The sequence below is a fragment of the Massilia sp. ZL223 genome (assembly GCF_018119395.1).
Lineage (GTDB): Bacteria > Pseudomonadota > Gammaproteobacteria > Burkholderiales > Burkholderiaceae_D > Telluria.
Map to the genome: position 1 here is coordinate 1 of NZ_JAGPWD010000021.1, position 55,217 is coordinate 55,217.

A 55,217-nucleotide genomic window follows, 5' to 3' on the forward strand; every position below is an offset into this window, starting at 1 on the left:
GCGGCGCCGCCAGCGCCTGGGCGCCCAGGACGAGGGTCTCGCCGGGCCGCAGCTGGACGCCGATCGCGGCAGGCATCCATGCGGCGGGCGCCCGCAGCAGGGCCAGCAGCTGCAAGGCGCACAGCGCGCCGGCCAGGGCGAGCGGCAGGGCAAGCCGGCGCAGCAGGCCCTTCATGCCGCGCTCCGCAAGGCGGGCTGGCGCAGGGCCGCCGCCGCATCGGCCAGCATCCGGCTGATTTCCAGCGCGTGCCGGGGACGGTCCCCGGGCCGCTCGGCCAGCAGTTTGCGCAGCAGGGGCAGGGCCGGGGCGGCGCGGCCGGCGAACAGGGCGGCCTCGTCGGCCTGCAGGGCGGCCGGCCGGCCCTGGGCCGCCAGCACGGCCGCCGCCTCTCGTCCATGGGCCTGCCAGGCCTGGCCGCAGGCGGCGCTGTAGCGCAGCAGGCGTCCGCACACCAGGTAGTAGAGCAGGGCGCCGAGGGCGAAAATGTCGCAGGCCGCGCCGGTCAGGTAGCCGTCCGCTCCGGGGAAGAACTGCTCGGGAGCCTGCCAGTTGGCGGTGCCGCCGTAGGAGTGGGCGCGCAGGTCGTCGAGGCGCCGGTTGGTGCCGAAATCGGCCAGCTTGAGGGTGTTCGTGCCGCGCTCGAGCAGCAGGTTGCCGGGCTTGAGGTCGAGGTGGCGCCAGCCATAGGCGTGCACCTTGGCCAGCGCCTGGTTGACCTGCGCGGCCCAGTCGAGGGCCTGCAGTACCGGCACCGGGCGGCCGGCGGCCTGCTCTGCGGCCAGGTGGGCGGCCAGGTCGCCGTCCAGCAGTTCGAGCGCCAGCGCCGGCATGCCCTGGTGTTCGCCGGCGTCGACCAGGCGCACGATGTGGCGGCCGTCCCAGGGCGCCAGGCCGCGCAGGAAGGCGAGCTCGGTGCGGGCGCAGGCGATCCAGCGGGCGCGAAGCGGCGCCGGCGCGCGTTCCATCTGCTCGGTGTTGACCAGCTTGAGCGCCACGCCCGGTCCGGCGCCCGGGGCGTCGGCGCGCCATACCACGCCGTAGGCGGAGCCGGCCAGCGCTTCGCGCAGCCGGTAGTGTCCACCCGCCAGTTCCACGATGCTGCCTGCTTCGACCATGTTCTCTCCTCATCCGCCAATGCCCTGGACAAGCGGGGGGCGGATGAAAGCGGGGCGCGCGTCCTGTTGACGCGCGCGCAGGCCACGATTTGTATCGGAAAGCTATAATTTGCGAATTTGCAATTGATGAGAGTTCGACGAGCCTCATGAGCGCCCAGCACGACCTGCTTCACCCAGCCGCAAGCGGAACTGTCGACGCACAGGCAGCGCCCAGCGCGCTGCGCATCGCCGTCGTCATCCCCTGCTATAACGAGGCGCTGACGATCGGGCAGCTGGTGCGCGACTTCCACGTCCACCTGCCGCAGGCCCAGGTCTACGTCTTCGACAACAATTCCAGCGACAACACGGGCCAGCTTGCGCGCGAGGCCGGCGCCATCGTCCGCAACGTGGCGATGCAGGGCAAGGGCAGCGTGGTGCGGCGCATGTTCGCCGACGTCGAGGCCGACGCCTACATCATGATCGACGGCGACGGCACCTATGACGTGAGCGCGGCGCCGAGGCTGGTCGACAGGCTGCTGCACGACGGCCTGGACATGGTCGTGGGCAGCCGCGTCAGCGCCGGGCAGGGCGCCTACCGTTTCGGCCACCGGACGGGCAACAGCATGCTGACCGGCTTCCTCTCGACGATCTTCGGCCGCACCTTCACCGACATCCTGTCCGGCTACCGGGTGTTCTCGCGGCGCTACGTGAAGTCGTTCGCGGCGCATTCCTCGGGTTTCGAGATCGAGACCGAGCTGACGGTGCACGCACTCGAGCTCCGCATGCCAGTGGCGGAAGTCGAGACCGTGTACGGCGCACGCCCGGCAGGCTCGGTCAGCAAGCTCAGTACCTGCCGCGACGGCGTGCGCATCTTCCTGACCATCCTGCGGCTGTTCAAGTCCGAAAAGCCGCTGGGTTTCTATTCGATCGCCTTTGCCCTGTGCGCCCTGGCCTCGATCGACCTGGCGATTCCGATCTTCGTCACCTACCTGGAAACCGGCCTGGTGCCGCGCCTGCCCACCGCCGTGCTGTGCGCGGCATTGATGCTGCTCGGGGTGATCCTGCTCGCTTGCGGCATCATCCTCGACGCCGTCACCAAGGGACGCATCGAGCAGAAGCGTTTTTCCTATCTCGCCGTGCCCGCCTTCGATCCGTCCGGCGAAAATGCGTAGGGACGCACGCCCGGCGGGGCAGTTCGGCCGCTTCGCCGTGGCCGGCGCCTTCGGCATGGTGGTCGACATGGCCGTCCTCTACGCCGCGCTGGCCTTGGGGGCCGGCTGGATTGGGGGGCGCCTGCTGTCATTCCTGGCGGCGGCGAGCTTCACCTGGGCCGCCAACCGGCGCTACACCTTCACGGCGACCGCGTCGCCCTGGCGCGAGTGGGTGCGCTACCTCGCGAGCATGGCGGGCGGAATGGCGGTCAATTTGCTGGTGTACGGGCTGGTGCTCTCGCTGCTGCCGGAAGCGTGGTGGGCGCCGGGCGCCGCCGTGGCCTGCGGTTCCGCCGCCGGGCTGGCCGTCAATTTCGTCAGCGCGAAATTCCTGGTATTCAGAGCATGAGGGATGTCGATGGGTTCTCCTAAGCGGCTGTTCGCCGCACTCGAAGCATGGTTCGTGCGCCGCACCGCGGCGCTGGCGCACCCGCGGGCGCCGCGCCGCGCCATGTGGCTCGTGCCGGTGCTGTTCGGCCTGCTGTCGGTCGGCCTCGGCCAGGACCAGAACTGGGACCTGAGGAACTATCACTGGTACAACGCCTACGCCTTGCTGAACGGGCGGCTGGACATCGACATGGCCCCGGGCCAGTGGCAGAGCTATTTCAATCCGCTGATCGACCTTCCTTATTACCTGCTGAGTACGACACTGCCCGGCCCCGTGGTCGGTTTCCTGATGGGCTATGTGCATGGGCTGAACTTCGTGCTGCTGCTGGCCATAGGCCGCCGCCTGCTCGGCGAGCGCGCCGGCGGCGCGCGCCTGGCGCTGCTGCTGGCCCTGTCAGGGACCTGCGGCGCCGCCTTCCTGTCGGAGCTGGGCAATACGATGGGGGACAACCTGACCGCGCTGCTGGTCCTGTCCTCGCTGCTGCTGGTGCTGCGGCGCTGGGAGGCGCTGCAGGCCTGGTCCGCCGCCGCGGCCAGCCTCATGCTGCTGTCCGGCCTGCTCATGGGACTCGGCACGGGCCTGAAACTGACCAATGCCACCTATGCCGCCGCGCTCTGCATCGCGCTGCTGCTGGGCCTGGCCGCCCCCTTGCGCGCGCGGTTTGCCCTGGCCTTCACGCAAGGCTGCGGGGTCCTGGCGGGGATGCTGGTCACGGGGGGCTACTGGTGGCTGGAGATGTGGGAGCGCTTCGGCAATCCGCTCTTCCCTCAGTTCAACAACATCTTCCGCAGCCCGCTGGCGCAGCAATTGGGCGTGATCGACGATTTCCACCTGCCGCGCCATGCGCTGGAAGCCTTGTTCTGGCCCTTCGTCTTCGCCATCGATGTCGGCCGCGTATCGGAAATCCCGCTCAAGATCGCGGCCGTGCCTGTCCTCTATGCGCTGGCGCTGCTGTTCCTGGTGGTGCTGGCGGTGGACGGTGTCCGCGGCCGGAAGGCGCACGCCCGGCTTTCGCCACGTGCGCGTTTCATCCTGATCTTCGCCCTGGTCGCCTACCTGGCCTGGATGAAGCTGTTCGGCATCTACCGCTATCTGGTGCCGCTCGAACTGCTGGCGCCACTGCTGATCTGGATCCTCATTGAGCGCCTGGCGGCGCCCGGCAGGGCGGTGCGGATCGGCGGCTGGCTGCTGGCCGCCACCACCATCGTGGTGTTCCCCTTCGACACCTGGGGACACGGCGGCTGGGCCTCGCCGAACTTCAGCGCGCAAGTGCCGCCGCTTGCGCGGCCGGCTGCCACCATCGTGTTTACGGCCCATGGGGATCCGCCGATGGGCTGGCTGGCGACCTTCTTCCCGCGGGACGTGAAGCTCATTGCGCTGGCCGGCGGCTTCCCGGAATCGCCCCCCTATCTGGAGCGCATCCAGGCTGCCGTCGGGTCCCGCCCGGGGCCGCATTACGTGATGCTGGCGGCAGCCAGGAGCGACAAGGAGAACAGTCTGCAACGCAAGCGCGCGCTGGCGGACTTCTTCGGCTTCACCGCGAGTACGCAAGGCTGCGCCCGGCTGGAGAAACTGGCGCGCCGCCTCCACGCCGACGTCAAAGCGGCCGCCGAGCCCGGACGCGCCTGCACGCTGGAGTTGCCGCAGCGCTACCTCGCAGGACTGCCGGAACAAGACCGCGCCCTCATGCAGGCTGCCCGGCAGGGAATGCGCCGTTATGGCCTGAGGATCGACGAGGCCGCTTGCAAGACTTATCCCGCCGCCCTGGGTGCGACGCCATTCCCGTTCCGCTTCTGCCCGGTGACGGCCGAGCGCTGAACGAACGAAGGGCCGGATCCTGCGGAACAGGTCCGGCCCCGCTTGCTGCCGTCCAGAGGACGGAAGGGGTGATCAGCGGCCGTAGTAGCCGCGGTCGCCGCGATCCCAGCGGTCGCCGCGGTCCCAGCGGTCATCGCGGTCCCAGTGGCGGCGGCCATGGCCATGGCCGCGTCCCGGATGGACGTAGACCGGGCGCGACTCGATGTACACGGGGCGCGGCTGGACATAGACCGGACGCGGTTCCACATACACCGGGCGCGGCTGCACGTAGACCGGCGCCGGGCGGTAGTTGCTGGTGGCGTAGCCGCGGTTGTCGTAATAACCACGGTTGTCGTAATAGCCACGATTATCGTAGTAGCGGCGGTCGTCGCGGGTCGAGATCGAGCTGCCCACCGCCGCGCCCAGCACGCCGCCGACGATGGCGCCCTCGGTGCCGCCGGCACTATGGCCGATGGCGGCGCCGAGCACCGCGCCAACGGCTGTGTTCGTACCGCGGTCGCCAGCCATGGCCGCTGGCGAAGCAGCGGCAGCCGCCAGCAGGACCGCACCAAAGGTTTGCGAATTCAACATGGCTTTTTCCTCTCGCCCCAGCGGAGATCGGATGATCGCTGCAACGCCGGGCATGGAATCACTATAGCCTCGTGTTCCAAGCATTCCACGCGTTAATACAGATTCTTACAACTCCGGCGCGGCTGTAACATTGGCCGCCGCCGCCGCCGCCGCCGCCGCCGCCGCTGCCGCGGCCGGCCCTTGCAGTGGCGCGCCGCCGCCCCATCTACCCAGCATCTTCTTTCCGCGTCCACTTCCATGCGACCCAGCCGTAGCTTCGTGATCCTGCTTTCCCTCCTCGTCCTGCTCCAGGTGTACATCGGCATGCGGCTGCTGCCCGACCTGGCGCTGGGGATGGCCGGCAACATCGCCGCCGTGCTCGCCCTGGTGCTGCTGACCGTGCTGGTTCCGGTCGGTCTGATGTCGGCTTCGCTGCGCCGCCGGCGCTGGTCGGGGATGGTGGCCTGGGCCGGGCTGCTGTCGATGGGCTTTTTTTCTTCGCTGCTGGTGGCGACCCTGCTGCGCGACCTGGTGCTGCTGGGCCTGATGGCGGCCGGCCTCCTGAGCCCGGCGATCGGCCGGGGCAGTGCGCTCGCGGTGCCGCTGGTGGCCGCCGGCGTGACCCTGGTCGGCTTCGTGAACGCGCGCCGGGTCGCGCGCGTGGTCAGGGTCGACGTGCCGATCGCCCGGCTGCCGCCCGAGCTGCATGGCTATTCCATCGCCCAGATCTCCGACATCCATGTGGGGCCGACCATCAAGCGCGCCTTCCTGAACGCCATCGTCAACAAGGTCAACGCGCTCGGCGCCGACGCCATCGCGATCACGGGCGACCTGGTCGACGGCAGCGTGCAGCGCCTCAGCCTGCACACCCAGCCGCTGGCGCGCCTGGCCGCGCCCGACGGCGTGTACTTTGTCACCGGCAACCACGAATACTATTCGGGCGCCGAAGAATGGATCGCCGAGGTGCGCCGCCTGGGCGTGACCGTGCTGCTCAACCAGCACGTGGTGCGCCGGCGCGGCTCGGCGGCCCTCATGATTGCCGGGGTGGCCGACTACACGGCGCATTTCTTCAATCCCGCCCACCGCAGCGACCCGCGCGCCGCCGCGGCTGGGGCGCCGCAGGACGTCGACGTGCGCGTGCTGCTGGCCCACCAGCCGCGCAGCGCGCCGGAAGCGGCGGCCGCCGGCTTCCACCTGCAGCTGTCCGGCCATACGCACGGCGGCCAGTTCTTCCCCTGGAACCTGTTCGTGCCCCTGCAGCAGCCCTTCGTGGCCGGCCTGAAGCGGGTGCGCGAGATGTGGGTGTACACCAGCCGCGGCACCGGCTACTGGGGCCCGCCCAAGCGCTTCGGCGCGCCGTCCGAGATCACCCTGGTGCGCCTGGTCCCTCAGTAAAATACATGTCAATACGGAAATAAAAGCTCGGCAAAAACGCACCGGATGCGCTATTGTTGGCGTCTTCGTCGACCCGACCATAGGATACCCACGCATGAACCGCCGTAGCCTCCGTCTCCCCGTCCTGACCGTCCTTGCGGCCAGCCTTGCCAGCCTGGCCAGCCTGTCCGCCTACGCCGCCAGTCCCGGCAACGATCCGGCCGCGCTGGCGAAGATCCGCGACGCCGCGATGCAGAGCGACTACGCCTGGGAGCGCACGGCGGACATGACCGACCTGATCGGCCCGCGCCTGTCCGGCTCGCCGGGCGCGGCGGCGGCGGTGGCCCAGGTGGCCGAGGCCATGCGCAAGCTGGGCGCCAAGGTGACCCTGCAGCCGGTCAAGGTGCCGCACTGGGTGCGCGGCGTCGAGACCGGCGAGCTGGTCGCGTACAAGGGCCGTCCCGAGGGGATCACCCAGCGCGTGGTGCTCACCGCCCTGGGCGGCTCGGGCGCGACCCCGGCCGAGGGATTGACGGCGCCGGTGCTGGTCGTCAGGAGTTTCGACGAGCTGAAGGCGCGCGCCGGCGAGGTGAAGGGCAAGATCGTCCTGTTCGACGTGGCCTTCGACCAGCACATGGCGGACCGCGGCCTGGCCGGACCGGCGTACGGCCAGGGCTCCGCCTACCGCCGCGACGGCCCGCGCCTGGCCGCCGAGCTGGGCGCGGCGGCGGCCCTGGTGCGCTCGGTGGGCGGCGCCAGCTACCGCCTGCCGCACACGGGCGGCACCGGCCTGCAGGACAACGCGCGCATCCCGGCGGCGGCCGTGACGGCGGAGGACGCCATGCTGATGGCGCGCCTGGCCAAGCGTGGCCCGCTGAGCATGCGCATGGTGCTGACCCCGCAGATCCTGCCGGACGCCGACAGCTACAACGTGATCGCCGACCTGCCGGGCACCGACAAGGCCGACGAGATCGTGATCGTGTCCGGCCACCTGGATTCCTGGGACCTGTCCACCGGCGCGCACGACGACGCGGCCGGCGTGGCCAGCGCAATGGCCGTGCTCGATACCTTGAAGAAGCTCGATTACCGTCCGCGCCGCACGATCCGCATGATCGCCTGGATGAACGAAGAGAACGGCACGCGCGGCGCGCGCGGCTACCTGGCGGCCGAGGAGGGCAACGCCGGCAAGCACTTCGGCGCGATCGAAAGCGACAACGGCGCCGGCCGTCCGTTCGGCATGCGCACCAGCGTGCCCCCGCAGGCGATGAAGCTGTTCACTCCGCTGCAGGCCACCCTGCAGCCGCTGGGCGCGGGCGTTTTCCAGCGCCAGGACGCCTTGCAGACCGGCGACCTGTCGGGCCTGGAGCGCGCGGGCGTGCCCAGCTTCGCTCCGCTGATCGACACCTCCAGCTATTTCGATTACCACCACACGCCGGCCGACACGCTGGACAAGGTGGACCCGGACCACCTGCGCCGCCACGTGGCGGTGATGACGGCCACCGCCTGGTTCCTGGCCAACATGGACCAGCCGATCGGCCGCGCCAGCGTGCCGGAACGCTGATCCCGGGCGCGGCGTATCCCGGACCGGGGATCAAGCGCTCGGGATGCGCCTGACCGCGCGCGCATGGCCGCGGTAGGGCCGCCCGTAGATGGTCTGGATGCCGCTCGCAAAGTTCTGGCCCCAGACCAGCTGGACCCGGGTTTCGTGCGGCTCGCTGGACCAGTACCACTCGCGTTCGAAGGCTTCGCGCAGGTTGGCGAACAGGAGCGCCAGTTCGCGCCGGGACGGCAGCACGCCGCCGTTCTGCATGGCCCAGTCGCAGGCCGCCGGCCAGCTCACGTCCGCCACGTCGCCGGGCAGCAGGATCAGGTGGTAGTCGGGTTCTTCCTTCCCCAGGATCAGGCCTGCGTATTGCTCGTCTTCGCGCAGCATCCCCCGGATTTGCATGTATTCGCCCATGGTGTTCCTTCGCAAGTGATGGCAGTCCGGTTCGACCGTCCGCCCCGCACCTTAGTTGCGTGGATCTTGCGATTTGGATCATGCAAATAGCTGATTTCTATCAAGAAACCATATGGTGTGTGCTACCCGAGGAAACAGCGAAAAAAAAAGTTGAACTTAGGAAGTTTCCTCCACTCAAAGAAGCATCCGTTTCTTTGGCTCAGGGAGTTTCGCATGCACAAATTCGTTCAAGTTTCGTCGATTGCCCTCGGACGCGGCCTGCTGTGCGGCTGCGCCGCGATCCTGTTGAGCGCGTGCGGCGGCAATGGCGGCGACGCCGCAGCCGCCGGTCCGGTGACCCAGACCGCAGCCGAGGTGCTCGACAGCAAGACTTCTGCGGCCGTCCGCTTCGACCCAAGGAATCCGGCGGTGGCGGAAGCGGCAACGGCCGCCGCGATCGCCGGCACCAGCGCCGATGAGACCGCGGGACCGTCCGCGGAGAGCGCCACGCCTGAACCGGCGCCGGCCGCTCCGGCGCCTCAGCCTGCCGAGACGGCCGCCATGCCCGTGGCCCCCACTGCACCGGCCCCGGGCGCCGCTCCAGCCGCTGCCGGCACGGCCCGCATTTACGTCGCAGGCGCCGGGCAGGCGGCCGTGCTGTAGGAGCTCGGACCTCGGGCAGCAGCGGGGGCGCGATGGCCCGTGTCCGACGGATGAACTTTTCTGGCGGCCGGGAGCATAATGGAGTCCTTCCCACCCGACGCGGAAGGACAATCCCATGAAAACGCTCGTCCCGATTGCCGCCGCCGCGCTGCTGGCCGGCAGCGCCCCTGCGCTTGGCGCATCCTCCTCGCTCACCCCGGCGGACGAAGCGGCCGCCTTCAAGGCCGCCGGCTTTACGCTGAAGGGCAAGCAGTGGCGCAAGTGCGAAGATCCGTCGCCGGCGTATTCGCCAGGCGAACTCAGCGAGGTGCGTGACCTGAACGGCGATGGCTTGCCCGAAGCGCTGATCACCGAAAGCAGCAGCTTTTGTTTCGGGCATAGCGGCGCCGCCTACACGCTGGTGTCGAAACAGGCCACCGGCAGCTGGAAAAAAATCACGGGCGGGACGGGCATGGTGGCTGTCTTGCCTGCGAAGGGCAAGGACGGCTGGCCGGACCTCGAGGTCGGCGGCCCCGGCTTCTGTTTTCCGGTAGAGCGCTGGAATGGCAAGGCCTACGTGCTGAACCGGCACCAGTACGAGGGGAGGGCCTGCCGGCCGGGCCGGTGAGGCTAGTCGATCGGCAGCGCGATCTGCGGCCCTTGCTTGCCCTTGTTCACATCGGTGCTGACCTTGTGCCACTCGAAGGCTTCCGGCGGCAGCGCCGCGCGGCGCGCCAGCTCGGCGGCTTCATCGGGCGTCAGGGCAGGGTCGAGCCAGAGCGCCGCATCTTCCGCATCGAGTACCACCGGGCGCCGGTCGTGGATGTCCAGCATTCCGCCCGACGCGTCGTCGGTGATCAGGACGAAGCCGGCCTCGGCCCGGTTCTCGGTGAAGGCGCCGAAATTCGCCAGCGCCAGCATATAGAGGGGTGCACGGTCCTTGCGGTGGATGTGCCAGGGCTGCTTGTGGCCTTTTTCGCCGGTCCATTCGTACCAGCCGTCGGCCGCGACCACGCCGCGCCCTGATTTCATCAGCGCGCGCCAGTAGCGGTTGGTGAGCTTTTCCATGCGGGCGTTGATGCAGACCGGGACCTTGTCCTTGGCCCAGCGCGCCTGGTAGCTCCAGTACACGTCGTCCACGCGCCGCTCGCCATCCTGGATGTGCATCACCGGCCGGTAAGTGCCGGGCGCGACGTTATAGGCCGGATCGGATTCGCTGTCGAATACGGCGTCCGTCCAGCCGAAGGCGCTGGCGTAGTTGCGCGCCGTCTGGCTCTGGTCAAATCGTCCACACATGGCTGCATCCTACCGCAAGCGCCGAAGAAGGCACGCACGCGTTCCGCCCGGCGCGCGCCTGCCGTGCGCCGTTTGGCCGTCCTCACCGGCGATGGTATGCTCAGGGGTAAATAGACAAATCGACATCGACAAGGAGCAGGTATGGCAGCAAGCTGGTGGAAGGTATTGAAGACCGTGCCGTGGAGCGAGGTGATCCACGCCGCGCCCCAGGTGGCAACGGGTGCGCGCCGCCTGTGGGACACCGTGGCGCGCCGCTCCGGCACCATGCCGCCGCCGGGTCCCATCATCGACGAGATCGAACCGCAGGAAGACGTGTTCGGCATCGTCATGGCGCGCCTGGACAAGAACGAGACCACGGTGGGCGAGCTGCGCGGCCAGATGCTGTCGGCCTCGGAGATCATCGCCAACCTGGCCGACCAGAACGCCCAGCTGATCGCCAAGATGGATGTCATCCGCACCCGCATGCTCTGGCTGAGCGTCGCCACCGGCGTCTCTTCGCTGCTGGCGCTGATCGCGCTGGCCCTGGTCGCCGCACGCACCTGAGGACCTGCCCGGCATGAAAGCGGTACTGATCCTGGCGACCTCGTTCGTCTTCATTTCGATGCTGATGAACGCGGCGCGCCGGCGCGGCAAGCTCGACGAGCGTGCGAACCGCGCCGTCGGCGGGCTGGCGAACTCGATGCGCTGGTTCGTCTGGGGCTTGCTGTTCTTCGTCGGCGTGGTGTGCGTCGCGATGGCCTGGCAGACCTTGCAGGCTCCTCGCTGATCCCGGCTCAGCCCGGCGCCGGCGCGGTGCCGAACAGCACCGCCAATTCCTCGATCGCGCGCAGCACGTGCCGCTTCAGGTAGAGCCGGTAGCGCCCGTAATAGATCGCCACATCGTCGTGGTAGTCGCAGCCCAGGACCTTGTCGTCCAGCTGGGTCGCGCGCGGGCAATAGCCGGCCACGCGGTAGAAACGGTACCCGGCCGACTGCCCGGGCGACTGTCCCGCGGCCGGCTTGGTCCACACGTGGCAGGCCGCGTTGCGGCACTTCGCCACCAGCTCCGTGATGTTGGACGCATCTTCCTTCGGATCGATGTAATCGCCAAACACCAGCGGGCGGCCGCTCGCCCTGGCGGTCTGCAGCAGGTCGTGCAGATTCACCAGGAGCATGAGGACGCAGGCTTCGTAGACGGTCTCGGACAGGTCGTACTGTCCCAGGCTCTGCATCAGCGAGCGGCAGGTGCGGATGGCCTGGCCGGCGTCGAAATCGGCGGGCGGCGAGGGCGGTGCGCGGCGTTCAAAAGGGAAGACGTTGTCGGTGTTCATGGTATGCAAGGCGTCTTGTGCTTGTGCTAACCATAGCACAGCGGCGGCGAGCGGCGGTTCAAGCGTGCGCATGGGCGTGCGATTCGCCAGGACAGCCCGCCAAAAGCTTCGCGCAAACTGTTGAAATTCCGGTATCATTCGCCGGTTTATTTCTTTTTTTCAACAAATCGTGCTCATCTCCAAGCCAGAAGCAGGCGCCGGGCTGGCGGCGCGCATCATGAACCTGGTCGACTGCGGCATCGTCGTCGTCGACAGCCAGCAAGAAATCGCCTTGTGGAACAGCTGGATGGTGCCCCGTTCCGGACGGTCCGCCTCCCGAGTCCAGGGACAGCCCTTGTTCGACGTGTTCCCGGCCCTGCGCGGCTCGCGGGTCGAAGCGGCGGTGCTGGCGGCGCTGACCGATGGGCAGGCGGTCACTATCCCGCAGTCGCAGGACCGCACGCCTTTCCCGCTGCGCGAGGCCGGCAGCTTCGACGGCGCCCTGATCGAGCAGGCGGTGTCGGTGACGCCCTTCAGCGAGGACGGCGAACGCTGCTGCATGATCGAGATCCGCGACGTCAGCGGCTCCGCCGTGCGCGAACGCAAGCTGCTCGACCACGCCGAGTCGCTGCGCGCCCGCTCTTATGTGGACGGCCTGACCGGCATCGCCAACCGCCGCCACTTCGACGTGGCGCTGGAGCGCGAACTGCGCCGCGCCCAGCGCGCGGGCGGCGCGCTGTCGCTGCTGCTGGTCGACATCGATTCCTTCAAGGCCTACAACGACCACTTCGGCCACCAGCAGGGCGACAGCTGCCTGACCACGGTGGCGCAGGCGCTTGCCGCCATGCTCAAGCGCCCGGCCGATGTCGCGGCGCGCTATGGCGGCGAAGAGTTCGCCGCCATCCTGCCGGATACCTCGCTGGAACAGGCGCGCGCGCACGCCAACGCGATCCGTGAGCACGTGGCCGCGCTGAACCTGGTTCATGCGCCCGCGGCCGTGCATCCGATGGTCACTCTCAGCATAGGCGTGGCGAGCTTCGACAAGGACCGCCTGAACGAACCGGCGGCCCTGATCGAAGCGGCCGACAAGGCGCTCTACGCCGCCAAGCGCGGCGGCCGCAACCGGGTGGTGGCGGACGGCGACGCGGCCTGAGGGCCGGCCGCCGATCTTCTAGCTTGATAGCGGCATCTTCGCGATCAGCTTGTCGAGCGTGATCGGATAGTCGCGCACGCGCACGCCGGTGGCGTTGTAGATCGCATTCGCCACCGCGGCGGCCACCCCGCAGATCCCCAGCTCGCCCACGCCCTTGGCCTTCATCGGCGAGGAGACCGGATCGGCCTCCTCGAGGAAGATCACGTCCTGGTGCGGGATGTCGGCGTGCACCGGCACCTCGTAGCTGGCCAGGTCGTGGTTGACGAAGAAGCCGTGGCGCTGGTCCACCACCAGTTCCTCCATCAGGGCCGCGCCCACGCCCATGGTCATGGCGCCGATCACCTGGCTGCGCGCCGACTTCGGGTTGAGGATGCGCCCGGCCGAGCAGACCGCCAGCATGCGCCGCACGCGGGTCTCGCCGGTGTAGGCATCGACCGCTACTTCGACGAAGTGGCCGCCGAAGGTCGATTGCTGGAATTTCTTGTCCAGGTCGCCGTACTCCATGATGTCCTCGCCGACCAGTTCCGCGCCTGCCGCCACCTGGGCCAGCGGCACCGTGCGTCCGCCTGCGCGCACCGCGCCGTCGGCGAACACGGCCTCGCTTTCCGCCACGCCCAGGCGCTGCGCGACCGCTTCGCGCAGCTTGACGCAGGCCGCGTAGACGCCGGCGGTGGAACTGTTGCCGCCCCACTGGCCGCCCGAGCCGGCGGAGATGGGGAAGTCCGAGTCGCCCAGGCGCACCTCGACGCGCTCGAGCGGGACGCCCAGCATCTCGGCCGCCGTCTGGGCGATGATGGTGTAGCTGCCGGTGCCGATGTCGGTCATGTCGGTCTCGACGATGACCTTGCCCGCGCGGTCCAGGCGCACGCGCGCCGCCGACTTCATCACCAGGTTGTTGCGGAAGGCGGCCGCCACGCCCAGGCCGACCAGCCAGCGGCCGTCGCGCACCTGGCCGGGACGCGGATTGCGCTTCTTCCAGCCGAAGGTGTCGGCGCCGAGGCGCAGGCATTCGGCGAAGCGGCGTTCCGAGAACGGACGGACCGGCTTTTCCGGATCGACCTTGGTGTCGTTGAGGATGCGGAAGGCGATCGGGTCCATCCCCAGCTTCTCGGCCATCTCGTCGATGGCGATTTCGAGCGCCATCATGCCCGGCGCCTCGCCGGGCGCGCGCATGGCGTTCGCCTCGGGCAGGTCGAGGGTGGCCAGGCGCAAGGCCGTCATGCGGTGCGCGCCGGCGTAGAGCAGGCGGGTTTGCTGGACCGCGGTCTCCGGCTGGCCATCGGGCAGGTCGCCGGACCAGCTTTCGTGGGCGATGGCGCTGATCTTGCCGTCGCGCGCAGCGCCGATGCGGATGCGCTGGATGGTCGCCGGGCGGTGGGTGGTGTTGTTCATCATGATGGCGCGCTGCAGGGCCACCTTGACCGGCCGCCTGGCGGCGCGCGCGCCGAGCGCCGCGCACAAGGCCTCGGCGCGCAGGAACAGCTTGCCGCCGAAGCCGCCGCCGATGAAGGGCGAGACCAGGCGCACATTGGCCGGCGGCAGGCCGAGGGTGCGGGCCAGGTCCTTGCGGCCCCAGTCGACCATCTGGTTCGAGGTGTAGACCGTCAGCTTGCCGCCTTCCCATAGGGCGAGCGTGGCGTGCGGTTCCATCATGGCGTGCGACTGGTCGGGCGTGGTGTAGGTGGCGTCCAGGCGCACCGCTGCTTCCTCGAAGGCGCGTGCGAAGTCGCCGACCCTGGTATCGGGCTTTTCCTCCTTCTTGGGCACGCCCGCCGTCGGCTTGGCCGCGGCCAGGTCGTAGCGTCCGGGCTTCTTTTCGTAGCGCACCCGCACCAGGCCGGCAGCGGCGCGCGCCTGCTCGAAGGTCTCGGCGACGACGACGGCGACGGCCTGGTGATAGTGCTCGATGTTCGGACCGCCCAGCAGGTGGGCGGTGTTGAATTTGCCCTTGCCCAGCTTGCCGGCGTTGGCGGCCGTGACCACGGCGAGTACGCCCGGAGCGCGCTTCGCGGCGGCGGTGTCGACGGAGACGATGCGGCCCTTGGCGACGGCGGCGCCGACGATGTAGCCGTGCGCCGCGTTCGGGGCGATGTCGTGGCGTTCGTAGGCGTAGGGCGCGGTCCCGGTGCACTTGAGCGGGCCGTCGATACGGTCCGTCGGACGGCCGACGATCTTGAGCTGGTCGATCGGGTTCCGGGTGGCTGGCGTGGTGAATTTCATGGCTCAGGCTTTCTTGAGGTCGTGCAGGACGCCGGCCAGGGTGCGCTGCACCAGCGGCAGCTTGAAGGCGTTGTGCTCGGTGGTCTTGCTGCCGGCCAGCAGCAGCTCGGTCACGGCGGCCGCCCCGGACTGCAGGCGCGCTTCGGCCGCCTCGACGCGCCAGGGCTTGTGCGCCACGCCGCCCAGGGCGACGCGGCCGCTGCCGTCCGGCTGGACGATGGCGGCCACCGACACCAGTGCAAACGCATAGGACGAGCGGTCGCGCACCTTGCGGTAGACCTGGACGCCCCCGGCCGGCTTGGGCAACTTGACCGCGGTGATCAGTTCTCCCGGTTCGAGCACGTGCTCGATGTGCGGCGTGTTGCCGGGCAGGCGGTGAAAGTCGGCGATCGGGATGACGCGCGTCTTGCCGTCCGCGCGCACGGTCTCGACCTCGGCGTCCAGCACGCGCATGGCCACCGCCATGTCGCTCGGATGGGTGGCGATGCAGGCTTCGCTGGCGCCGACGATGGCGTGGTGGCGGCTGAATCCCTGCAGGGCGCCGCAGCCGCTGCCCGGGTTGCGCTTGTTGCAGGGCATGTTGGTGTCGTAGAAGTAGTAGCAGCGGGTACGCTGCAGCAGGTTGCCGGCCGTGGTGGCCTTGTTGCGCAGCTGGCCGGAGGCGCCGGAGACCAGGGCCCGCGTCAGGACGCCGTAGTCGCGGCGCACGCGGGCGTCGGCCGCGAGGTCGGTATTGCGCACCAGGGCGCCGACCCGCAGGCCGCCATCCGGCGTGGCTTCGATCTTGTCGAAGCCCAGGCCGTTGACGTCGATCAGGTGGGCGGGCGTTTCGATCTCGAGCTTCATCAGGTCGAGCAGGTTGGTGCCGCCCGCGATGAAGCGGGCGCCCGGCGTCCGGGCGGCGGCGGCGGCCGCTTCGCCGGCGCTGGCGGCGCGCTGGTAGGTGAAGGCCTTCATGCGCGTTCTCCCGCGATTCCCGCGATGCCCGCAACTTCGCCGATCGCATCCAGGATGTTCGAGTAAGCGCCGCAGCGGCAGATATTGCCGCTCATGCGCTCGCGGATCTCTTCGAGGGACAGCAGGGGGCGCGCGCCGATGTCGGCGCTGGCGTGGCTGGGCACGCCCTGGCGGATCTCGTCGAGCACGGCGACGGCCGAGCAGATCTGGCCCGGGGTACAGTAGCCGCACTGGTAGCCGTCGTGCTTGACGAAGGCCGCCTGCAGCGGATGCATGCGGTCCTTGCTGCCCAGGCCCTCGATGGTGGTGACCTCGGCGCCCTCGTGCATCACGGCCAGGCTCAGGCAGGAATTGATGCGGCGTCCGTCCACGATGACCGTGCAGGCGCCGCACTGGCCCTGGTCGCAGCCTTTCTTGGTGCCGGTCAGGCGCAGGTGTTCGCGCAGGGCGTCGAGCAGGGTGGTGCGGGTGTCCAGCTGTAGGGTGACGGCTTTGCCGTTCACCTTCATGCTGACCCCGGCGGTGCTTGGCGGGCGCTCCTGGACAGCCGCGGCGTTCGCCTGGGCCGCGCCGGCCGGCATGGCGGCGCTCGACATGGAAGCGGCGCCGGCAAGCAGGAGATTGCGGCGGCTGATCTTGACGTAGCTGAAATCGTGCATGCTCCCGTTCCTTTGCAGATACCTCGGGCTTCCGGAGACCGACCCGGTGCGCCGGAAGGGCGAGGCATGAACCTTGATTGAACTTTGCCGGGTACCGCTATCGAGGCATCGGAGCGGCTGGCACCGTCCGGCCTCGATTGGACGGCGGCCATCGGCTTGCGGGGTGGCTCGGGTTTCGCCTCGACGATGGGCCCTCGCCGCTGCCGCCGTGATCCCGCCTCGCAGCCCCGGCAGCCTGTTGGAATGTAGCGGTAACAGCGCCGAATGATTCTAAGTCAGCGGACTTCAAGGCGCGCGTACGGTAGGGCACGGCAATTTTTCTCTATCAAAAGCAACAGCTCACCATGCGCGGGCCGGCGCCAGAGAGCCCGGCCATGGAGTCCTTAGCGCTGCAGCACATAGGCGCCTGGGGCCGGCGGCCGGTCGGGCAAGGCCGGAGGCGGCGCCACGCGCGGTCCGGCCCGCCGCGCCAGCCAGGCTTCCCAGGCGGGCCACCAGCTGCCTTCGACCTGCTCGGTCCGTGCCTGCCAGGTGTCCGGGTCGATGTAGGGATCGGCGTGGGCGTGCACGCCGATCTGGTAGCTCCGCCCGGCGCTGCCGGGCGGCGCCACCACGCCCGCGTTATGGCCTCCCGAGGTCAGCAGGAAGGTCACCTCGGTATCGCTCAGCGGGATGATCTTGTAGACGGAGCGCCAGGGCGCCACGTGGTCGGTCAGGGTGCCGATGGCAAAGATCGGCGCCGTGATGTCCGTCAGGGCCACAGGCCGCCCGCCGACGAGGTAGCGCGAGCTGGCCAGGCTGTTCCTGAGGAAGAGCCGGTGCAGGTAATCCGCGTGCATGCGGTAGGGCATGCGGGTGGCGTCCGCATTCCAGGACATCAGGTCGGTCTCGCGGTCCGGGATGTCGAGCAGGTAATGGCGCAGCCGCCGCGACCAGATCAGGTCGTTCGACCGCAGCAGCTGGAAGGCGCCGGCCATCTGGCGCGTGTCGAGGTAGCCTTGCTGCCACATGGTCGCTTCCAGGAAGCTGACCTGGCTGTCGTCGATGAACAGGGACAGTTCGCCGGGCTCGGTGAAGTCCACCTGGGCCGCGAGCAGGGACATGCTGGCCAGCCGGCGGTCGTGGTCGCGCGCCATGGTGGCCGCCGCGATGGCCAGCAGGGTGCCGCCCAGGCAGTAGCCGGCGGCATTGATGTGCGGTGCGCCGGTCTGCTCAGTGATGGTGTCGATGGCCGCCATCACGCCCAGGCGGCGGTAGTCGTCCATCGACAGCTCGCGGTCTTCCGCCTGCGGATTCTTCCACGACACCATGTAGACCATGTGTCCGCGCTCGACGAGGTAGCGCACCAGCGAATTGTGCGGCGACAGGTCGAGAATGTAGTACTTCATGATCCAGGCCGGCACGATCAGCAGCGGCACCTCGTACACGTCCGGGGTGGCCGGATCGTAGCGCAGCAGCTCGATCAGCTCGTTCTGCATGACGACCCGTCCCGGCGTGACCGCCACCTCGCGGCCCGGGCGGAAGCTGGGCGGGCGCGCCTGGCCGGTCAGCGCCTCGCGTGCATCGCGCGCCGCGCGCATCGCGCCATTCAGCAGGTTCAGGCCGCCGCTCTCCAGGGTGGCGCGCTGGACGACCGGATTGGTGGCGACAAAGTTGGAGGGCGCCACGCAGTCGAGCATCTGGCGTGCGACGAAGGTCACCACGTCCGAATGGTGGGGCGAGACGCCGCGCACGCCCGCAGTCGCGCGGTGCCACCATTGCTGAGTGAGCAGGAAGGCCTGGCTGATCTGGTGCCAGGGCCAGGCCTGCCAGTCCGGGTCGGCGAAGCGCTTGTCCTGCTCCAGGGGCCGCACCGGATCGGCGCCGCCGGTGCTCGCATAGGTCAGCCAGCGCTGGGTGCTGGTGGCGGCCTGGGTGAACAGCTCGTGCTGCTTGTCGGGCGACAGCATCAGGTGGCAGGCCCAGTCGAACCAGGCGACGCCAAGGGCGCCGGGCGACAGGTGACCGGTCATGCGGCCGAGCCAGGCGGACAGCACGAGGTCGGCCACGGCGTGGCCGACGGTGGCTTCCGGATAGCGCGGCTTGACGCCTTGCCAGGAGCTGGCTTCCAGGCGCCGTGTGCTGTCGGCGGCTTCGGGGCGGGTATCGGGTGGCATCGTCAGTGTGCGATCAGGAGTGGGCTTGTGCTGCGCGCCAGCAGGGCGCGCGTGACGCCGCCGAGCACGAATTCGCGGTAGCGGCTGTGGCCGAAGGCGCCGGTGACCAGCAGGCTGGCGCCGGCGCGGCGCGCCACCGCCATCAGGGCTTCGCCGGCGCTGTCGCGTGTGTGCTCCAGCACCACCTCGACCCTGGCGCCGTGGCGGGCCAGGTGCAGGGCCATGTCGGCCCCCGGTTCCTCGCCATGCAGGTCGCCCATGGTGTCGGGATTGACGAGGGTGAGCTTGACCGACTCGGCCTGCCGCAGCAGCGGCATGGCGGCGGCGATGGCGCGGATGGCCTGCACGCTGCCGTCCCAGCCGACCACGGCGTGGCCGTTCAGCGGCAGGTCGGGCCAGCCGGCCGGCACCACCAGCACGGGCCGGGCGCCGTGCAGGGCGACGTACTCGGGCAAGCCGCGCACCTGGGTCGCCAGCCCGGGAATGGGCGGAGCCTCGGCTTCGCGGCTGACCACGACCAGGTCGGCATAGCGCGACTCGAGCAGCAGCGCGTAGCGGGCGTCGTCCTCGATCATGCGGCTTTCGAAGGATGCGACGCCCAGGCGCTGGATGGCGGTTTCGAATTGCCGCAGGCGCAGCTGGACCGCCTCGCGCACGCCGTTGAAATCGGACTCCGGCATCATCGGCGCGCCCATGGAGCCGGTCAGCAGGGCGTAGTCGAGCCAGGAAATCCCGGTCGCGGCGCTGCCCACGAGATGGGCCTCCTGTCCATTGGCGAGCCGGGCGGCGGCGCGCAGGCGGGTCTCCTGCTCCGGGCTGCCGTCGACATGCACCACGATGGTCTTGTACATGCTCGTTCCTTTCAAACGGGTTGGCGGACCCGTGCGGCCTGCTTTCCATACGACCGGCGAGCCGGGTCAGCAAGGGAATCTGGCCGGGCGACCGATGCTTGATTGGATCACCCTGTTGCCAATGTATTCCTTTGCCTGATCTGTGTCAGTAATGCGATTGAAATGGATCAAAGAACTTGTAAAAAAGCGTGGCCGAGTTCGCTTGGCAGGGCGCTGAAGATGTATTTCCCGCGTGGTGTGCGACTAGGCTTACGCAAGGACGCGGCCTGGATTACCGAAAAACGGGCTTGTACGGAGGATTTGTATCCCAATCTCTGGTTGCGTACCGGCGCGAGTGGTCGGTTCTCTTTGTGTCTCCATCTCAGCATGGCTGAGGATTCGGCCGCTGCCGGCAGTACGGGCAGCGGCTCTTTTTTTTCGTCCCAGTGGTCTATGCCAGTCAGAGGAAGCGCTTTCCCCCAGTCGCACGCCGCGGCGGGCTGCAGCCGGGCGAATCGGGCCTCCCACCGCGATCCGCCTGGATGCTTGGACACCGTAGCAATGGCATGTAAGTTATTCCGACAGGAACGATGGCCCCGGAGTGGCTGAGCTGTTTCGTCAATCGCGGGTCTAGGCCACTGAACGCGGCCGGGGGCGAACAGGCAGCAGCAGCGGGCGGCTCTCTTGCCGCATGGGCAAAATTGCCAGGATGATCCTGGCAGGGCATGCATGTGCTAGAATGCCGCGCGCTGCCCGGATGGTGAAACTGGTAGACACTGGGGACTTAAAATCCCCCGCCAGGAATGGCGTGCCGGTTCGATTCCGGCTCCGGGCACCACGAATTTCCTCTTCTGTTCACAGCGAACTGCCGCCCTTCACGGCCGCGTTCGCGGGACCTTGCCTGCGGGCGCGCCGCGCGACCGGTGCGGATCGCGCCAGGCATCCAGCGAGTCAGTCTCCGCGCTTCGCATGCACGGGGCGATGTTTTCCGCCGCGCCGGATTCCAGCCGTCGCCAACAATCCAAGCCCAAGCAGCGCCAGGGAGGCCGGTTCCGGTACCTGCCGGATGTGGCCGGTCGCCCCGGTGCGGGGAATCTCCGTGGTCCAGCCGGACCCCGCCTGGGGCATGCCCTGGTCGCTGTTCGCGTCCTGCACGGTGAAGACGATGCTGTTCGACTCCAACCTGATAGGGTGCTCGCTGTTGTTCGCGTAGATATAGCCGCTCAGGTAGCCGCCCCGATGGAAGCTCAGTTCCATGCCGAGGTCGCCCAAGCCGTGCGCGAAGCCCTCGGTTCTCGGGAAATAGGTCATCGGCGTGTACACGCCGGGAAAGGCGTAGTGCATGGACAGCAGGCCGGAACCCGGACGAGGCATGGGCGGCTGCTCGGGGACGAGGTGAAAGCTGAATGCGCCGCTCCTGACCGTGTCATGGTCGAACTCCAGCCGGAGCGTGATCCCATACGGCGTCTCGTGCTTGAGGGCGCGCCATTCATACAGGACGCCGGCTTGGGCGAGGACGGGAGATAGCAGCAGGGCCGCGACCAGGACGGAAATCTTCATTGAATCCTCCATGGGGAAATGATTTCGACCACGCAATATTCGGGCTAGAAACCCATGTCCTTGATCTGAGGAAGGTTTACCGCCGGTTCCTTCGCGCGGCGCGACTGTTTGTAAAAAATCCGACGCCCAGGACGGGCGAAGCAGCAATGCACATACCGAGTAGCCGGCCTCGACATTGGAAGGGTGGCAAGGATGGTGTAGCATGCACGGCGGCGCCGGACGGCGCCACGCTGACGCCTGAAGCATGCATGAGGACTACCATTTGAACATCACGATCAACGACGAGCTCCGATCCTTCGTCGACCCCCTGACGCCCATCGAATACGCCGCCCTCGAGCGCAGCCTGCTCGCGGAAGGCTGCCGCGACGCGCTGGTGCTGTGGGGCGACGTGCTGATCGACGGCCACAACCGCTACGAGATCTGCCGCAAGCACGGCATCGACTTCCGCACCGTCCAGAACGACAAGTTCACGTCCCTGGAAGACGTGATGCTCTGGATGATCGACAACCACCTGGCGCGCCGCAGCGTATCCGACTTCCAGCGCGGCGTGCTCGCCCTGCGCAAGAAGGAAATCCATGCCGCCCGCGTGCTGGAAAAACCCGAAGCCGACGAGGGCGACAAGAACGACCCCGGCGCCGATACAACTCCGCCCTGGAACACGCGCGAGGACATCGCGCGCGCAGCCCGCGTGTCGAGCAACACCATCAGCCAGATCGAGCGCATCCAGAAGGCCGCCACGCCCCAGCTGCGCGAGGCCGTGCGCCAGGGGACGATTTCGATCAATGCCGCCGCCAACGTGGCCCAGCTGCCGGAAGCGGTGCAGATCGCCGCGGTCGCAGGCGGCCGCAAGGAGCTGCAGCAGGCTGCGCGCCAGGTGCGCGAGCAGAAGGCCGCCAGCCGTCCGCGCAAGGAAACGCCCGAAGGCGAGCCGGTCGACGAGAAGGCCGCCCTGCGCGCCGAGGTAGCCGCGCTGAAAGACCGCGTCGCCACCTTGATGACCGAGAACGAAGTACTGAAGCAACGCCTGGCCGCAGCGGGCGCCCAGGACGCATAACACCATCCTCCAGGAGACCTTCACCCATGCTCAGACCCCGTCTCATCGTCACCGCGCTGCTCGGCGCCGCCGCATTCACGGCCCAGGCCGCCCACGCCGAGCCCGCCCTCAAGCCGGCCGCGCAGCACGCCGCCAGCAGCGCCGACATCGCGCGCTGGAAGAAGGCGGCGCAGCAGGTGACGATCCTGCGCGACAAGTGGGGCATTCCGCACGTGTTTGGCAAGACCGATGCGGATGCGGTGTTCGGCATGATCTATGCGCAGGCGGAGGACGATTTCAACCGGGTCGAGCTCAACTACATCAACGCGATGGGGCGCCTGGCCGAGGTAGAGGGCGAAAAGGAGATCTGGCGCGACCTGCGCATGAAGCTGTACATCCAGCCGGACGCCATGAAGGCCAAGTACGCCGCCAGCCCGGCCTGGCTGAAGAAGCTCATGAATTCCTTCGCCGACGGGCTCAACTGGTACCTGCACACCCATCCCGAGGTCAAGCCCAAGCTCATCACCCGCTTCGAGCCGTGGATGGCGCTGAGCTTCAGCGAGGGCAGTATCGGCGGCGACATCGAATCCATCGACCTCAAGCAGCTGGAGCAGTTCTACGGCAAGCGCACCGAGCTGGCGCAGCTGGACGCCGGCAAAGGCTTCGACCCGGAGCCGCGCGGCTCCAACGGTTTCGCGATCGCGCCCAAGCTGAGCAAGTCGGGACGCGCGCTCCTGATGATCAATCCGCACACCTCCTTCTACTTCCGCCCCGAAGTGCACATGGTGAGCGAGGAGGGCCTGAACGCCTACGGCGCCGTCACCTGGGGCCAGTTCTTCATCTACCAGGGGTTCAACGACAAGCTGGGCTGGATGCATACCTCGGGCGGCGGCGACGTGATCGACGAATACCTGGAAACGGTCACGGAGCGCGGCGGCAAATTCTTCTACAAGTACGGCGAGGGCGAGCGCCAGGTGCGCGCGGTGCCGGTCACCCTGCCGTACAAGACGCCAGGCGGCGCCATGGCCAGCCGCACCGTCACCGCGTATTTCACCCACCACGGCCCGGTGGTGCGCGCGCTGGACGGCAAGTGGGTGGCGGTCAGGATGATGGACGAGCCCCTCAAGGCGCTCACCCAGTCCTACACCCGCACCAAGGCCAGGAACTACAACGCCTTCTACAAGGCGATGGAGCTGCGCACCAATTCCTCGAACAACACGGTGTACGCGGACGCCGACGGCAACATCGCCTACTTCCACGGCAACTTCATCCCGAAACGCGACCCGCGCTTCGACTGGAGCAAGCCGGTGGACGGCAGCAACCCGGCCACCGAGTGGAAGGGCCTGCACGACATCCGCGAGACGATCACCTTGTTCAACCCGGCCAGCGGCTATATCTCGAACACCAACAACTGGCCCTTCAGCAGCTCCGGCGCCAGCAGCCCCAGGCGCCAGGACTATCCGGACTACATGTGGTCGCTGCCCGAGAACGCGCGCGGCCGCCACGCCGAGCGCGTGCTCAAGGGCGCGAAGGACTTCAGCATCGACAGCCTGATCGCCGCTTCCTACGACAGCCACCTGACCGCCTTCGAGCCGCTGCTCCCTCAGCTGTTCAAGGACTACGAAGCGCTGCCTGAGTCCGATCCGCGCAAGGCCCAGCTGGGCGAGCAGGTCGCGGTGCTGCGCAACTGGGACCAGCGCTACGCGGCGGCCTCGGTGCCGACCTCGCTGGCCATCTACTGGGGCCAGGACATGGTGGCGCAGCACGGCGCGCGCGCCCGCGCCCAGGGCACGCCGGCGGTGGACTTCATCACCAGCCAGCTGAACGGCGAGGAGCGCCTGGCCTCGCTGGCGCGCGCCTCTAGCAAGCTGCAGGCCGATTTCGGCGACTGGCGCACGCCCTGGGGCGAGATCAACCGCTTCCAGCGCATCAGCGGCGACATCGACCAGCAGTACGACGACAGCAAGCCGAGCTGGCCGGTGGCCTTCGCCTCGGCCAACTGGGGTTCGCTGGCGTCCTTCGGCATGGTGGCCAAGCAGAAGACCAGGCGCATCTATGGCGACCGCGGCAACAGCTTCGTGGCCGCCGTCGAGTTCGGTCCGCGCGTGCGCGCCAAGAGCATCCTGGCCGGCGGGCAGAGCGGCGATCCGCGCTCGCCGCACTTCAGCGACCAGGCCGAGATGTACAGCCGCGGCGAATTCAAGGATGTCCTGTTCTACAAGGAAGACATCGAGAAGCAGCTCGAACGGCGCTACCATCCGGGCATGTGAACCCATGAGCCTGAGCGAAAAGCAGAAAATGCTTGCCGGCCTGCCTTACCACGCCGGCGACGCGGAACTGCGGGCCGAGCAGGCGGCGGCCGCCGCCTGGCTGGCGCGCTATAACGCGGCGCTGGGCGAGCCGGTGCCGGTGTGGCAGGCGCTGCTGGCCGAGCGGGCCGCGCGCGTAGGGCAGGGCGCCGTGCTGCGCCCGCCTTTCCATTGCGACTACGGCTGGAACATCGCGTTCGGGGCGCGCGTGTTCGTCAACTTCGACTGCGTCTTCCTCGACGTCGCCCCGATCACGATCGGCGACGACACCCGCATCGGCCCCGGCGTGCATATCTACACGGCCGACCATCCGCGCGACCCCGTGCAGCGCCGCGCCGGCTTCGAATCGGGCCGGCCCGTCACCATCGGCTGCAATGTCTGGATCGGCGGCGGGGCCATCATCCTGCCCGGGGTGACGGTCGGCGACGACGCCATCATCGGCGCCGGCAGCGTGGTCACCCACGACGTGGCGGCGGGTGCGAGCGTGGCGGGAAACCCGGCCCAGGTGCTGGCCGGCGGCTAGGGCTGCTTGCTATAATCCAACTCTCATTTTTCCCATTTTTCCGCGTAGGGCAGGGCAGTGGCTAAACTCTATTTCAGGTACTCGGCGATGAACGCCGGCAAATCGACCGCACTGCTGCAGGTGGCGCACAATTACGAGGAGCAGGGCCAGCAGGTCAAGCTCTACACCGCCGCCATCGACGACCGCTACGGCGTCGGCCTGATCACCTCGCGCCTGGGCCCGCAGCGCCAGGTCGATACCTTCTCATCCGATACCAATTTCCTGGACAAGGCGCCGGACGTGGCCTGCGTGCTGGTCGACGAAGCCCAGTTCCTGTCGACGGCCCAGGTCCAGCAGCTGCACCAGCTGGCCCAGGTGCGCGGCGTGCCCGTGATCTGCTACGGCCTGCGCAGCGACTTCCGCGGCGAGCCTTTCCCCGGTTCGGCCTACCTGCTGGCGCTTGCCGACGACATCGAGGAAATCAAGAACATCTGTACCTGCGGCAAGAAGGCGACCATGAACATCCGCGTCGACACGGAAGGCCGCCGCATCAAGGAAGGCGAGCAGGTCAGCATCGGCGGCAACGAAAGCTACCGCCAGGCCTGCGGCCGCTGCTTCTATTCGACCTGATCGCGCGGCGGCTTGCCCATGGCGCTGCTGAGCGCGTTCCAGGCCTGGCCGCATGCCGACCTGCTGCTCTACCTCGCTCCTTCGGCGGCGCTGGCCTTCCTGTTCTGGATCGGCTCCAGCGCCCATCCCTTCTTCTTCGTGTTCACGGCCGCCGGCACCCTGTGCCACGAGCTGGCGCACTTCTCGGTGGGCCTGCTGACCAATGCCGAGCCGATCGGCCTGAGCGTGGTGCCGCGCCGCATTCCGCGTCCCGGCAAGGGACACAACTGGGAACTGGGTTCGGTCACCTTCGCCAACCTGCGCTGGTATAACGCGGCGCCGGCGGCGCTGGCGCCCTTGCTGGTGCTGCTGCTGCCTTTCCTGGTGGGCTGGTGGCGCACCCGGGGACAGTGGGCCTTTGAACCCCTCGACCTCGCCCTCATGTTCGTCCTGGCGCCGCAGTTCTTGTCGTTCTGGCCATCGCCGGTCGACTGGCGCCTGGCGAGCCGCTCCTGGCCTTATGTGCCGCTGCTGGCGCTGGGCCTGGGTTTCTACATTTACCATGGCCAGCTGCTCCAGCTTATCAAAGGCTAACGCATGGCTTATGCCAGCCTTAAGTTTGCACTACCGAAACGTACAATCCCGCTCTGCTTGCCAGTTCCTTCCTGTAGAATGGGCCGCAAGCGCGGTTTGACCGGTCCATGCCTGCAAGTGTCGCTGGGCCGCACCGCCACCGCAACAGTATCCGTTCGGAGAACCGAAGAATGAAGAAGCACGTGTTCATCGCCGCCCTGGCATTCGCCATGTCCGCCCATGTGGTGACCGCACAGCCCGAAAGGGACAAGGCCGTCGCCACCATCGCGCCGTCCACTCCCGCCTCCCAGATGAAGCCGATCGCGGCCCAGACCCAGGCCGCGCTGTGGGCCTCGCGCGTGCTGGGGCGCTACCACTACAAGGCGGTGCCACTGGACGATGCGATGTCGAGCAAGATCTTCGACAACTACTTCGAATCCCTCGACAGCGAGAAGTTGTACTTCGTGCAAGGCGACGTCGACCAGTTCGCGCCGATGCGCACCAAGCTCGACGACGCCATCAACAGCGAGAACCTTACCGTTCCGTTCACGATCTACAACCTCTACCAGCAGCGCTTCACCGAGCGCATGACGTATGCACGTGAACTGCTGAAGACCAGGTTCGACTTCACTGCCGATGAGTCCCTGCAGCTCGACCGCGAGAAATCGCCCTGGGCCAAGTCCGAGGACGAGATCCGCGACCTGTGGCGCAAGCGCGTCAAGAACGACTGGCTGCGCCTGAAGCTGGCCGGCAAGGAAGACAAGGCGATCCGCGAGACCCTGGACAAGCGCTACGAGAACTACATCAGCCGCATCAAGAAGCTGAACAACGAAGACGTGTTCCAGATGTTCATGAACGCGTACGCGACCGCGATCGAGCCGCACACCAATTACCTGGGCCCGCGCTCGGCCGACAACTTCGACATCTCGATGCGCCTGTCGCTGGAAGGCATCGGCGCCGTGCTGCAGTCGCGCGACGAATACACCATCATCCGCGAGATCGTGCCGGGCAGCCCGGCCGACAAGTCGGGCAAGCTGAAGGTCGGCGACCGCATCGTCGGCGTGGCCCAGGGCAACGGTCCCTTCACCGACGTGCTGGGCTGGCGCCTGGACGACGTGGTGGCGCTGGTGCGCGGCGAGAAAGGCTCGACCGTCCGCCTGGACGTGATCCCGGGCGACGGCGGCCAGGACGCCAAGCACGTGGCCGTGTCGATGGTGCGCAAGAAGATCAGTATGGAAGAGCAGGCCGCCAAGAAGTCGATCATCAAGGTCAAGGAAAACGGCGTGGAGCGCCGCATCGGCGTGATTTCGCTGCCGACCTTCTACCTGGACTTCGAGGCGCGCCGCAAGGGCGACAAGGACTTCCGCAGCGCGACCCGCGACGTGGCCCGCATCCTTGGCGAGCTCAAGAAGGATAAGGTGGACAACGTCCTGATCGACCTGCGCAACAACGGTGGTGGTTCGCTGATCGAGGCGATCGAGCTGACCGGCCTGTTCATCGACAAGGGCCCGGTGGTCATGCAGCGCACCGCCGAAGGGCGGGTCGAGGTCGAGGCGGACACCACGCCGGGCCTGGCCTGGGATGGTCCGATGGGCGTCCTGATCAACCGCGGTTCGGCCTCGGCGTCCGAGATCTTCGCCGCGGCGATCCAGGACTACGGCCGCGGCCTGGTGATCGGCGAGCCGAGCTTCGGCAAGGGCACCGTGCAGACCCTGATCGACCTGGACCGCTTCTCGCAGAGCGAGAAAGTGCGCTACGGCGAACTCAAGATGACCATCGCGCAGTTCTTCCGCATCAATGGCGGCACCACCCAGCTGCGCGGCGTGACGCCGGACATCAAGCTGCCGGTGCTGTCGGACCTGGAGAACTTCGGCGAGTCCTCGTATGACAATGCGCTGCCGTGGGTGGCGATCAAGCCGGCGACCTACCTGCCGGCGGGCGACCTGAAGGAATTGATTGCGCCGCTGCAGAAACGTCACGAGGCGCGTATCGCCAAGGACAAGGAGTTCCAGTTCCTGCAGGAAGACATCGCCGAGGTGCTGAAGCTGCGCAAGGAGAACGCGATCTCGCTGAACGAAGCCGTGCGCCGCAAGGAGCGCGACGCCCAGGACGCCCGCGCCAAGCTGCGTGAAGCCCGCCTGGCAGGCGCCTCCGGCACCGCCGAGGACGAGCCGGCCCGTGCGCCGGGCGGCAAGGAAGCCCGCGCCAAGGTGCCGGAACCAACCAAGCCGGCCAAGTCGGTGGTGGCCCTGCGCGGTTCGCCGCGCCAGGACGACGGCCTGCAGGCCGACGAGCGCAACCTCCAGGCCGAGCTGGCAGCCGAGAAGGCCGCCAAGGACGCCAAGGACGTGCTGCTCCAGGAAGCGGCGAACATCCTGGCCGACGAGGTAGGCATGCTCAAGACCGATACCCGCATGGCCTCCCGCGCCATGCCGTATATGGCATCGACCCGGGGTAACTGACCCCGACCCGGCTTGGCCGGGTCTGAATCCCCGGGTCGCCCGGCCTGCTGAAACGGCCGCATTCGAAAGGGTGCGGCCGTTTTTCTTTGCGTGGCGATCGCGATGACCGGCCGAATTCACACGCGATCTTTGTCAATAATAATTACACAATGAAACAATTCGTTGGATGTGGTCGGTCTGATAATTTCAGATAGTCATTGGTATGTTAAACACCCAACAGACGAGTCGGTACCTATCGGTTAAAGAACGTGTGTAATCAATAGGGCTACTTGCTCGAAATTAATATACTTTTGGAAGGCGGGGACGAAAAAAACGCGCTTACCGAATTGAAATGTTCGCCTAGTACAGCCATTCCCCTACCGCGATTTCCATATGATGAGTCTGCTACAACTCAACAATAAACAACAGCGCACAATTTAACACTTGTAAAGATTGATAATTTTCCAGTTATGTTACGATAACTTTGAAGTTGCAATAAGAATAACCGCTCAACCTCAAAGGAGTTATTATCATGGCAATTCGCCGCCTTGTACTAGCAGCGCTGCTCGTCAGCGCTGGTATGGCCCAAGCAGCAGTCGTTCCGGCCGCCGCATCCTCCAATTTCCTGACTAACTGGACCAACGGCAACGGCACCGACGTGATCGCATCCGGCGCACTGTCGGACAATGTGACGCTGATTGGTGGTATCTCCCACGGCGCCAGCGCCAGCCTGGAAGACGTCCTGTTCGGCAAGGTGAGCGCCCAGCAGGCCAGCAGCAGCGGCACGCAACTGAAGTACGCCTCGGGCGTCCAGGGTAACTACCTGCTGGGCACCGACAACGGCGCACTGGCCGCACGTCTGGGCAACAGCAAGTCGGTCGTGAACACCAACGACGGCGTGACCGTCCTGGACGGCGTGACCAAGCCGGGCCTGGGCAATGGCAGCGATTTCACCCCGGCACTGGACGACATCCCTGGCAAAGGCGTGGGTCTCGACCAGAACGTGGGTGTCGACGTGGGCGTGGGTGTCGACCAGGGCGAAGGCAATGCCCAGCCGGCCGAGGTGCCTGAGCCGTCGAGCGTCGCCCTGATGCTGGCAGGCCTGGTCGGCGCCGGCTCGCTGGCCCGCCGCCGCAAGCAGTAATTCCTGGGTAAGCGTGAGCGCAGCCTGCGGGCTGCGCTTTTTTTTTGGCGCTGTCACCGTTGAGTGTTGAATCTTCCTTAACTGCTGAGGTCTAACGAGGATCCATATCTCGGCGGAGGAAGCGATGAAGGCCTCCACATTCAAGAAGCTGTTGGAACAGGTCGCAGTCCTAAGCAAGCGTCAACGCGAGCAGCTGCTTCAGGTGCTGCGTTCGACGGTTGGGCTGGACCGCTATTTTGCGCGTGAATCCGGCATCTCTCACCAGGCCGTCAACCTGCGCGCCGGCGAGCGTGTGCGCGGGGCAGTCCATGTCCAGAACGTCAACGCCTACCATCGCCGCTGCCGGAAATGGCTCGCCCGCTTCCATGGCGTAGCCACTCGCTACCTTCCCAACTATCTCGGATGGCGCTGGGCGCTGGATGGAAATCGCTTGGATTCGCCTGACACTCTCCTGCGAGCCGCGATTGGCATCTTCAACACTCAACGGTGACAGCGCCTTTTTTTTCGCTTGTCGTGCGCGGGTATTTCGCTGCGTGTCTAGCGCCGCCCACTTGGCGGCAATCTTGATTCATGTACAATCCTTGTGAACGATCGTGCTTTTTCGGGCGACAATAACAAGGAGACGACATGGATCTGCATTACACGGACGAGGACCTGGCCTTTCGCGACCAGGTTCGCGCCTTCCTCGATTCCCATTTGCCGCAGGACTTGCAGGAAAAGGTGCGCCAGCACCGGCGCCTGAACAAGGACGACTACGTCCGCTGGCACAAGATCCTCGCCGCCCAGGGCTGGGTGGCGCCGGGCTGGCCGAAGCAATACGGCGGCCCCGGCTGGACCCCGGTGCAGCGCCACCTGTTCGAGGAAGAATGCGCGCTGGCGGGCACGCCGCCCATCCTGCCTTTCGGCGTCAACATGGTCGCTCCCGTGATCATGGCCTTCGGCAACCAGGCCCAGAAAGATCACTACCTGCCGCGCATCCTGTCCTGCCAGGACTGGTGGTGCCAGGGTTATTCGGAGCCCGGCGCCGGTTCCGACCTGGCCTCGCTCAAGACCACGGCCGTGCGCGACGGCGACCACTACATCGTCAACGGCCAGAAGACCTGGACCACCCTGGCCCAGCATGCCGACATGATCTTCTGCCTGGTCCGCACCGATCCCGGCGTGCGCAAGCAGGAAGGCATTTCCTTCCTGCTGATCGACATGCATGCGCCCGGGGTCACGGTGCGCCCCATTATCATGCTCGACGAAGACCACGAAGTGAACGAGGTGTTCTTCGACAACGTGCGCGTGCCCGTGGCCAACCTGGTGGGCCAGGAAAATCGCGGCTGGACCTATGCCAAATACCTGCTGGGCCATGAGCGCACCGGCATCGCGGCGGTCGGCCGTTCCAAGCGCGAACTGGCCTTCGTCAAGCGCCTGGCGGCGCGCGAGCAGAAGAACGGCCGCCCGCTGATCGAGGATCCGCTGTTCGCCGCCAAGGTGGCCGGCGTCGAGATCGAGCTGATGGCGCTGGAAATCACGGTGCTGCGCGTGCTGGCGCGCGCCGACCAGGCGCCCGGGCCGGAGGCCTCGGTGCTGAAGGTGACGGGCACCGACATCCAGCAGGCCCTGACGGAGCTGATGCTGGAGGCGGCGGGCCCGATGGCCCTGCCTTTCGACCCGGCCTACCTCGAAGGCGAACGCGCGCACAGCATCGCCGGCGACGACGAGGCGGCGCCGCTCGCGCCTTACTACTTCAATTACCGCAAGACCTCGATCTACGGCGGCTCGAACGAAATCCAACGCAACATCATCACCCAGATGATCCTGGGGCTGTAAGGGGACCACGATGAACTTCGACTTCAAAGAAGAACAGCTCCAGTTCGCGGATGCGCTCAGGCGCTGGGTGGGACGCGGCTACGACTTCGAGAAACGCCGCGCGATCGTCCGTTCGGACAGCGGCATCGACGACCGCGCCTGGGCCACCCTGGCCGAACTCGGGATGACGGCGCTGCCGGTGGCCGAGGAACACGGCGGTTTCGGCGGCTCCGCGGTCGACATGTTCGTGGTGATGCAGGAGCTGGGCCGCGGCCTGGTGGTTGAGCCCTACCTGGCCACCATGCTGGGCGCCGAATTCCTGCGCCTGGGAGGCGGCCACGGCGAGCTGCTGGCCCAGGTCGCGGGCGGCGAGCTGAAACTGGCCTGCGCGCTGGGCGAGCGCCAGTCGCGCCACGAGCTGAACGACATCGCGACCCGCGCCGAGGCGCATGACGCCGGCTGGCGCCTGGAGGGTGAAAAGAAGGCGGTCCTGCACGGCGCCGCCGCAGGTGTGCTGATCGTGTCCGCTAGGACCGGCGGCGGCCAGCGCGATGCGCAAGGCATCAGCCTGTTCGCCCTGCCTGCGGATACGCCCGGCATCACGGTGACCGGCTACCGCACCCTGGACGGCATGCGCGCCGCCGATGTGCGCCTGGAGGGCGTCCTGGCGCCACAGGCAAGCCTGATCGGCAAGGCGGGCGAGGGCGCCGCGATCCTGGAGGCGGCCGCCGACTATGGCGCCGGCCTGCTGTGCGCCGAGGCGCTGGGCGCGATGCAGGCGCTGTTCGACGCCACCCTCGATTACCTCAAGACGCGCCAGCAGTTCGGTGTCCCGATCGGCAAGTTCCAGGGCCTGCAGCACCGCATGGCCGACATGTACATCCACCTCGAGCAGGCGCGGTCGATGGCGCTGCTGGCCGCGGTGCGCCTGGCCGAAGGCGCGGACGACGAGCGGCGCCGCGTCGTGTCGGCGGCCAAGTACCGCGTGGGCCAGGCGGCGCGCTTCATCGGGCAGCAGGCGATCCAGCTGCATGGCGGCATGGGCGTGACCGACGAACTGCCGGCCTCGCACTACTTCAAGCGCCTGTCGATGATCGAACTGACCCTGGGCGACAGCGACCACCACCTGGCGCGCTTCGCGTCCCTGCCTGGCTTCGCCCGGGAGGCGGCATGAGCAAGGTAGAAAAGACGCAATGGTATTTCGAGGATTTTTATCCCGGCCAGGAGATCGACCTGGGCGAACGGCTCGTGACCGAGGAGGAGATCGTGGCCTTCGCGCGCGACTTCGATCCCCAGCCCTTCCACGTCGACCATGAGGCGGGCGCCGCCTCGATCTACGGCACGGTGATCGCCAGCGGCTGGCACACCTGCGCCATGATGATGCGCATGGTGGTCGATGGCCTGATGTGCGCCGCCTCGAGCATGGGTTCCCCCGGCCTGGAAAAGGTGCGCTGGATCCGGCCGCTGCGTCCCGGCGACACCCTGCGGGTGCGCTACCTGACGCAGGAGGTGAAGGGCTCGAACTCCAAGCCGGACCGCGGCGTGGTGTGGTCCAAGTGGATCGCGACCAACCAGCACGGCGAGGAAGTCTGCACCGTCGAGGGCATGGGCATGTTCGGCCGCCGTCCGAAGGAGGGCGCCGATGCCTAGGGTGCTGCGCTTCGAAGAACTGCCCGGCCTGGCGGGCCGGGAAGTCGCGCTCTCCGACTGGTTCGCGGTCGGCCAGGAGCGCGTCGACGCCTTCGCCGAGGCCACCGGCGACCGCCAGTGGATCCACGTGGACCCGGAACGCTGCCGGCGCGAATCGCCTTTCGGCGGGCCGGTGGCGCACGGTTTCCTGAGCCTGTCGCTGCTGCCGGCCATGCTGGACAGCGCGCTGCGCATCGAGGGCCTGCGCATGGGTCTCAACTATGGCCTGAACAAGGTGCGCTTTCCGGCGCCGCTGCCGGTCGGCAGCCGGGTGCGGGCGCGCTGGACATTGGCGGCGGCCGAACCGGTCGCCGGCGGCCTGCAGCTGACCTGGGAGGCACTGGTCGAACGCGATGGCGCCGAAGACGGGCGGCCGGTGTGCGCCGCCGAATTCCTGGTGCGCTGTTACGGCTGAAGCGGCTGGAGCTCCTGGACCGCGATCCGGTACTGGTTGCGGCCGTCGGCCTTGGCTTCGTAGAGCTGGGTGTCGGCTGCGGCGACCAGGGCTGCCGCGGCCTGGTCTTCGCCCGGCACCTGGGTGGCCAGCCCCATGCTGACCGTCAGGCGCGAGGCGGTGGGCGAGGCGGCGTGCGGCAGGTTGAGCTGGGCCAGTTCTTGCTGCAGGCGGCGGGCCACGCATTCGGCGCCGGCGGCGTCCAGCTGGGGCAGCAGGATCGCGAATTCCTCGCCGCCGTAGCGGGCCACCAGGTCGTGGGTGCGGCCCGCGGCCCGGCGCAGGCCGGCCGCCACCTGCACCAGTCCCGCATCGCCGGCCTGGTGGCCGTAATGGTCGTTGTACATCTTGAAATGGTCGACATCGACCAGGATCAGCGACACCGGCAAGCCGGCGCGCGCGCAGCGCCGCCATTCGGCTTCCAGGCGCTCGTCGAAGGCGCGCCGGTTCGCCACGCCGGTGAGCGGGTCGGTCAGGGTCAGGGCGCGCAGGGCGTCGGCCTGGCGCTTGACGGTGAGCTGGGTGCGCACCCTGGCGCGCACCACCGCGGCGTTGACCGGCTTGGTGATGAAGTCCGCCGCGCCGGCCTCCAGCGCGCGCGTCTCGTCCTCGGGGCTGGTCAGCGCGGTCACGAACATGACCGGGATGTCGCTGGTTTCCGGCGCCGCGCGCAGCGCCGCGCACACGGCGTAGCCGTCCATGTCGGGCATCACGGCGTCGAGCAGGATCAGGTCCGGATGCTGGGTGCGCGCCAGTTCCAGGGCGCGCTGGCCGTCCAGGGCGAACAGCACTTCCTGCTCGTCCTGCAGGGCGCCGTGCAGGATCTGGATATTTTCCATGGCGTCGTCGACCACCAGGATGCGCCCGTTGAGGGCCATTTCGGTCCAGCTCATGCTTGCGCCTTTCCTTCTAACAGTTCGCGTATTCGTGCGGCCGCCTCCCCGAAGCGCAGGGTGCCGACGGCTTCCGCCAGCGCGGCCGCCGCTTCCTGGCCGTAGCGCGCCGCCAGCGCGGGGCGCAGGACCTCGAACTGGGTGGTCGCCTTCATGTTGTTATTCTCCAGCAGATGCAGCAGGCGCGCCAACGCGTCCTGCAGCGCCGCGCCGCCGCCTTCCGCCGGCAGGGGCAGGGCGGCATCGCGCGTGGGGTTCTCGAGCTCGCGCGCGCCGGCGGCGGCGACGTCCAGGGCCGCGGCCAGTTCGGCCAGGCGCAGGACCACGGTCGGCTGGCCCTCGTTGCGCAGCGCCAGTTCGAGTTCGTGGGCCGCGCGCGCGACGTCGACCGCGCCCAGGTTGGCGGCGACCCCACGCAGCCGGTGCGTGGCCTGCTGCGCGGCCTGGCGGTCGCCGGCGTCGACCAGCAGGCGCAGCTCCGCCAGCGCCGCGGCGCGGCCATCGACGAAGCGCCCGAACACCGCGGCGAAGCGCTCGAAGCTGCCGCCGAAGCGGGGCAGGGTGGCCTGCAGGTCGATGCCGGGCAAGTGGGCCGGCACCGGCATCGGCGCGGCCTGGGACGGTTCCTCCTTCCCTGTGGCGGCGCAGGGCGCGGCGGCCCGCGGCACGATGCGCGCCAGCGTGGCCACCAGTTCGTCGACGTCGATCGGCTTGGCCAGGTGGGCCTGCATACCGGCGGCCAGCGAGCGGGCCCGGTCTTCTTCCATGGCGTTGGCGGTCATGGCGACGATCGGCAGCGCCAGGCCGGCCGCGCGGATCGCGGCCGCCGCCTCGTAGCCGTTCATCACCGGCATCTGCACGTCCATCAGCACCACGTCGTAGTCGGCGCGCTCGGCCAGCATGCTGACCGCCACCCGGCCGTTGCCCGCGATGTCGACGCTGGCGCCCGCGTGGGTCAGGATGAAGCTGGCCACTTCCTGGTTGATCGGGTTGTCCTCCACCAGCAGCACGCGCAGGCCGAGCAGGCGGGCCGCCAGCGGCGCCGCCTGGCCCGGCGCGGAGGAGGATGTGGCGTCCCCGCCGAGCAGGCGGTCGGCGGCCGCGCGCAAGGTGGTGGGCGTGAAGGGCTTGCCGAGCACCGCGCCCAGCTGCAGCTCATTCGCCAGTTCGGCCATGCGCTCGGCGTCGGGGTCGGCCACCAGCAGGCAAACGCGCGGCAGCGCCCCCGGATTGTCGGCCCGCGCGCTGGACAGCACTTCGACTCCGTCCAGGTCCGGCATGGCGGCGTCCAGGAAGGCCAGGTCGTAGCGCTGGCCGGAGCGCAGCTTGTCCAGGGCCGCCTGGCCACCGCCGGCGCCGTCGACGCTCCAGCCATAGGCGGCGCACGCCGCGGCCAGGGCGGCCCAGGCGCTGTGGTTGTCGTCGGCCACCAGCACCCGCAAGGGCTGGCCGGCGCCGGCCGGCAGGGGCCGCGCATCGTCGACCACCACGAAAGGCAGGGTGAAATGGAAGTCGGCTCCCGCGCCGGCGGCGCTGGTCAGGCCCAGGCGGCCGCCGGCCAGCTCCACCAGGCGGCGCGCGATCGCCAGGCCCAGTCCCGCGCCGCCGTACTTGCGGCTGGTCGAGCTGTCGCCCTGCGAGAAGGCCTCGAACATGCGCGCCTGCTGCTCGGGCGCGATGCCGATGCCGGTGTCGCGCACGGAAAAGCCCAGCTCCACCTGGTCGGCGGCGCGCTTGACGACGCGGATCGACAGCACGATCTCGCCGCGCTCGGTGAACTTGACGGCGTTGCCCACCAGGTTGAGCAGCACCTGCTCCAGGCGCATCGGGTCGCCCAGCAGGGTCGCCGGAACATCGGGCGCCACCGCGAACACCGGCTCCACGCCCTTGGCCCAGGCATTCGGCGCGGTGATCACCGCGATGCTGGCCAGCAGGCTGTCGACCGCGAAGGGCGTACGCTCCAGCACCAGCTGGCCGGACTCGATGCGCGAGAAGTTGAGCAGGTCGCTGAGCATGCCCAGCAGCGAGCGGGCCGCGGTTTGCATGCGCGAGACGTAGCCGCGCTCGCGCCGGCCCAGCTGGCCTTCTTCGAGCAGGCGCGCCAGCCCGACGATGGCGTTCATCGGCGTGCGCAGCTCGTGGCTCATGTTGGCCAGGAACTCGCCCTTGGCGCGGCTGGCCGCCTCGGCCTGGTGCAGGGCGCCGACCAGCTGGGACTGGACGTGCTTGAGGTCCGTCACGTCGGTATGCAGCATGTAGAAGCCGCGCACCTGGCCGGCGTCGTCGACCTCCGGAATGAAGTTGCTGAGCGCCTGGATGATGGCGCCGCCCGGCTTGGACAGGGTGCGCTCGAAGGTCTGGGGCGCGCCGGTGAGGACGGCTTCCAGGAAGGGCTTCACCTGCGCCAGCTGCTCGGCCGGCAGCAGCTCGGCCGCGGTGCGGCCCAGCACGTCCTCCTCGCTGCGTCCGAGCCAGTCCAGGTAGGGGCGGTTGGCGAAGCGGCAGCGCTGCTGCGCGTCCCAGTAGCCGACCAGGGCCGGCAGGTTGTCGGTGACGGTGCGCAGGAAGCGTTCGCGCTCGGCCAGCTGGGCGCTGGCGGCGTGCAGCGCGGCCTCCGCCTCGACCCGGGCGCTGATGTCGCGGATGGTGGCCGCCATCATGCCCGCGCCGCCGATATCGATCCGGCTCAGGAGCACGTCGGCATGGAACAGGCTGCCGTCGGCGCGCCGGTGCAGCCATTCGAACTGGCAGCGCCCGGTGTCGATGGCGCGCCGCATGTATTCCATCGCCGCTTCGGCCGTCGGGCGGCCGTCGCCCTGGAAGGGTGGTGAAGTGCTGACCGGCGATTCATTGAGCAGGGCGTCGACGCCGGGATAGCCGAACAGGTCGGCCGCCGCCTGGTTGGCGCTGACGTAGCCGGCCCCGAAGGCGATCAGGACCTGGGCGTCGCTGGAACCCTCGAACAGCACCCGGAACATCTCTTCGTTGTCGCGGTTGCGCTGTTCCTGGCGCTTGCGCTCGGTGATGTCGAGCACCACCGCGTTCACGCCCATCAGCTGGTGGTCGGGGCCCCACACCGGGTAGTAGCTGGAGATCCAGTGGCGCGTCTGTCCCGGCGTGGCCGGGACCTCGCCGGTGGCTTCTACTTCGAGCAGCGGACGGCCGGTCTCGAGCACCTTGCGGTAGCCGACCTCGAACTCGCTGCCCACCGGGCCCAGGAGCTCGGGCAGGGTGTGGCCGATATGCTCGCGCGCGGACAGCGCGTTGATCTCGGCCAGGTAGTCGTTGATCATGACCACCCGCATGTTCGTGTCCATGAAGCACAGGCCGACCGGGGCCGAGGCGTAGACGATCTCCAGCTGGGCCTTGGAACGCGCCAGTTCGGCGGTGCGCTCGTCCACCAGGGTCTCGAGGCGGGTGCGGTAGGCCTGCAGCTCGGCGTCGACGCGCTGCAGCGAGCGCGCCACCTTGTGGACCTCGTCGATCTCGGGCGGCGGCAGGGCCAGGGGCTCGCCGCGGCCCAGGCTCTCGGCCGGCTCGGCCAGGTCGCGCACGGCGCGCGCGATGGCGCCGCCCAGGGCCCGCGCCAGCCCCAGGCTGATGATCAGCAGGACGGCGATCGCGATCACGGTGGTGGCCAGGGAATGGCCGAGCAGCTCGCGCGCCGCATTGGTCGGGTAGCGGATCGCGACCACCCAGCCGTGCTTGGGCGAGCGCGCGTAGGCCGCGAAGCCCGCCTCCTCCCCGCTGCCCAGCGGTACGGTGCCGCGCCCGTCGCGGGCCAGCCGTTCCGCCAGGGCCGGCGCCATGGGCGCGCCCACGTGGGCGCTGGGGTCGCTGCTGCGCGACACCATCAGCAGGCGCTTGTCGTAGATTTCCGCGGCCCAGCCGTCCGGCAGATGCTGGCTTTCGAGCAGTTCGGTCAGCCTGCGCGGCCGCAGCAGCACCGACAGGACATAGCGCACCTTGCCATCGATCCAGACCGGCACGTCCACCGACAAGGCGTAGGGCTGGTCGCCTTCCGCCCGGTGCAGCCCCGAGGCGATGGAATCCCCGGTGGCGAACACGCGCCGGATGTCGTCCGGATTGCCGAGCACGGGCAGGGGCGCGCCATAGGAGTAGCGCGTATGGAGCAGGGGCGCCGCGCCGGGGCCGCTGAGCATGAAGCCCTGGGCCGGGAATTCCGGGCGCAGCAGCAGGCGCGCGGCGGCATGGAAGGATTCGAGTTCGCCCCTGGCCAGCGTCGGCGAATTCGCCAGCACCCGCGCCGCCGTCTCGCCGCTGTCGAGGTCACGGTCGACCGCGGCGGCCAGCACCTCGGCCACGGTCTGGGCGTCGTCCGACACGTGCGAACGCTCCCGCACCGCCGCGTCCCGGGCCAGGGCGATGTAGCCGATCAGGATCGGCAGCGCGCAGGCCAGGACCAGGGTGTAGAGCTTGGAGCGTATCGTCGGCAGCGAATGGCGTGAGAACGGCAACGGGCCTCCCCGGGGCGAAGCGGCTTGGGCGCCGCGATGCCCCATGGTAGCTGAGCTCAGTCACCATGCATAGCGGCGTCCTGCATGGTTCCCACCGGCCCGGCTCAGCCGTGCCTGCCCAGCTCCAGCTTGGCGATGGCGTTGCGATGCACCTCGTCGGGGCCGTCGGCCAGGCGCAGGGTGCGGTTGGCCGCCCACTGGTAGGCCAGCGGGAATTCCTCCGAGACCCCGGCCGCGCCGTGGGCCTGGATGGCCCAGTCCAGCACGTCCTGGGCGACGGTGGGCGCCAGCACCTTGATCATGGCGATTTCCATCTGGGCCACCTTGTTGCCGACCGTGTCCATCATGTAGGCGGCCTTCAGGGTCAGCAGGCGCGCCGTGTCGATGCGGATGCGGCTCTCGGCGATGCGCTCGCGCCAGACGCCCTGGTCGGACAGCTTGCGCCCGAAGGCCACCCGGCTGCCTAGCCGCCGGCACATCAGTTCGAGGGCCCGTTCGGCCACCCCGATGGCGCGCATGCAGTGGTGGATGCGGCCCGGGCCCAGGCGGCCCTGGGCGATCTCGAAGCCGCGCCCTTCGCCCAGCAGCATGTTGGCGGCCGGCACCCGCACGTTCTCGAACAGGATCTCGCAGTGGCCGTGGGGCGCGTCGTCGTAGCCGAACACGGGCAGGGGCCGCAGCACAGTGATGCCTTGTGTATCGGCCGGGACCACGATCATCGACTGCTGGCGGTGGCGTTCGGCGCCAGGGTCGGTCTTGCCCATCACGATATAGACGCGGCAGCGCGGATCGCCCGCGCCCGAGATCCACCATTTGCGGCCGTTGATCACGTAGTCCTCGCCGTCGCGCTCGATGCGGGTGGCGATATTGGTCGCGTCCGAGGACGCCACGTCCGGTTCGGTCATGGCGAAGGCCGAGCGGATCTCGCCGCGCAGCAGCGGTTCGAGCCAGGCCTGCTTCAGGTCTTCGCTGGCGTAGCGCTCCAGGGTTTCCATGTTGCCGGTGTCCGGCGCCGAGCAGTTGAAGACTTCCGGCGCCCAGGGCACCCGGCCCATGATCTCGCACAGCGGGGCGTAGTCGAGATTCGACAAGCCTTCCGGCGCACGGCGCGAGCGCGGCAGGAACAGGTTCCACAGCCCGGCCTGGCGGGCGAGGGGCTTGAGGCGCTCGATCAGCTCCACCGGCTGCCAGCGGTTGCCGGCGGCGCCGTTGCGCGCGACCGCCTCGCCGAAGGCGGCCTCAACGGGGTAGATGTGCTCGTCCATGAAGGCGAGCAGGCGGCTGCGCAGTTCTTCGCAGCGGGGCGAGTAGGCGAAATCCATGTGTTCTCCAGTTCAGCTCGCGCTGCGCGAGGCGAAGCGCCACGCCATCTCGGCCATCGGGCGCGCGGCCTTTCCGTTTTCCAAGGCCGCGGCGCTGGACGCGGTCCCGTCGACATAGCGCTTCATGATGCCCTGCATGATCCCGGCCAGGCGGAACATGTTGTAGGCCAGGTAGAAGTCGAAGTCTTCCTCGCGGATGGTCTTGCCGGTCCGCTCGCAGTAGCGCGCCACGTAGTCGCGCAGCGCGGGGATGCCGAGGGCCGCCAGGTCCAGGCCCGCGATGCCGCGGAACTGGCCCGGCGGGATGTGCCAGCTCATGCAGTGGTAGGAAAAATCGGCCAGCGGATGGCCCAGGGTCGACAGCTCCCAGTCCAGCACGGCCAGGATGCGCGGCTCCGTCGGGTGGAAGATCAGGTTGTCGAGGCGGTAGTCGCCGTGCACGATGGCGGTGTCGTCGCCGGGCGGGATGTGGGCCGGCAGCCATGCCATGAGCCGGTCCATGGCCTCGATCGGCTCGGTCATCGAGGCCTGGTATTGCCTGGTCCAGCGTTCGATCTGGCGCGCGAAGTAGTTGCCGGGCTTGCCGTAGTCCTGCAGGCCGATGGCCGCGTAGTCGATGGTATGCAGCTGCGCGATGACGCGGTTTTGCTCGTCGTAGATGGCGGCGCGTTCCTCCGGCGCCATGCCGGGCAGGGACTGGTCCCACAGCACCCGGCCCTCGACATGCTCCATGACGAAGAAGGCGCGCCCGATCACGGCTTCGTCGGTGCACAGGGCGAACTGGCGCGGCACCGGGAAGGCGGCGCCGTGCAGCGCGGACATCACGCGGAATTCGCGTTCGATCGCGTGGGCCGAGGGCAGCAGTTTGGCGGCCGGGCCGGGCTTGGTGCGCAGGACGTAGCGCTGGCCGCCTGCACGCAACAGGAAGGTCGGGTTGGACTGGCCGCCCTTGAACTGCTCGGCCTCGAGCGGGCCGCCGGGATAGCCGTCGACATGCGCGCGCATCCAGGCGTCGAGCGCTTCCGTGTCGAAGCGCTGGCGCTCGGACACCGGTTTGGTTCCCATCATGTTTTCGAACATCGTGTCTCCGCTTATTTTGGTAGATCGGATTGCCTTGGAAAGGCACGCGCGTACTATTTTTAGACCGAATGAAAACGGCTTCAGCGTCCTTTCCGGTATTGCTCGAACAATTGTTCCATCGTCGTGGTGCGCGCCCCCGGCTGCAGCGGCCCCGGCGGGACGTAGTTGACGAAGCGGACCACCCAGTCGTGCGGGTCGCCGCCGACGTCGAGGGCATTGATGCAGCCGGCCGCCTGGGACAGGCCGCCCAGGAACAGGCGCTGGCCGGCGAGGGCGAGGGACAGGATGGCGCAATTGACGCCGCCATGCAGGACCAGCAGCGCCGTGTCCCAGTCCTGTTCGGCGCGCAGCCTGCTTACCGCCGGGTGGACCCGGTCCATCATTTCGCCCACCGATTCGCCGCCCAGGAAGCGCTGCTGTTCGTCCACCAGGCCTTCGAAGGCGCCGGTGAAGGCGCGGCGCAGTTCGGCCGTGGGAATGCTGGACAGGCGCCCGCCGCGGATTTCATGCAATTCGGGCCAGACCTCGATCTCGACCGGCTGCCCTGCGATAGCCAGTACCCGCTGGGCGGTCTGGATCGTGCGCGGCAGGCCGGAAACGATGACCCGGTCGAAGCGCACCCCGGCATCGAAGAAGGCATGGCCGGCGGCGTCGGCCTGGGCGCATCCGGTCTCGTTCAGGGGCACGGTCTCGGGCAGGAAGGGCTTGCCGCTGTCGTCGAAGTAGGTGACGCTGCCGTGCCGCATCAGGTAGATGCGGCGCCGTTCGCCTGGGGCGCTGTCATGCATCGGGACTCCCATATTCGGCAAGTTCTTGCCGGGTTAGATATGCAATTTGGCCATCTTACACCGCAGGTATGGATGAGCGAGGCGAATCCGAGACAAAAATGCGCCGCCGAAGGGATGCCAACGGTCAATTTAGGTGCTTTCTGGCATAAAATTGTGCCCGCGAAACATAACTCTCAAGGGGTGCCATGGCAAGGCCAGAAAAAGTCCGTCTCGGCGAAGTGCTGATGCAGCAGAAGCTGTTGAGCGAGGAACAGCTCAACCAGGCGCTGGCGGACCAGAAGCGCACCGGCCGCAAGCTTGGCCGCGTGTTCGTGGAAAGCGGTTTCGTGACCGAGGACCAGATCTCGGGCGCGCTCGCCCGTCAGCTGAACATCCCTTACATCAATCTCAAGTTCTACAACATCAACGCCGACCTGGTGCGCCTGCTGCCGGAAACGGCCGCGCGCCGCTTCCGCGCGCTGGTGCTGGAGGACCGCCGCGAGACCATGCTGGTCGGCGTGTCCGACCCGACCGACCTGTTCGCCTACGACGAGATCGCGCGCCTGATCAAGAAGGGCGTGGAGCTGGCCGTGGTCAACGAGACCGAGGTCCTGGCCGCGATCGACCGCATCTACCGCCGCACCGGCGAGATCACCGGCCTGGCGCGCGAGGTCGAGGCCGACCTGGGCGACACCTCGATCGACTTCGGCGCCCTGGCCGCCAATCCGGGCCTGGAAGAGGCGCCCATCGTCAAGCTGCTGCAGTCGGTGTTCGACGACGCGGTGCAGGTGCGCGCATCCGACATCCACATCGAGCCGCAGGACGGCCGCCTGGCGATCCGCTTCCGTATCGACGGCGTGCTGCACCTGCAGACCGAGGCCGACCTCAAGGTCGCCACGCCGCTGGCGCTGCGCCTCAAGCTGATGGCGGACCTGGACATCTCGGAAAAGCGCCTGCCCCAGGACGGCCGCTTCGCGGTCAAGGTGCGCAACCAGCGCGTCGACGTGCGTATCTCGACCATGCCCACCCAGTACGGCGAATCGGTGGTCATGCGTCTGCTGAACCAGGTCGGCACCACCCTGCGCCTGGACGCCATCGGCATGCCGGCCAAGATCGTGGAGCGCTTCCGCAGCATCGTGGCGCGTCCGAATGGGCTGGTGCTGGTGACCGGGCCTACCGGCTCCGGCAAGACCACCACCCTGTACAGCGCGCTGGCCGAGCTGAACTCGGTGGAGAAGAAGCTGATCACCGTCGAGGACCCGGTCGAATACCGCCTGCCGGGCATCAACCAGGTGCAGGTCAACGACAAGATCGAGCTGACTTTCGCGCGCGTGCTGCGCTCCGCGCTGCGCCAGGACCCGGACATCGTCCTGGTCGGCGAGATGCGCGACCAGGAAACCGCCCAGATCGGCCTGCGCGCCGCGATGACCGGCCACCTGGTGCTGTCGACCCTGCACACCAACGACGCCGCCTCGACGCCGCTGCGCCTGATGGACATGGGCGTGCCGCGCTATATGGTGAGCGGTTCGCTGCAGGCCGTGCTGGCCCAGCGCCTGGTGCGCGTGATCTGCGAAAGCTGCATCGTTCCCTACGAGCCCGAGGCCAGCGAAGTGAACTGGCTGCGCGCGGAACTGGGCGAGCATGCCGCGACCACGCGCTTCTACCACGGCAAGGGCTGCTCGCACTGCAACGGCACCGGCTACCGCGGCCGCACCGGCGTCTACGAACTGCTCGAGATGACCCGCGCCGTGACCGAAGCGGCGAACCACCCCGATCCTTCGCATTTCCTGAAGGTGGCGCACGCCGAGATGCAGGGCCAGACCCTGCGCCGCAACGCCGTCTTCCTGGCGGTGAAGGGGCGCAGCACCATCGCCGAGGCGATGCGGGTCAGTAACCAGCAAGACGACTGATGCCTTTCTTCGCCTATAAAGGCCGCGACGGGCGCGGCGAACTGACCCAGGGGGTGCTGGAAGGCGCCGACAGCTCCGCCATTGCGGATCTGCTGTTCGGCAACGGCATCACGCCCATCGAGATCACGCCCCGCCGCACGGGGCCGGGCGCCGCCGGCGGCGCCCAGGGCTCGCTGCTGGCGCGCTTCACCGAGAAGAAGGTGACGTCCCTGGACGTGCAGCTGTTCAGCCGCCAGATCTACACCCTGCTCAAGTCCGGCGTGCCGATCATGCGCGGCCTGGCGGGCCTGCAGGAATCGGCCGTCAACAAGTCCTTCGCCAGGGTCATCAAGGACCTGCGCGAATCGCTCGACTCCGGCCGCGAACTGTCGGCGGCCATGATGCGCCACCCGGAATGCTTCTCGGCCTTCTACCTGTCGATGGTGAAGGTGGGCGAGATGACCGGCCGCCTGGAAGAGGTCTTCCTGCGCCTGTTCGACCACCTGGAATTCGACCGCGACATGCGCGAGCGGGTCAAGACCGCGCTGCGCTACCCGACCTTCGTGGTGATCGCGATGGCGATCGCCATGGTGATCGTGAACATGTTCGTGATTCCGCAGTTCGCCACGGTGTTCAAGTCCTTCAACGCCCAGCTGCCGCTGATGACGCGCATCCTGCTGGGGACCTCGGAATTCACGGTGGCCTACTGGCCGGCGATGGCGGCCATGCTGCTGGGCGCCGTGTTCGGCTTCCGCTCCTGGATCGCCACCAACCGCGGGCGCCTGGTCTGGGACCAGAAGAAGCTGCGCATCCCGATCGCCGGCAAGATCATCCACAAGGCCACCATGGCGCGTTTCGCGCGCAGCTTCGCGCTGTCGATGCGCAGCGGCGTGCCGATCGTGCAGGCCCTGACCGTGGTCTCGCAGACCGCCGACAACGCCTACCTGAGCATGCGCATCGAGCAGATGCGCGACGGCGTCGAACGCGGCGAGAGCATCCTGCGCACCTCGGTCGCGGCGAATGTGTTCACGCCCATCGTGCTGCAGATGATCGCCGTGGGCGAGGAATCGGGTTCGCTGGACGACCTGATGGACGAGATCGCGCAGATGTACGAGCGCGAGGTCGACTACGAGCTCAAGACCCTGTCCGCCCAGATCGAGCCGATCCTGATCACCTTCCTGGGCGTGATGGTGCTGGTGCTGGCGCTGGGTATCTTCCTGCCGATCTGGGACCTGGGCAAGGCCGCCCTGCATGGCGGCAAATGATGCGGCCGCGGCGCGCCGGCGGGGCGACCCGCTTCGAATTCGCGGTGTGCGCCATCCTGGTGGCCGTGCTGACGGCTGCGCTGCTGGCGCGCCTGCTGGCGTGGCGCGAGCAGTCCGAGCGCACCGCCGCCTACCACGTGGTGGCGTCGCTGCGCACCGCCCTGGCGGCGAAAGCGGCGCAGGTCGGGATGACCCAGGGCGAGCAGGGGATTCTTGCTTTAACACAAGAAAATCCGATGACCTGGCTCAGCAGGATGCCGGCCAACTACCTCGGCGAATACTATTCGCCCGACCCGCGTAGCCTGCGGCGCGGCGCCTGGTTCTTCGACCGGACCGATAAAACAGTCAACTATTTGCTTGGGAACGACACTTTTTCTTCCGGGACATCAAACTTGCTTAAGTTCAAGGTAGAATTGTCCCGCACCTCTGATCCATCCGGCATAAACGCGCAGCACGGCGGGCGGAACAGGAATCCAGGCGCACTGGTCATCGGCGAAGTCGGGACCGGTCGCCAACACTAACCAAAGAACGCGGATTCCATCCGCACCACCTCAACGGAGAGAAAAACGATGAACAAATTCAACACCAAGGGCGCGCAGGGCGGCTTCACGCTGATCGAGCTGATCGTCGTGATCGTGATCCTGGGCATCCTGGCCGCCACCGCGCTGCCGAAGTTCGCCAGCCTGGGCGGCGACGCACGCATCGCCAGCCTGAACGCGGCAAAAGGCGCCATGACCGCCACCGCATCGATGGCGCACGGCAAGTGGCTGATCAACCCGAGCATCACCAAGGTGGCCGTCGAGGGCACCGACGTCAACATCACCAACGGCTACCCGGCAGCGACCAAGAACTTCGCCATCGCCTCGGGCCTGAACGACACCGACTACAAGATCGACGTGTCGGGCACCACCGTGACCGTCACCCCGATCAGCGTGTCGACCCACGCCACCCTGAAGACCACCTGCAACGTGGTCTACACCGAAGTGACGACCGCCGGCGGCGTGCCGACCTACGCGCTGGCTGCCAATACCCAGTGCGAATAAACCCCAGCGTGTAATCTTTCCGGCGAGGCTGCATTGCGCAGCCTCGCCGCTTCATTTCAGGAGCAGCATGGATCTCAGCCTTCGCCCGAACCGGCGGCAAGCCGGTTTCACGCTGATCGAACTGATCGTCGTGATCGTCATCCTCGGCATCCTCGCGGCGACCGCACTGCCGAAATTCGCCAGCCTCGGGGGCGACGCGCGCGTGGCCAGCCTGCAGGCCGCGCGTGGCGCGCTGAGCGCCTCGGCCGCCATGGTCCACGGCAAATCGCTGATCCGGCCGGCCGACACCTCGATCGATGTCGAAGGCACGGCCGTCGCCGTCGTCAACGGCTATCCGAAGGCGAGCAAGGCCTTCGCCACCGCGGCGGGGCTGGGCGACGGCGATTACCTGATCGAGGAAAACAAGGACGAGCTGACGGTCACGCCGCGCAGCGTGGCGGACAATCCGACGCTCGCCGCGACCTGCTTCATCAGCTATGCGGCGCCGACCGCCGCCAACCAGCCTCCGGTCCTGCAGCAGGCCGCGGATCCGCTGGTCTGCGAATAAGCCCGGGACCGGCGTAGCGTGGGCGGCCAGCTCCCCATTTCCCGCTTCCAGCCGCGCCCGGCGCGCGGCTTCACGATGGTCGAATTGATCGTCGTGATGGTCCTCATCGGCATCCTGGCGGCCGTCGCCGCCAGCCGTTTTTTCGACCGCACCGGTTTCGACGCCGACGGCTTCGCGGAACAGAGCCGCGCCTTGCTGCGCTACGCCCAGAAGGCCGCGATCGCGCGCAACGCGCCGGTCTTCGTGCAGCTGGACGACAACCGCATCGCCCTGTGCTACAGCTCGCCGCGCAACTCCCCCCAAGGCAATTGCGACCCGACCCAGCGCGTGCCCGCGCCGGGCGGCCAGATCGGCGGCGGCGCTTCCGAGACCCAGTGCCAGGCCCCCGGCTGGTTCTGCATCGGCCGTCCCGAGGGCGTGCAGCTCGCCTTGTCCGAGCCGATGACCGAATTCAGCTTCAACGCGCTCGGCAGCCCGGTGGCCGCCGGCGGCTTTGGCGGCCTGACCATGACCATCACCAGCAAGGGCGAATCGCGCACGGTGTCGGTGGTCCAGGAGACCGGTTATGTGCAGTAAGACCGCGCGTGCCCGCCAGGCGGGCCTGACCCTGATCGAGATGATCATGTTCATCATGATCGTCGGGGTCGCCCTGGCCGCCGTGATCGGCGTGCTGAACCTGAGCACCAAGGGCAGCGCCGACCCGCTGCGGCGCAAGCAGGCGCTGATGATCGCCGAAGGCTTGCTGGAGGAAGTCCAGCTGGCCAAGTTCACCTGGTGCGACCCGACCTCCGGCAACGCCGGCGACGAGAACGTCAGGAGCAGCGCCGACTGCAACCTGGCCGAGAACTGGGGCCCGGAAGCGGGAGGCGAAAGGCCGCACGACAACGTCAACGATTACGTCAGGGCGGCCGGCCAGGCCGAGGCCAGCTTCAACAATGGCGCCGGCGTGCTGACCGATGCGAACGGAGACGCGATGAACGTGGCCGGTTATACCGCCACGGTGAGCGTCATCCCCGAATCGATCGGCGGCATCCCCGTCGCGAACACCACCTCGGCCGACAGCGACGTGCTGCGCATCCGGGTCGAGGTCCGCTACGACCAGGAGTCCGTCGTGCTCGACGCCTACCGCACGCGCTACGCGCCGGGCTTCCTATGAACCAGCCAGCCCCGCGCCGCGCTGGCGGCTTCACCCTGGTCGAGGCCATCCTCGTCATCGTCATCATCGGCGTGATCGGCGCCATCGTGGCGGTCTTCATCCGCGCCCCGGTCCAGGGCTATGCCGACAGCGCGGCGCGCGCCGCCGCCACCGACGAAGCCGACCTGGCGCTGCGCCGCATCGCGCGCGACCTGCGCCTGGCCCTGCCCAACAGCGTGCGCGTGAGCGACGACGGCAGCGCGGTCGAGTTCCTGCAAACCACGACGGGCGGGCGCTACCTGACCCTGGACGACGGCGTGGCGGCCATGCCGGTCCTCGATTTCGACGACGCCGCCCAGACCCGCTTCACCGTGGTCGGCGGGACCATGCGCCCGATCGAGCGCGGCGACTTCATCGTGGTCTACAACCTGGGCGGCGGCGCGGTGCCCTCGGACGCCTACCTGTACCGCCAGGGCGCTCCCGACAACAACATCGTAAGGGTGGCCAGCGTCGACTACTCCACGCCCAACCACCCGGTCGTCACCATGGAAAACAATGCCTTCGCGCTCCAGGCGACGCCGATGCGCTCGCCGAGCAACCGCTTCCAGGTGGTGAGCGGGCCCATCACCTACGCTTGCGAGACGGGGCGCGACGGCAGCGCCGAGCTGGTGCGCTACTGGGGCTATCCGATCGACGCCAGCCAGAACCTGCCGCCGCAGGGCACGCCGCAGCGCGCCGTGATCGCCTCGCGGGTGGCGGACTGCAGCCAGGTGTTCCGCTACGGCAGCGACGTCACGCGCCGCAGCGCGCTGGTGATCCTGAATTTGTCGCTGCGCCTGGCCAACGACCGGGACAGCCAGGTGCGCCTGGTCAACCAGGTTCACGTGGACAATACGCCATGACGAAGCAATTCCGCACTCTGCGCCGCCAGGCCGGCGTCGGCCTGGTCACCGCGATCTTCCTGCTGGTGGTGCTGGCTGGCCTGGGCGCCGCCGCCGTCACTTTGTACAGCGCCCAGGAGGCCAGCTCGAGCATCGACATGGAAGGAGCCAAGGCCTACCAGGCCGCGCGCGCGGGAATCGAGTGGGGCTTGTACGAACAGCTGCGCCAGAACCGCTGCGCTGCGCGCACTTCCTTCGGCTTTCCGGACACGACCGTGCTGGCGAGCTTCCGCGTGACGGTGAGCTGCCAGGCCATCGACGGCCTGGCCGACGAGGAAGGCGCGGCCGTGGCGCAGACCCGGCGCTGGCGCATCGGCGCCGTCGCCTGCAACCAGCCGGTGCAGGGGGAGTGCACGGCCCAGACCACAACCACGAACACCAGTCCCGACTACGTCCAACGCAGGCTCGAGGTAGAGATATGAACACGCTGCTGAACTTCACCCGCATCGCCTTGTGCGCCGGCGCCTTCGCCTGCGCCGGCCAGGCCGCCGCCGCTTCGCTGGCGCTGGCCAAGTCCTTCGAGGGGAATGTGAACTTCGCCGGCACCCAGGCCAGCCTGCAGTCCAAGACCAACGGCGCCAAGGCCTGCGACCTGGCTTCGAGCGCCTCGGCCGGCATCAGCCTCCCGTCGGAGGCGAACGTGGTCTCCGCCACCTTGTACTGGGCGGGATCCGGCTCCATCGATCCGCAGGTGCTGCTCAACGGCGCCGTGGTCACCGCGCCGGCCGAGCGCCGCTATTCCTCGACCATCGACGGCCTGAGCTATTTCGCGGCCGCCGAGGATGTCACCGAGCTGGTCCGCGGCAAGACCTCCTTCACCTTCGGCGGCCTGTCGGCATCGACCGGCGCCGCCTACTGCTCGAACAAGCCCAAGGACAACGCCGTCCTGGCCGGCTTCTCGCTGGTGGTGGTGTATTCGCACCGGCTGGAGAAGTACCGCACCGTCAACCTGTACGAAGGCTTCCAGGCCTTGCGCAACACCAGCGTCACCGTCCCGATGCGCGACTACAAGCCGCGCACGACCACCGGCGATTCCGGCCGCTTCGGCTACATCGTGTGGGAGGGCGACAAGACCGGCCAGCAGAAGGGCGACTGGGTCAGCTTCGCCGGGCAGGTCCTGCAGTATTCTCCCTTCGCGCAGAAGGACAATGCCTTCAATTCCAAGAGCAGCGCCAACAGCGACGAAAACTCGCCCGGCATCGACTTCGACATCTTCGATCTGGCGCGCCTGCCTGCGTCGGCAAGCGAAGCCAACGCGGTGTTCACCACCGAATCCGACCGCGTGCTGCTGAGCAGCGCGATCGTCGCGCTGCCGTCCATGCCGGCCGACCTGAGCATCCAGAAGACCGCGTCCGGCGACTACAAGCTCGGCAGCGAGATCAAGTACACGCTGGCGGTGTCGAACCTGGGCACGCGCGCCGACAGCCAGGTCAAGGTGGTGGACGTCCTGCCCGACACGCTGAGCTATGTGTCGGCCGCCGGCGCCGACTGGACCTGTTCGGTGAGCGGCAAGGCGGTCAGCTGCAGCTACAACAAGGCGCTCGAGCCGGGCGCCTCGGCCAGCGTGGTCCTCACGGCGAAGATCGCGGCCGAGGGAAAGATTTCCAACACGGCCGAGGTGAGCGGCACGGCCGATGGCGTGCCCGGCAATAACCGCTCGACCGCCGCCGGCGACACCGGCGGCGGCGCGGTCGGCAAGGATCCCTGGGTGTTCACGGTCGGCGAATGCGCGCCGGATACCGCGATCAAGCCCTCGGGCGAAGGCTGCGCGCTGTTCACCGGCCCGCTCACGGCCGGCGAAAGCCGGGCGATCTTCCTTACCCGCTCGGTGGACGGGGTGGCCAAGGCGATCAGTACGAGCGCCAGCACCTCGGTGCTCGGCCACTTCGCCCTGGAGTGCAACAATCCCGCGACCACCGCCGGGGTCAAGCCGCGCATCAGCAACCTGAGCCTGCCGGAGTGCGTGCAGAACGGCACGCTCACGCTGGACGGCTCGAACGCCTTGTACGCCAGCGTCACCTTCGAGGCCAACAAGGCCTCGCGCCAGATCACCTTCCAGTACAACGATGTCGGCCTGGTCAGCCTGCGCATGGTCGAAAACGGCGGCAAGGCCGCCAAGGCCGCCTTCGTGGTGCGCCCCGACAGCATCAAGGCGGCCTACACGCGCGCGTCCGACGGCCTGGCCAATCCTGGCTCCAGCACCCTGGCGGGCGTCGGCTTCGCCGAAGCGGGCGAAGGCTTCCGGGTGACGGTGACCGCCTACGGAATCGGCCTGGCCGACCCCTTGAAGAGCTTCGGCCGCGAAACCGGCGAGACCGCGCCGGCCGCCATCCTGGCAGTCAATGCCGCCGGCGGCGAGACCGAGCAAAAGCTGCTGCAGCAGCAGGGCGCCTGGAGCCATGTAGCGACCGCGAACGGCGGCACCCTGGTCGGCAGCTTCTCCTGGAACGAAGCGGGCGCCGCCAGCCTGGCGCCCAGGCTGGAAGGCTATCTCGGCATCGACCGCACCCTGCTGGGCAGCCGCGAACTGGTCGGCCGCTTCTATCCCGCCTACTTCAGGACCAACACCGAACTCGGCTTCGAGTGCGCGAAGCGCATGGGCTGCCCGCAAACGGGGACCAACCCGGTCACCCGCGCATCCTTCTCGAGCCAGGACTTCGGCGTGCTGGTGCGCGCCTTCGGCCGCAACGGCGAGCTGCAGCGCTTCAGCGGCGACCTGGTGCCGGATATCAAACTGGGCGCCGCCGGCGCGCCCGGCGCGGATACGCTGCTGACCGGCCTGCGCGATCCCGGGCAGGACAAGCGCCTGCTCGAGCGCGAGGTCAGCTACCAGCTGGCCGTCCCTTACGACGCCACCCAGGACCGCGGCGCCAAGTGGACCGCTCCGACCGCGGTCTACCTGCGCGCCAGCGTCGAGGACCAGCGCGCCATGCCGGGTGGCCCGGCGCGCATCGTCATCACCTCCGACCGCGACGCCGATTCGATCGAGGGCGGGATGATGATCCTGAATGGCCGCCTGCTGGTGGTGAACACCCTCGGCACGCCGCTGATGAAGACCCCGGTGCCGCTGCGCGCCCAGTACTGGACCGGCCAGGTCTGGGAGCACAACGGCGTCGTCGACGAGGCCGATCCGGGCAAGGGCGCGGTGCAGTTCTCGGGCTGCACCCGCAGCCTGCGCTTGAGCGCGACCGCGCCCGGCGGCGATTGCAACCGGAGCATCGTAACCCTGGCCAGCGGCGCGAGCCCCGACTCGGTCGACCTGCCGGCCATCGCCGACGGCAAGGGCGTGCTGGTGCTGGGAGCCGTGCCGAACACGGCCAGCGGCAACGTCGACATCCTCGTCAAGGGCTATGAATGGTTACCCAGCACCTTCGGGCGCGTGACATTCGGGCAGTTCAAGAGCCCCGTAATCTACGTCCGAGAGATGTATTGACAACGGAAGCGTCGTAAAGCGGCCTAAAACCTCATTGTTTTGTGAGGGTATGTGAGTTTTTGTGATCGATTTGGGCTCGGCTTGAATATAATCAAGCCTTTGCCGCACCGAACTATTATTCGCGATCACAGACCGCTTGCATGCGTTTTTTTAAGAGAGCAAAGAAGAAAGATGGCTGGCTGACCATCGCCGTCCAAGCGGACGGCGTGGCGGCTACCAGCATCAAGCGCGTCGCGGGTGCGAAGCCCTTCGTGCGCTTCGCCCATTTCCTGCCGGGACAGCCGGGCGTGGAAGTGCTGGAGAAAGCCGCGCGCGAGGGCAACGCCAACGCCTACCGCTGCGCGACCCTGCTCGCGGGCGGCGATTACCAGGTGATCAACCTCGAAGCGCCGAACGTGCCGCGCGAGGAATTGAAGACCGCGGTGCGCTGGCGCCTGAAGGACATCCTCGACTTCCCGGCCGACCAGGCGACCATCGACGTGCTCGACATCCCGGTCGACGCCAACGCCCAGATGCGCGCCCAGCAGACCATTTTCGTGATCGCGGCCCGCAATACCGTGATCAAGCCGCGCCAGCAGCTGTTCCTCGACGCCAAGGTGGAACTGAGCGTGATCGATATCCCGGAGATGGCCCAGCGCAATATCTCGGCCATGCTGGAGCCGGAAGGGCGCGGCGTGGCCATGCTGTCCTTCGGCGCCGACGGCGGCCTGCTGACGGTCTCCTATCGCGGCGAGCTCTACCTGTCGCGGCGCTTCGACGTCAGCCTCGATCAGCTGCTCGAGACCGATCACGAGCGCAAGCACGCCAGCTTCGACCGCATCACGCTGGAGCTCCAGCGCTCACTCGACAACTTCGAGCGCCAGTATTCCTTCATCAGCATCGCCAAGCTGGTGCTCGGCCCCTCCGGCGTGACCGGCCTGGACGAGTACCTGTCGAGCAACCTGTACACCCCGGTCGAGACCCTCGACCTGGCCACCGTGCTGGACCTGAGCCGCACGCCCGAGCTGATGGACGCAGGCATGCAGCAGCGCTTCTTCATTCCGCTGGGCGCCGCCCTGCGCGCGGAGGCGGCGGCATGAGCCAGCAGATCAACTTGTTCAACCCGGCCTTCCAGCCGCAGAAGAAAGTCCTGACGGCAGCGACCATGGCGGTCTCGCTGGCGCTGCTGGCGGGCGGCGTCGGCGCGCTGGCGAGCTACGGCAAGATGCAGACCGCGCGCCTGCAGGAAGAAGCGAACGTCGGCGCGCTGCGCCTGGAACAGAAGCAGGCGCGCCTGGCCAGCGTGAGCACCGAGTTCGCGCCGCGCCAGAAGAACCGCGAGATCGACGCCCAGATCCTCGAAGCCGAGGCCCAGCTGGCGGCGCTGCGCAACATCTCGCGCGTGATCGAGCGCGGAGAACTCGGCGACACCAGCGGCTATGCCGGCTACTTCAAGGCGCTGGCGCGCCAGACCGTGCCGGGCCTGTGGCTGACCGGCGTGAGCGTCTCGGGCGCCGGCCAGGAGATCGGCATCAAGGGCCGCAGCACCGACCCGGCGACCCTGCCGGGCTACCTGAACCGCCTGACCCAGGAGCCGCTCATGCGCGGCAAGTCCTTCACCAGCCTGCAGATCGGCCAGGCCGCGCCGCTGGTCGCGGCGGCGGCCGACGGCAAGCAGGGCGCGACCCCGGCGCCCTACGTCGAGTTCAGCCTGCAGTCGGTACCGGAAGAGGTGCGCAAATGAGCGTCCCGTTGAAACAGCGCGTGACCGAGCTGGGCGCGCGCATCGACGCCCTGACCCTGCGCGAGCGCGGCCTGCTGTTCGCCGCGGCCGCCGCGGTGATCGTGTTCGTCGGCCACACCATGGTGCTGGGCCCGATCTACCGCGCCCAGGACCTGCTGCGCGACCAGATCAGCCAGCAGCGCAACAACATGATCGGCCTGGACGGCGAGATCACCGCCAAGGTCCAGGCCTACCAGGTGGATCCGGACGCGCCGGCGCGCGCCAGGCTCCAGGCCGTGCAGGAGGAAACCGCGGCCCTGGGCGACTCGCTGCTGGCGATGGAGCACGGCCTGGTGCCGCCCGAGCGCATGGCGCCGCTCCTGGACACCATCCTGCGCGCCAATGGCCGCCTGAAGCTGGTGTCCATGCGCACGCTGCCGGCGGAAGGCGTGGGCGCGCCTGCCGGTGCGGACAAGACGGCGCCGGCCGCCGCGCCGGCCAGGGACGCCGCGGCCAAGCCCGCCGACCTGCTGTACCGCCACGGCGTCGAAGTGACCGTGCGCGGCAATTATCTCGACATGGTCGATTACATGAGCGCGCTCGAAGCGATGCCGACCCGGCTGTTCTGGGGCAGGGCACAGCTCGATGTGGAGGAATATCCGGCCTCCCGCCTGACGCTCACGCTCTATACCCTGAGCCTGGACCGGAAATGGATGAAGCTGTGAAGGACACCCTCGTGAAGCCCATGATCCTCATCTTGGCGGCCCTTGCGCTCGCCCACCTGCCGGCCGCCGCCCAGTCGCTGGCCGACCCGACCCGTCCGCCCGCGATGCTGGACGCCGGCCGCGCCGACGGCCTGGCCGATGGCCTGCCGCGCCTGCAATCGGTGCTGATTTCGCCGCGCGGGCGCCACGTGGCCGTGATCGACGGCGAAACCGTGCGCCTGGGCGACAGCTTCCGCGGCGCGCGCGTGGCGCGCATGAGCCAGGGCGAGGTCGAACTGGTGCGCGGCCGCGAACGCCAGGTGCTGCGCCT

General features: G+C 68.1%; 51 protein-coding genes, 1 tRNA gene and 1 pseudogene (1 of these 53 running past the window's edge). 37 read left to right on the forward strand and 16 right to left on the reverse strand.

Annotated features, from left to right (window positions below):
- Positions 1-171: 171 nt before the first annotated feature.
- A complete protein-coding gene (locus KBW95_RS13960) occupies positions 172-1,116 on the reverse strand; it encodes a protein kinase (protein ID WP_211528539.1) in 945 nt (314 codons plus the stop codon).
- Positions 1,117-1,262: 146 nt separating this feature from the next.
- On the opposite strand from KBW95_RS13960, the gene KBW95_RS13965 reads away from it, so the two are divergent.
- Genes KBW95_RS13965 through KBW95_RS13975 form a run of 3 tightly spaced genes read left to right on the forward strand, consistent with a single transcriptional unit; the run spans position 1,263 to position 4,512 of the window.
- The gene (locus KBW95_RS13965; protein ID WP_211528540.1) at positions 1,263-2,267 is read left to right on the forward strand and encodes a glycosyltransferase; all 1,005 of its coding nucleotides are present in this window, start codon (positions 1,263-1,265) and stop codon (positions 2,265-2,267) included.
- On the forward strand, positions 2,260-2,655 hold the full coding sequence (locus tag KBW95_RS13970; protein WP_211525950.1) for a GtrA family protein: 396 nt from the start codon (positions 2,260-2,262) through the stop codon (positions 2,653-2,655). The genes KBW95_RS13965 and KBW95_RS13970 overlap by 8 nt, the downstream gene beginning before the upstream one ends.
- Before the next feature lie 9 nt (positions 2,656-2,664).
- Positions 2,665-4,512 carry a hypothetical protein gene (locus tag KBW95_RS13975; RefSeq protein WP_211528541.1) on the forward strand — a complete coding sequence of 616 codons (1,848 nt, stop codon included), beginning with the start codon at positions 2,665-2,667 and terminating at the stop codon, positions 4,510-4,512.
- A gap of 72 nt (positions 4,513-4,584) precedes the next feature.
- Here the strand turns inward: KBW95_RS13975 and KBW95_RS13980 are convergent, their stop codons facing one another.
- Complete coding sequence (locus KBW95_RS13980) at positions 4,585-5,082, reverse strand: glycine zipper domain-containing protein (RefSeq protein ID WP_211528542.1); 498 nt, start codon at positions 5,080-5,082, stop codon at positions 4,585-4,587.
- Positions 5,083-5,319: 237 nt separating this feature from the next.
- Here KBW95_RS13980 and KBW95_RS13985 point away from each other — a divergent pair, with 237 nt between their 5' ends.
- On the forward strand, positions 5,320-6,456 hold the full coding sequence (locus KBW95_RS13985; RefSeq protein WP_211528543.1) for a metallophosphoesterase: 1,137 nt from the start codon (positions 5,320-5,322) through the stop codon (positions 6,454-6,456).
- A 94-nt stretch (positions 6,457-6,550) separates the two neighbouring features.
- Positions 6,551-7,996 (forward strand): M20/M25/M40 family metallo-hydrolase, encoded by a 1,446-nt coding sequence (locus tag KBW95_RS13990; protein ID WP_211528544.1) that lies wholly within the window; start codon positions 6,551-6,553, stop codon positions 7,994-7,996.
- A gap of 30 nt (positions 7,997-8,026) precedes the next feature.
- On the opposite strand, the gene KBW95_RS13995 is transcribed toward KBW95_RS13990, so the two are convergent.
- Positions 8,027-8,383: a DUF1566 domain-containing protein gene (locus KBW95_RS13995; protein ID WP_229429749.1), complete on the reverse strand. Its 357-nt coding sequence runs from the start codon at positions 8,381-8,383 to the stop codon at positions 8,027-8,029.
- Between the two features lie 225 nt (positions 8,384-8,608).
- Here KBW95_RS13995 and KBW95_RS14000 point away from each other — a divergent pair, with 225 nt between their 5' ends.
- Positions 8,609-9,037 (forward strand): hypothetical protein, encoded by a 429-nt coding sequence (locus KBW95_RS14000; RefSeq protein ID WP_211525956.1) that lies wholly within the window; start codon positions 8,609-8,611, stop codon positions 9,035-9,037.
- 115 nt (positions 9,038-9,152) lie between these two features.
- Positions 9,153-9,644: a hypothetical protein gene (locus tag KBW95_RS14005; protein WP_211528545.1), complete on the forward strand. Its 492-nt coding sequence runs from the start codon at positions 9,153-9,155 to the stop codon at positions 9,642-9,644.
- Between the two features lie 2 nt (positions 9,645-9,646).
- Here the strand turns inward: KBW95_RS14005 and KBW95_RS14010 are convergent, their stop codons facing one another.
- Positions 9,647-10,312 (reverse strand): SOS response-associated peptidase, encoded by a 666-nt coding sequence (locus KBW95_RS14010; RefSeq protein WP_211525958.1) that lies wholly within the window; start codon positions 10,310-10,312, stop codon positions 9,647-9,649.
- Positions 10,313-10,453: 141 nt separating this feature from the next.
- Between KBW95_RS14010 and KBW95_RS14015 the strand changes: the two genes are divergently transcribed.
- Together KBW95_RS14015 and KBW95_RS14020 are read left to right on the forward strand one after the other, a co-directional pair.
- Complete coding sequence (locus KBW95_RS14015; protein ID WP_229429750.1) at positions 10,454-10,855, forward strand: hypothetical protein; 402 nt, start codon at positions 10,454-10,456, stop codon at positions 10,853-10,855.
- Positions 10,856-10,868: 13 nt separating this feature from the next.
- Positions 10,869-11,078, forward strand: coding sequence for a hypothetical protein (locus KBW95_RS14020; RefSeq protein ID WP_211525959.1), 210 nt, complete (start codon positions 10,869-10,871; stop codon positions 11,076-11,078).
- Between the two features lie 7 nt (positions 11,079-11,085).
- Here KBW95_RS14020 and KBW95_RS14025 read toward each other — a convergent pair whose 3' ends face one another.
- The gene (locus KBW95_RS14025; protein WP_211528546.1) at positions 11,086-11,622 is read right to left on the reverse strand and encodes a hypothetical protein; all 537 of its coding nucleotides are present in this window, start codon (positions 11,620-11,622) and stop codon (positions 11,086-11,088) included.
- A 169-nt stretch (positions 11,623-11,791) separates the two neighbouring features.
- Between KBW95_RS14025 and KBW95_RS14030 the strand changes: the two genes are divergently transcribed.
- Positions 11,792-12,754, forward strand: coding sequence for a diguanylate cyclase domain-containing protein (locus KBW95_RS14030; protein ID WP_373888801.1), 963 nt, complete (start codon positions 11,792-11,794; stop codon positions 12,752-12,754).
- A gap of 18 nt (positions 12,755-12,772) precedes the next feature.
- Here the strand turns inward: KBW95_RS14030 and paoC are convergent, their stop codons facing one another.
- The 5 genes from paoC to KBW95_RS14055 all read right to left on the reverse strand — a co-directional run bounded on the left by paoC (position 12,773) and on the right by KBW95_RS14055 (position 19,597).
- Entirely contained in the window at positions 12,773-14,974 is a 2,202-nt protein-coding gene (gene paoC, locus KBW95_RS14035) for an aldehyde oxidoreductase molybdenum-binding subunit PaoC (RefSeq protein WP_211528547.1), read from the reverse strand.
- A gap of 3 nt (positions 14,975-14,977) precedes the next feature.
- Complete coding sequence (locus KBW95_RS14040) at positions 14,978-15,931, reverse strand: xanthine dehydrogenase family protein subunit M (protein WP_211528548.1); 954 nt, start codon at positions 15,929-15,931, stop codon at positions 14,978-14,980.
- Entirely contained in the window at positions 15,928-16,590 is a 663-nt protein-coding gene (gene paoA / locus KBW95_RS14045; protein WP_211528549.1) for an aldehyde dehydrogenase iron-sulfur subunit PaoA, read from the reverse strand. The genes KBW95_RS14040 and paoA overlap by 4 nt, the downstream gene beginning before the upstream one ends.
- Before the next feature lie 383 nt (positions 16,591-16,973).
- The gene (locus KBW95_RS14050) at positions 16,974-18,746 is read right to left on the reverse strand and encodes an alpha/beta hydrolase (RefSeq protein ID WP_211528550.1); all 1,773 of its coding nucleotides are present in this window, start codon (positions 18,744-18,746) and stop codon (positions 16,974-16,976) included.
- A 2-nt stretch (positions 18,747-18,748) separates the two neighbouring features.
- Complete coding sequence (locus KBW95_RS14055) at positions 18,749-19,597, reverse strand: universal stress protein (RefSeq protein WP_211528551.1); 849 nt, start codon at positions 19,595-19,597, stop codon at positions 18,749-18,751.
- 730 nt (positions 19,598-20,327) lie between these two features.
- Here KBW95_RS14055 and KBW95_RS14060 point away from each other — a divergent pair.
- Positions 20,328-20,414: transfer RNA gene (locus KBW95_RS14060), tRNA-Leu, on the forward strand.
- A 113-nt stretch (positions 20,415-20,527) separates the two neighbouring features.
- Here KBW95_RS14060 and KBW95_RS14065 read toward each other — a convergent pair.
- Positions 20,528-21,136 carry a PEP-CTERM sorting domain-containing protein gene (locus tag KBW95_RS14065; RefSeq protein ID WP_211528552.1) on the reverse strand — a complete coding sequence of 203 codons (609 nt, stop codon included), beginning with the start codon at positions 21,134-21,136 and terminating at the stop codon, positions 20,528-20,530.
- 262 nt (positions 21,137-21,398) lie between these two features.
- Here KBW95_RS14065 and KBW95_RS14070 point away from each other — a divergent pair, with 262 nt between their 5' ends.
- From KBW95_RS14070 to KBW95_RS14125, 12 genes and pseudogenes are all read left to right on the forward strand, one after another.
- Positions 21,399-22,190: a hypothetical protein gene (locus KBW95_RS14070; RefSeq protein ID WP_211528553.1), complete on the forward strand. Its 792-nt coding sequence runs from the start codon at positions 21,399-21,401 to the stop codon at positions 22,188-22,190.
- Between the two features lie 26 nt (positions 22,191-22,216).
- Positions 22,217-24,439, forward strand: a complete 2,223-nt coding sequence (locus KBW95_RS14075; RefSeq protein WP_211528554.1) for a penicillin acylase family protein — start codon at positions 22,217-22,219, stop codon at positions 24,437-24,439.
- A gap of 4 nt (positions 24,440-24,443) precedes the next feature.
- Complete coding sequence (locus KBW95_RS14080) at positions 24,444-25,001, forward strand: sugar O-acetyltransferase (protein WP_211525968.1); 558 nt, start codon at positions 24,444-24,446, stop codon at positions 24,999-25,001.
- A gap of 57 nt (positions 25,002-25,058) precedes the next feature.
- Positions 25,059-25,610, forward strand: coding sequence for a thymidine kinase (locus tag KBW95_RS14085; RefSeq protein ID WP_211525969.1), 552 nt, complete (start codon positions 25,059-25,061; stop codon positions 25,608-25,610).
- Positions 25,611-25,628: 18 nt separating this feature from the next.
- On the forward strand, positions 25,629-26,183 hold the full coding sequence (locus KBW95_RS14090) for a hypothetical protein (protein WP_211525970.1): 555 nt from the start codon (positions 25,629-25,631) through the stop codon (positions 26,181-26,183).
- Positions 26,184-26,353: 170 nt separating this feature from the next.
- Entirely contained in the window at positions 26,354-28,624 is a 2,271-nt protein-coding gene (locus KBW95_RS14095; RefSeq protein ID WP_211525971.1) for a carboxy terminal-processing peptidase, read from the forward strand.
- Between the two features lie 559 nt (positions 28,625-29,183).
- Positions 29,184-29,747, forward strand: a complete 564-nt coding sequence (locus tag KBW95_RS14100) for a PEP-CTERM sorting domain-containing protein (protein WP_211525972.1) — start codon at positions 29,184-29,186, stop codon at positions 29,745-29,747.
- A gap of 235 nt (positions 29,748-29,982) precedes the next feature.
- Positions 29,983-30,239, forward strand: a pseudogene (locus KBW95_RS14105) (IS1595 family transposase); the annotation flags it as partial.
- 135 nt (positions 30,240-30,374) lie between these two features.
- On the forward strand, positions 30,375-31,565 hold the full coding sequence (locus tag KBW95_RS14110) for an acyl-CoA dehydrogenase family protein (RefSeq protein ID WP_211525973.1): 1,191 nt from the start codon (positions 30,375-30,377) through the stop codon (positions 31,563-31,565).
- A gap of 10 nt (positions 31,566-31,575) precedes the next feature.
- Positions 31,576-32,718, forward strand: a complete 1,143-nt coding sequence (locus KBW95_RS14115) for an acyl-CoA dehydrogenase family protein (protein WP_211528555.1) — start codon at positions 31,576-31,578, stop codon at positions 32,716-32,718.
- Positions 32,715-33,194 (forward strand): MaoC family dehydratase, encoded by a 480-nt coding sequence (locus KBW95_RS14120; RefSeq protein WP_211528556.1) that lies wholly within the window; start codon positions 32,715-32,717, stop codon positions 33,192-33,194. Before KBW95_RS14115 ends, KBW95_RS14120 begins: the two co-directional genes overlap by 4 nt.
- Positions 33,187-33,648 carry a MaoC family dehydratase gene (locus KBW95_RS14125; protein ID WP_211528557.1) on the forward strand — a complete coding sequence of 154 codons (462 nt, stop codon included), beginning with the start codon at positions 33,187-33,189 and terminating at the stop codon, positions 33,646-33,648. The genes KBW95_RS14120 and KBW95_RS14125 overlap by 8 nt, the downstream gene beginning before the upstream one ends.
- Here the strand turns inward: KBW95_RS14125 and KBW95_RS14130 are convergent.
- The 5 genes from KBW95_RS14130 to KBW95_RS14150 form a co-directional block, all read right to left on the reverse strand.
- Entirely contained in the window at positions 33,639-34,580 is a 942-nt protein-coding gene (locus tag KBW95_RS14130; protein WP_211528558.1) for a diguanylate cyclase, read from the reverse strand. The genes KBW95_RS14125 and KBW95_RS14130 overlap by 10 nt on opposite strands.
- Positions 34,577-39,058, reverse strand: a complete 4,482-nt coding sequence (locus KBW95_RS14135; protein WP_211528559.1) for a PAS domain-containing protein — start codon at positions 39,056-39,058, stop codon at positions 34,577-34,579. The genes KBW95_RS14130 and KBW95_RS14135 overlap by 4 nt, the downstream gene beginning before the upstream one ends.
- Before the next feature lie 104 nt (positions 39,059-39,162).
- Positions 39,163-40,380: an acyl-CoA dehydrogenase family protein gene (locus tag KBW95_RS14140; RefSeq protein ID WP_211528560.1), complete on the reverse strand. Its 1,218-nt coding sequence runs from the start codon at positions 40,378-40,380 to the stop codon at positions 39,163-39,165.
- Between the two features lie 12 nt (positions 40,381-40,392).
- Positions 40,393-41,460, reverse strand: coding sequence for a phosphotransferase (locus tag KBW95_RS14145; protein WP_211528561.1), 1,068 nt, complete (start codon positions 41,458-41,460; stop codon positions 40,393-40,395).
- A gap of 80 nt (positions 41,461-41,540) precedes the next feature.
- Complete coding sequence (locus KBW95_RS14150) at positions 41,541-42,248, reverse strand: histidine phosphatase family protein (RefSeq protein ID WP_229429751.1); 708 nt, start codon at positions 42,246-42,248, stop codon at positions 41,541-41,543.
- Positions 42,249-42,433: 185 nt separating this feature from the next.
- Between KBW95_RS14150 and KBW95_RS14155 the strand changes: the two genes are divergently transcribed.
- The 14 genes from KBW95_RS14155 to KBW95_RS14220 form a co-directional block, all read left to right on the forward strand.
- Complete coding sequence (locus KBW95_RS14155; protein ID WP_211528562.1) at positions 42,434-44,137, forward strand: GspE/PulE family protein; 1,704 nt, start codon at positions 42,434-42,436, stop codon at positions 44,135-44,137.
- Positions 44,137-45,381: a type II secretion system F family protein gene (locus KBW95_RS14160; protein WP_211528563.1), complete on the forward strand. Its 1,245-nt coding sequence runs from the start codon at positions 44,137-44,139 to the stop codon at positions 45,379-45,381. The genes KBW95_RS14155 and KBW95_RS14160 overlap by 1 nt, the downstream gene beginning before the upstream one ends.
- Positions 45,378-45,902, forward strand: coding sequence for a hypothetical protein (locus KBW95_RS14165; protein WP_211525983.1), 525 nt, complete (start codon positions 45,378-45,380; stop codon positions 45,900-45,902). Before KBW95_RS14160 ends, KBW95_RS14165 begins: the two co-directional genes overlap by 4 nt.
- A 48-nt stretch (positions 45,903-45,950) precedes the next feature.
- Positions 45,951-46,424, forward strand: coding sequence for a type II secretion system protein (locus KBW95_RS24805; RefSeq protein WP_211525984.1), 474 nt, complete (start codon positions 45,951-45,953; stop codon positions 46,422-46,424).
- A 67-nt stretch (positions 46,425-46,491) separates the two neighbouring features.
- Positions 46,492-46,971: a type II secretion system protein gene (locus KBW95_RS24810; protein WP_211528564.1), complete on the forward strand. Its 480-nt coding sequence runs from the start codon at positions 46,492-46,494 to the stop codon at positions 46,969-46,971.
- Between the two features lie 18 nt (positions 46,972-46,989).
- Positions 46,990-47,547: a GspH/FimT family pseudopilin gene (locus KBW95_RS14180; RefSeq protein ID WP_211528565.1), complete on the forward strand. Its 558-nt coding sequence runs from the start codon at positions 46,990-46,992 to the stop codon at positions 47,545-47,547.
- Positions 47,537-48,127, forward strand: a complete 591-nt coding sequence (locus KBW95_RS14185; RefSeq protein ID WP_211528566.1) for a type II secretion system protein — start codon at positions 47,537-47,539, stop codon at positions 48,125-48,127. Before KBW95_RS14180 ends, KBW95_RS14185 begins: the two co-directional genes overlap by 11 nt.
- On the forward strand, positions 48,124-49,008 hold the full coding sequence (locus KBW95_RS14190; protein WP_211528567.1) for a prepilin-type N-terminal cleavage/methylation domain-containing protein: 885 nt from the start codon (positions 48,124-48,126) through the stop codon (positions 49,006-49,008). Before KBW95_RS14185 ends, KBW95_RS14190 begins: the two co-directional genes overlap by 4 nt.
- A complete protein-coding gene (locus KBW95_RS14195) occupies positions 49,005-49,469 on the forward strand; it encodes a pilus assembly PilX N-terminal domain-containing protein (RefSeq protein ID WP_211528568.1) in 465 nt (154 codons plus the stop codon). The genes KBW95_RS14190 and KBW95_RS14195 overlap by 4 nt, the downstream gene beginning before the upstream one ends.
- Positions 49,466-52,480 (forward strand): DUF11 domain-containing protein, encoded by a 3,015-nt coding sequence (locus tag KBW95_RS14200; RefSeq protein ID WP_211528569.1) that lies wholly within the window; start codon positions 49,466-49,468, stop codon positions 52,478-52,480. The genes KBW95_RS14195 and KBW95_RS14200 overlap by 4 nt, the downstream gene beginning before the upstream one ends.
- Positions 52,481-52,620: 140 nt before the next feature.
- Positions 52,621-53,559 carry a type IV pilus biogenesis protein PilM gene (gene pilM / locus KBW95_RS14205; protein ID WP_211528570.1) on the forward strand — a complete coding sequence of 313 codons (939 nt, stop codon included), beginning with the start codon at positions 52,621-52,623 and terminating at the stop codon, positions 53,557-53,559.
- Positions 53,556-54,203 (forward strand): PilN domain-containing protein, encoded by a 648-nt coding sequence (locus KBW95_RS14210; protein ID WP_211528571.1) that lies wholly within the window; start codon positions 53,556-53,558, stop codon positions 54,201-54,203. The genes pilM and KBW95_RS14210 overlap by 4 nt, the downstream gene beginning before the upstream one ends.
- Entirely contained in the window at positions 54,200-54,907 is a 708-nt protein-coding gene (locus tag KBW95_RS14215; RefSeq protein WP_229429752.1) for a hypothetical protein, read from the forward strand. Before KBW95_RS14210 ends, KBW95_RS14215 begins: the two co-directional genes overlap by 4 nt.
- 20 nt (positions 54,908-54,927) lie before the next feature.
- Positions 54,928-55,217: the 5' portion of a hypothetical protein gene (locus tag KBW95_RS14220; protein ID WP_211528572.1), read on the forward strand. The gene runs 49 nt beyond the window's last position; only the first 290 of its 339 coding nucleotides appear in the window; its start codon is at positions 54,928-54,930; the stop codon falls past the right edge of the window.

What these genes read in the sequence shown, in the direction of transcription:
- KBW95_RS13965 (WP_211528540.1), top strand. Translation starts at nt 1,263, where the DNA reads ATGAGCGCCCAGCACGACCTGCTTCACCCAGCCGCAAGCGGAACTGTC.
- KBW95_RS14040 (WP_211528548.1), bottom strand. Translation starts at nt 15,931, where the DNA reads ATGAAGGCCTTCACCTACCAGCGCGCCGCCAGCGCCGGCGAAGCGGCC.
- KBW95_RS14090 (WP_211525970.1), top strand. Translation starts at nt 25,629, where the DNA reads ATGGCGCTGCTGAGCGCGTTCCAGGCCTGGCCGCATGCCGACCTGCTG.
- KBW95_RS14110 (WP_211525973.1), top strand. Translation starts at nt 30,375, where the DNA reads ATGGATCTGCATTACACGGACGAGGACCTGGCCTTTCGCGACCAGGTT.
- KBW95_RS13960 (WP_211528539.1), bottom strand. Translation starts at nt 1,116, where the DNA reads ATGGTCGAAGCAGGCAGCATCGTGGAACTGGCGGGTGGACACTACCGG.
- KBW95_RS24810 (WP_211528564.1), top strand. Translation starts at nt 46,492, where the DNA reads ATGGATCTCAGCCTTCGCCCGAACCGGCGGCAAGCCGGTTTCACGCTG.
- KBW95_RS14190 (WP_211528567.1), top strand. Translation starts at nt 48,124, where the DNA reads ATGAACCAGCCAGCCCCGCGCCGCGCTGGCGGCTTCACCCTGGTCGAG.
- KBW95_RS14075 (WP_211528554.1), top strand. Translation starts at nt 22,217, where the DNA reads ATGCTCAGACCCCGTCTCATCGTCACCGCGCTGCTCGGCGCCGCCGCA.
- KBW95_RS14130 (WP_211528558.1), bottom strand. Translation starts at nt 34,580, where the DNA reads ATGAGCTGGACCGAAATGGCCCTCAACGGGCGCATCCTGGTGGTCGAC.
- KBW95_RS14195 (WP_211528568.1), top strand. Translation starts at nt 49,005, where the DNA reads ATGACGAAGCAATTCCGCACTCTGCGCCGCCAGGCCGGCGTCGGCCTG.
- KBW95_RS14210 (WP_211528571.1), top strand. Translation starts at nt 53,556, where the DNA reads ATGAGCCAGCAGATCAACTTGTTCAACCCGGCCTTCCAGCCGCAGAAG.
- paoA (WP_211528549.1), bottom strand. Translation starts at nt 16,590, where the DNA reads ATGCACGATTTCAGCTACGTCAAGATCAGCCGCCGCAATCTCCTGCTT.
- KBW95_RS14005 (WP_211528545.1), top strand. Translation starts at nt 9,153, where the DNA reads ATGAAAACGCTCGTCCCGATTGCCGCCGCCGCGCTGCTGGCCGGCAGC.
- KBW95_RS14165 (WP_211525983.1), top strand. Translation starts at nt 45,378, where the DNA reads ATGATGCGGCCGCGGCGCGCCGGCGGGGCGACCCGCTTCGAATTCGCG.
- KBW95_RS14025 (WP_211528546.1), bottom strand. Translation starts at nt 11,622, where the DNA reads ATGAACACCGACAACGTCTTCCCTTTTGAACGCCGCGCACCGCCCTCG.
- KBW95_RS14080 (WP_211525968.1), top strand. Translation starts at nt 24,444, where the DNA reads ATGAGCCTGAGCGAAAAGCAGAAAATGCTTGCCGGCCTGCCTTACCAC.
- paoC (WP_211528547.1), bottom strand. Translation starts at nt 14,974, where the DNA reads ATGAAATTCACCACGCCAGCCACCCGGAACCCGATCGACCAGCTCAAG.
- KBW95_RS14100 (WP_211525972.1), top strand. Translation starts at nt 29,184, where the DNA reads ATGGCCCAAGCAGCAGTCGTTCCGGCCGCCGCATCCTCCAATTTCCTG.
- KBW95_RS14140 (WP_211528560.1), bottom strand. Translation starts at nt 40,380, where the DNA reads ATGGATTTCGCCTACTCGCCCCGCTGCGAAGAACTGCGCAGCCGCCTG.
- KBW95_RS14185 (WP_211528566.1), top strand. Translation starts at nt 47,537, where the DNA reads ATGTGCAGTAAGACCGCGCGTGCCCGCCAGGCGGGCCTGACCCTGATC.
- KBW95_RS13975 (WP_211528541.1), top strand. Translation starts at nt 2,665, where the DNA reads ATGGGTTCTCCTAAGCGGCTGTTCGCCGCACTCGAAGCATGGTTCGTG.
- KBW95_RS13970 (WP_211525950.1), top strand. Translation starts at nt 2,260, where the DNA reads ATGCGTAGGGACGCACGCCCGGCGGGGCAGTTCGGCCGCTTCGCCGTG.
- KBW95_RS14200 (WP_211528569.1), top strand. Translation starts at nt 49,466, where the DNA reads ATGAACACGCTGCTGAACTTCACCCGCATCGCCTTGTGCGCCGGCGCC.
- KBW95_RS14145 (WP_211528561.1), bottom strand. Translation starts at nt 41,460, where the DNA reads ATGTTCGAAAACATGATGGGAACCAAACCGGTGTCCGAGCGCCAGCGC.
- KBW95_RS13990 (WP_211528544.1), top strand. Translation starts at nt 6,551, where the DNA reads ATGAACCGCCGTAGCCTCCGTCTCCCCGTCCTGACCGTCCTTGCGGCC.
- KBW95_RS14050 (WP_211528550.1), bottom strand. Translation starts at nt 18,746, where the DNA reads ATGCCACCCGATACCCGCCCCGAAGCCGCCGACAGCACACGGCGCCTG.
- KBW95_RS13980 (WP_211528542.1), bottom strand. Translation starts at nt 5,082, where the DNA reads ATGTTGAATTCGCAAACCTTTGGTGCGGTCCTGCTGGCGGCTGCCGCT.
- KBW95_RS14065 (WP_211528552.1), bottom strand. Translation starts at nt 21,136, where the DNA reads ATGAAGATTTCCGTCCTGGTCGCGGCCCTGCTGCTATCTCCCGTCCTC.
- KBW95_RS14160 (WP_211528563.1), top strand. Translation starts at nt 44,137, where the DNA reads ATGCCTTTCTTCGCCTATAAAGGCCGCGACGGGCGCGGCGAACTGACC.
- KBW95_RS14055 (WP_211528551.1), bottom strand. Translation starts at nt 19,597, where the DNA reads ATGTACAAGACCATCGTGGTGCATGTCGACGGCAGCCCGGAGCAGGAG.
- KBW95_RS14215 (WP_229429752.1), top strand. Translation starts at nt 54,200, where the DNA reads ATGAGCGTCCCGTTGAAACAGCGCGTGACCGAGCTGGGCGCGCGCATC.
- KBW95_RS14095 (WP_211525971.1), top strand. Translation starts at nt 26,354, where the DNA reads ATGAAGAAGCACGTGTTCATCGCCGCCCTGGCATTCGCCATGTCCGCC.
- KBW95_RS13995 (WP_229429749.1), bottom strand. Translation starts at nt 8,383, where the DNA reads ATGCAAATCCGGGGGATGCTGCGCGAAGACGAGCAATACGCAGGCCTG.
- KBW95_RS14120 (WP_211528556.1), top strand. Translation starts at nt 32,715, where the DNA reads ATGAGCAAGGTAGAAAAGACGCAATGGTATTTCGAGGATTTTTATCCC.
- KBW95_RS14115 (WP_211528555.1), top strand. Translation starts at nt 31,576, where the DNA reads ATGAACTTCGACTTCAAAGAAGAACAGCTCCAGTTCGCGGATGCGCTC.
- KBW95_RS14010 (WP_211525958.1), bottom strand. Translation starts at nt 10,312, where the DNA reads ATGTGTGGACGATTTGACCAGAGCCAGACGGCGCGCAACTACGCCAGC.
- pilM (WP_211528570.1), top strand. Translation starts at nt 52,621, where the DNA reads ATGCGTTTTTTTAAGAGAGCAAAGAAGAAAGATGGCTGGCTGACCATC.
- KBW95_RS24805 (WP_211525984.1), top strand. Translation starts at nt 45,951, where the DNA reads ATGAACAAATTCAACACCAAGGGCGCGCAGGGCGGCTTCACGCTGATC.
- KBW95_RS14125 (WP_211528557.1), top strand. Translation starts at nt 33,187, where the DNA reads ATGCCTAGGGTGCTGCGCTTCGAAGAACTGCCCGGCCTGGCGGGCCGG.
- KBW95_RS14020 (WP_211525959.1), top strand. Translation starts at nt 10,869, where the DNA reads ATGAAAGCGGTACTGATCCTGGCGACCTCGTTCGTCTTCATTTCGATG.
- KBW95_RS14150 (WP_229429751.1), bottom strand. Translation starts at nt 42,248, where the DNA reads ATGCATGACAGCGCCCCAGGCGAACGGCGCCGCATCTACCTGATGCGG.
- KBW95_RS14015 (WP_229429750.1), top strand. Translation starts at nt 10,454, where the DNA reads ATGGCAGCAAGCTGGTGGAAGGTATTGAAGACCGTGCCGTGGAGCGAG.
- KBW95_RS13985 (WP_211528543.1), top strand. Translation starts at nt 5,320, where the DNA reads ATGCGACCCAGCCGTAGCTTCGTGATCCTGCTTTCCCTCCTCGTCCTG.
- KBW95_RS14155 (WP_211528562.1), top strand. Translation starts at nt 42,434, where the DNA reads ATGGCAAGGCCAGAAAAAGTCCGTCTCGGCGAAGTGCTGATGCAGCAG.
- KBW95_RS14000 (WP_211525956.1), top strand. Translation starts at nt 8,609, where the DNA reads ATGCACAAATTCGTTCAAGTTTCGTCGATTGCCCTCGGACGCGGCCTG.